This is a genomic window from Peribacillus sp. Aquil_B1 (genome assembly GCF_022603275.1).
In the GTDB taxonomy this organism is placed as follows: domain Bacteria; phylum Bacillota; class Bacilli; order Bacillales; family DSM-1321; genus Peribacillus.
Window position 1 is genome coordinate 807,399 of the sequence record NZ_JAKXEE010000002.1, and the last position, 57,671, is coordinate 865,069.

At 40.8% G+C, this 57,671-nt stretch carries 56 protein-coding genes (1 of these 56 only partly in view); 13 read left to right on the forward strand and 43 right to left on the reverse strand.

All coding sequences use genetic code 11. The annotated features are described in order from the left end of the window. The 12 genes from MPH60_RS17675 to MPH60_RS17730 all read right to left on the reverse strand — a co-directional run. Window positions 1-439: the 5' portion of a hypothetical protein gene (locus MPH60_RS17675; RefSeq protein WP_098863906.1), read on the reverse strand. Its footprint begins 185 nt before the window's first position; the window shows 439 of its 624 coding nt (coding positions 1-439); the start codon lies at window positions 437-439; the stop codon falls past the left edge of the window. A 53-nt stretch (window positions 440-492) separates the two neighbouring features. Then, complete coding sequence (locus MPH60_RS17680; RefSeq protein ID WP_241591558.1) at window positions 493-1,926, reverse strand: aldehyde dehydrogenase family protein; 1,434 nt, start codon at window positions 1,924-1,926, stop codon at window positions 493-495. 4 nt (window positions 1,927-1,930) lie between these two features. After that, window positions 1,931-3,118 carry an iron-containing alcohol dehydrogenase gene (locus MPH60_RS17685; protein ID WP_241591482.1) on the reverse strand — a complete coding sequence of 396 codons (1,188 nt, stop codon included), beginning with the start codon at window positions 3,116-3,118 and terminating at the stop codon, window positions 1,931-1,933. 34 nt (window positions 3,119-3,152) lie between these two features. Then, window positions 3,153-3,920, reverse strand: a complete 768-nt coding sequence (locus MPH60_RS17690; RefSeq protein WP_241591480.1) for an SDR family NAD(P)-dependent oxidoreductase — start codon at window positions 3,918-3,920, stop codon at window positions 3,153-3,155. 243 nt (window positions 3,921-4,163) lie between these two features. Further along, a complete protein-coding gene (locus MPH60_RS17695; RefSeq protein ID WP_241591478.1) occupies window positions 4,164-5,189 on the reverse strand; it encodes a LacI family DNA-binding transcriptional regulator in 1,026 nt (341 codons plus the stop codon). Window positions 5,190-5,704: 515 nt separating this feature from the next. Continuing rightward, window positions 5,705-6,550: an HAD family hydrolase gene (locus tag MPH60_RS17700; protein WP_241591476.1), complete on the reverse strand. Its 846-nt coding sequence runs from the start codon at window positions 6,548-6,550 to the stop codon at window positions 5,705-5,707. A 119-nt stretch (window positions 6,551-6,669) separates the two neighbouring features. After that, window positions 6,670-7,938, reverse strand: a complete 1,269-nt coding sequence (locus MPH60_RS17705) for a PTS ascorbate transporter subunit IIC (RefSeq protein ID WP_230177169.1) — start codon at window positions 7,936-7,938, stop codon at window positions 6,670-6,672. Between the two features lie 31 nt (window positions 7,939-7,969). Further along, on the reverse strand, window positions 7,970-8,236 hold the full coding sequence (locus tag MPH60_RS17710) for a PTS sugar transporter subunit IIB (RefSeq protein WP_048883161.1): 267 nt from the start codon (window positions 8,234-8,236) through the stop codon (window positions 7,970-7,972). 16 nt (window positions 8,237-8,252) lie between these two features. Beyond that, window positions 8,253-8,519, reverse strand: coding sequence for a PTS sugar transporter subunit IIB (locus tag MPH60_RS17715; protein WP_241591474.1), 267 nt, complete (start codon window positions 8,517-8,519; stop codon window positions 8,253-8,255). Then, window positions 8,516-10,582 (reverse strand): BglG family transcription antiterminator, encoded by a 2,067-nt coding sequence (locus MPH60_RS17720; RefSeq protein ID WP_241591472.1) that lies wholly within the window; start codon window positions 10,580-10,582, stop codon window positions 8,516-8,518. The genes MPH60_RS17715 and MPH60_RS17720 overlap by 4 nt, the downstream gene beginning before the upstream one ends. 830 nt (window positions 10,583-11,412) lie before the next feature. Continuing rightward, complete coding sequence (gene ycaC, locus MPH60_RS17725) at window positions 11,413-12,051, reverse strand: isochorismate family cysteine hydrolase YcaC (RefSeq protein WP_241591470.1); 639 nt, start codon at window positions 12,049-12,051, stop codon at window positions 11,413-11,415. 169 nt (window positions 12,052-12,220) lie between these two features. After that, complete coding sequence (locus MPH60_RS17730) at window positions 12,221-12,781, reverse strand: NADPH-dependent FMN reductase (RefSeq protein ID WP_241591468.1); 561 nt, start codon at window positions 12,779-12,781, stop codon at window positions 12,221-12,223. A gap of 228 nt (window positions 12,782-13,009) precedes the next feature. On the opposite strand from MPH60_RS17730, the gene MPH60_RS17735 reads away from it, so the two are divergent. The 4 genes from MPH60_RS17735 to MPH60_RS17750 all read left to right on the forward strand — a co-directional run bounded on the left by MPH60_RS17735 (window position 13,010) and on the right by MPH60_RS17750 (window position 15,907). Continuing rightward, window positions 13,010-14,101, forward strand: a complete 1,092-nt coding sequence (locus tag MPH60_RS17735) for a low temperature requirement protein A (RefSeq protein ID WP_241591467.1) — start codon at window positions 13,010-13,012, stop codon at window positions 14,099-14,101. A 138-nt stretch (window positions 14,102-14,239) separates the two neighbouring features. Next, entirely contained in the window at window positions 14,240-14,683 is a 444-nt protein-coding gene (locus MPH60_RS17740) for a MarR family winged helix-turn-helix transcriptional regulator (protein ID WP_241591464.1), read from the forward strand. A 251-nt stretch (window positions 14,684-14,934) separates the two neighbouring features. Beyond that, window positions 14,935-15,270: a hypothetical protein gene (locus MPH60_RS17745; protein WP_241591462.1), complete on the forward strand. Its 336-nt coding sequence runs from the start codon at window positions 14,935-14,937 to the stop codon at window positions 15,268-15,270. Then, window positions 15,257-15,907, forward strand: coding sequence for an O-methyltransferase (locus tag MPH60_RS17750; protein WP_241591460.1), 651 nt, complete (start codon window positions 15,257-15,259; stop codon window positions 15,905-15,907). Before MPH60_RS17745 ends, MPH60_RS17750 begins: the two co-directional genes overlap by 14 nt. On the opposite strand, the gene MPH60_RS17755 is transcribed toward MPH60_RS17750, so the two are convergent. The 5 genes from MPH60_RS17755 to MPH60_RS17775 all read right to left on the reverse strand — a co-directional run bounded on the left by MPH60_RS17755 (window position 15,878) and on the right by MPH60_RS17775 (window position 21,127). Continuing rightward, window positions 15,878-16,231: a hypothetical protein gene (locus MPH60_RS17755; RefSeq protein WP_241591458.1), complete on the reverse strand. Its 354-nt coding sequence runs from the start codon at window positions 16,229-16,231 to the stop codon at window positions 15,878-15,880. The two genes, MPH60_RS17750 and MPH60_RS17755, sit on opposite strands and share 30 nt — an antisense overlap. 159 nt (window positions 16,232-16,390) lie before the next feature. Continuing rightward, complete coding sequence (locus tag MPH60_RS17760; protein ID WP_065310844.1) at window positions 16,391-16,546, reverse strand: DUF1540 domain-containing protein; 156 nt, start codon at window positions 16,544-16,546, stop codon at window positions 16,391-16,393. A 143-nt stretch (window positions 16,547-16,689) separates the two neighbouring features. Further along, window positions 16,690-18,483 (reverse strand): carbon starvation protein CstA, encoded by a 1,794-nt coding sequence (cstA, locus tag MPH60_RS17765; RefSeq protein ID WP_063575196.1) that lies wholly within the window; start codon window positions 18,481-18,483, stop codon window positions 16,690-16,692. A 141-nt stretch (window positions 18,484-18,624) separates the two neighbouring features. After that, window positions 18,625-19,371: a LytR/AlgR family response regulator transcription factor gene (locus MPH60_RS17770; protein ID WP_241591456.1), complete on the reverse strand. Its 747-nt coding sequence runs from the start codon at window positions 19,369-19,371 to the stop codon at window positions 18,625-18,627. 7 nt (window positions 19,372-19,378) lie between these two features. Beyond that, window positions 19,379-21,127, reverse strand: a complete 1,749-nt coding sequence (locus tag MPH60_RS17775; RefSeq protein ID WP_241591556.1) for a sensor histidine kinase — start codon at window positions 21,125-21,127, stop codon at window positions 19,379-19,381. Window positions 21,128-21,415: 288 nt separating this feature from the next. Here MPH60_RS17775 and MPH60_RS17780 point away from each other — a divergent pair, with 288 nt between their 5' ends. The 3 genes from MPH60_RS17780 to MPH60_RS17790 all read left to right on the forward strand — a co-directional run bounded on the left by MPH60_RS17780 (window position 21,416) and on the right by MPH60_RS17790 (window position 23,176). Further along, window positions 21,416-22,108: a response regulator transcription factor gene (locus MPH60_RS17780; protein ID WP_241591454.1), complete on the forward strand. Its 693-nt coding sequence runs from the start codon at window positions 21,416-21,418 to the stop codon at window positions 22,106-22,108. 520 nt (window positions 22,109-22,628) lie between these two features. Further along, window positions 22,629-22,949: a YbjQ family protein gene (locus tag MPH60_RS17785; protein WP_241591452.1), complete on the forward strand. Its 321-nt coding sequence runs from the start codon at window positions 22,629-22,631 to the stop codon at window positions 22,947-22,949. Then, window positions 22,949-23,176: a hypothetical protein gene (locus MPH60_RS17790; protein WP_241591450.1), complete on the forward strand. Its 228-nt coding sequence runs from the start codon at window positions 22,949-22,951 to the stop codon at window positions 23,174-23,176. The genes MPH60_RS17785 and MPH60_RS17790 overlap by 1 nt, the downstream gene beginning before the upstream one ends. Before the next feature lie 73 nt (window positions 23,177-23,249). On the opposite strand, the gene MPH60_RS17795 is transcribed toward MPH60_RS17790, so the two are convergent. The 3 genes from MPH60_RS17795 to MPH60_RS17805 form a co-directional block, all read right to left on the reverse strand. Further along, the gene (locus MPH60_RS17795) at window positions 23,250-23,711 is read right to left on the reverse strand and encodes a carboxymuconolactone decarboxylase family protein (protein ID WP_241591447.1); all 462 of its coding nucleotides are present in this window, start codon (window positions 23,709-23,711) and stop codon (window positions 23,250-23,252) included. A 109-nt stretch (window positions 23,712-23,820) separates the two neighbouring features. Then, entirely contained in the window at window positions 23,821-24,687 is an 867-nt protein-coding gene (locus MPH60_RS17800; protein ID WP_241591445.1) for an RNA polymerase sigma-70 factor, read from the reverse strand. Between the two features lie 182 nt (window positions 24,688-24,869). Then, window positions 24,870-25,574: a hypothetical protein gene (locus MPH60_RS17805; RefSeq protein ID WP_241591443.1), complete on the reverse strand. Its 705-nt coding sequence runs from the start codon at window positions 25,572-25,574 to the stop codon at window positions 24,870-24,872. A 437-nt stretch (window positions 25,575-26,011) separates the two neighbouring features. Between MPH60_RS17805 and MPH60_RS17810 the strand changes: the two genes are divergently transcribed. Then, window positions 26,012-27,109 (forward strand): acyltransferase, encoded by a 1,098-nt coding sequence (locus tag MPH60_RS17810; RefSeq protein WP_241591441.1) that lies wholly within the window; start codon window positions 26,012-26,014, stop codon window positions 27,107-27,109. A gap of 927 nt (window positions 27,110-28,036) precedes the next feature. Here the strand turns inward: MPH60_RS17810 and MPH60_RS17815 are convergent. Together MPH60_RS17815 and MPH60_RS17820 are read right to left on the reverse strand one after the other, a co-directional pair. Next, window positions 28,037-28,213: a hypothetical protein gene (locus tag MPH60_RS17815; protein ID WP_241591439.1), complete on the reverse strand. Its 177-nt coding sequence runs from the start codon at window positions 28,211-28,213 to the stop codon at window positions 28,037-28,039. 527 nt (window positions 28,214-28,740) lie between these two features. Beyond that, window positions 28,741-29,607 (reverse strand): LysR family transcriptional regulator, encoded by an 867-nt coding sequence (locus MPH60_RS17820; protein WP_241591437.1) that lies wholly within the window; start codon window positions 29,605-29,607, stop codon window positions 28,741-28,743. A 134-nt stretch (window positions 29,608-29,741) separates the two neighbouring features. Here MPH60_RS17820 and MPH60_RS17825 point away from each other — a divergent pair, with 134 nt between their 5' ends. Continuing rightward, window positions 29,742-30,707 carry a DMT family transporter gene (locus tag MPH60_RS17825; RefSeq protein WP_241591436.1) on the forward strand — a complete coding sequence of 322 codons (966 nt, stop codon included), beginning with the start codon at window positions 29,742-29,744 and terminating at the stop codon, window positions 30,705-30,707. A 31-nt stretch (window positions 30,708-30,738) separates the two neighbouring features. Next, window positions 30,739-30,882, forward strand: a complete 144-nt coding sequence (locus MPH60_RS17830; protein ID WP_241591434.1) for a hypothetical protein — start codon at window positions 30,739-30,741, stop codon at window positions 30,880-30,882. Between the two features lie 318 nt (window positions 30,883-31,200). Here the strand turns inward: MPH60_RS17830 and MPH60_RS17835 are convergent, their stop codons facing one another. The 12 genes from MPH60_RS17835 to MPH60_RS17890 all read right to left on the reverse strand — a co-directional run bounded on the left by MPH60_RS17835 (window position 31,201) and on the right by MPH60_RS17890 (window position 43,859). Next, entirely contained in the window at window positions 31,201-31,833 is a 633-nt protein-coding gene (locus MPH60_RS17835) for a class I SAM-dependent methyltransferase (RefSeq protein WP_241591432.1), read from the reverse strand. Window positions 31,834-31,880: 47 nt separating this feature from the next. Then, the gene (locus tag MPH60_RS17840; protein ID WP_241591429.1) at window positions 31,881-32,786 is read right to left on the reverse strand and encodes an NAD(P)/FAD-dependent oxidoreductase; all 906 of its coding nucleotides are present in this window, start codon (window positions 32,784-32,786) and stop codon (window positions 31,881-31,883) included. A gap of 66 nt (window positions 32,787-32,852) precedes the next feature. Then, complete coding sequence (locus MPH60_RS17845) at window positions 32,853-33,281, reverse strand: RrF2 family transcriptional regulator (protein ID WP_241591427.1); 429 nt, start codon at window positions 33,279-33,281, stop codon at window positions 32,853-32,855. A gap of 691 nt (window positions 33,282-33,972) precedes the next feature. Beyond that, window positions 33,973-35,877 carry an endonuclease MutS2 gene (locus MPH60_RS17850; protein WP_241591425.1) on the reverse strand — a complete coding sequence of 635 codons (1,905 nt, stop codon included), beginning with the start codon at window positions 35,875-35,877 and terminating at the stop codon, window positions 33,973-33,975. 685 nt (window positions 35,878-36,562) lie between these two features. Continuing rightward, window positions 36,563-36,715 carry a hypothetical protein gene (locus MPH60_RS17855; RefSeq protein WP_153246156.1) on the reverse strand — a complete coding sequence of 51 codons (153 nt, stop codon included), beginning with the start codon at window positions 36,713-36,715 and terminating at the stop codon, window positions 36,563-36,565. Between the two features lie 199 nt (window positions 36,716-36,914). Next, complete coding sequence (locus tag MPH60_RS17860) at window positions 36,915-38,633, reverse strand: adenine deaminase C-terminal domain-containing protein (RefSeq protein ID WP_241591423.1); 1,719 nt, start codon at window positions 38,631-38,633, stop codon at window positions 36,915-36,917. A 16-nt stretch (window positions 38,634-38,649) separates the two neighbouring features. Further along, window positions 38,650-39,714 carry an ABC transporter ATP-binding protein gene (locus MPH60_RS17865; RefSeq protein ID WP_241591421.1) on the reverse strand — a complete coding sequence of 355 codons (1,065 nt, stop codon included), beginning with the start codon at window positions 39,712-39,714 and terminating at the stop codon, window positions 38,650-38,652. A gap of 14 nt (window positions 39,715-39,728) precedes the next feature. Beyond that, the gene (locus MPH60_RS17870) at window positions 39,729-40,517 is read right to left on the reverse strand and encodes an ABC transporter permease (protein WP_241591420.1); all 789 of its coding nucleotides are present in this window, start codon (window positions 40,515-40,517) and stop codon (window positions 39,729-39,731) included. A 6-nt stretch (window positions 40,518-40,523) separates the two neighbouring features. Then, window positions 40,524-41,348, reverse strand: a complete 825-nt coding sequence (locus tag MPH60_RS17875; protein ID WP_241591418.1) for an ABC transporter permease — start codon at window positions 41,346-41,348, stop codon at window positions 40,524-40,526. Between the two features lie 24 nt (window positions 41,349-41,372). Beyond that, window positions 41,373-42,302, reverse strand: coding sequence for a nucleoside hydrolase (locus MPH60_RS17880; protein ID WP_241591416.1), 930 nt, complete (start codon window positions 42,300-42,302; stop codon window positions 41,373-41,375). Window positions 42,303-42,323: 21 nt separating this feature from the next. Further along, window positions 42,324-43,361, reverse strand: coding sequence for an ABC transporter substrate-binding protein (locus MPH60_RS17885; RefSeq protein ID WP_241591414.1), 1,038 nt, complete (start codon window positions 43,359-43,361; stop codon window positions 42,324-42,326). A gap of 192 nt (window positions 43,362-43,553) precedes the next feature. Then, complete coding sequence (locus MPH60_RS17890) at window positions 43,554-43,859, reverse strand: DUF2294 domain-containing protein (RefSeq protein ID WP_081113038.1); 306 nt, start codon at window positions 43,857-43,859, stop codon at window positions 43,554-43,556. Window positions 43,860-44,264: 405 nt separating this feature from the next. Between MPH60_RS17890 and MPH60_RS17895 the strand changes: the two genes are divergently transcribed. Then, window positions 44,265-45,800 carry a maltose/glucose-specific PTS transporter subunit IIC gene (locus tag MPH60_RS17895; RefSeq protein WP_241591411.1) on the forward strand — a complete coding sequence of 512 codons (1,536 nt, stop codon included), beginning with the start codon at window positions 44,265-44,267 and terminating at the stop codon, window positions 45,798-45,800. 31 nt (window positions 45,801-45,831) lie between these two features. Next, a complete protein-coding gene (locus tag MPH60_RS17900; protein ID WP_241591554.1) occupies window positions 45,832-46,524 on the forward strand; it encodes an N-acetylmannosamine-6-phosphate 2-epimerase in 693 nt (230 codons plus the stop codon). Between the two features lie 83 nt (window positions 46,525-46,607). Here MPH60_RS17900 and MPH60_RS17905 read toward each other — a convergent pair whose 3' ends face one another. From MPH60_RS17905 to MPH60_RS17935, 7 genes are all read right to left on the reverse strand, one after another. After that, window positions 46,608-47,528 (reverse strand): aminopeptidase, encoded by a 921-nt coding sequence (locus MPH60_RS17905; RefSeq protein WP_241591409.1) that lies wholly within the window; start codon window positions 47,526-47,528, stop codon window positions 46,608-46,610. A 119-nt stretch (window positions 47,529-47,647) separates the two neighbouring features. Continuing rightward, window positions 47,648-48,313, reverse strand: coding sequence for an AroM family protein (locus MPH60_RS17910; protein ID WP_241591407.1), 666 nt, complete (start codon window positions 48,311-48,313; stop codon window positions 47,648-47,650). Continuing rightward, window positions 48,310-49,251, reverse strand: a complete 942-nt coding sequence (locus MPH60_RS17915; protein ID WP_241591405.1) for a DUF1177 domain-containing protein — start codon at window positions 49,249-49,251, stop codon at window positions 48,310-48,312. The genes MPH60_RS17910 and MPH60_RS17915 overlap by 4 nt, the downstream gene beginning before the upstream one ends. A 14-nt stretch (window positions 49,252-49,265) precedes the next feature. Beyond that, window positions 49,266-50,318, reverse strand: coding sequence for a DUF917 domain-containing protein (locus tag MPH60_RS17920; RefSeq protein ID WP_336275412.1), 1,053 nt, complete (start codon window positions 50,316-50,318; stop codon window positions 49,266-49,268). Between the two features lie 11 nt (window positions 50,319-50,329). Further along, window positions 50,330-51,886, reverse strand: a complete 1,557-nt coding sequence (locus tag MPH60_RS17925) for an OPT/YSL family transporter (RefSeq protein WP_241591402.1) — start codon at window positions 51,884-51,886, stop codon at window positions 50,330-50,332. A 3-nt stretch (window positions 51,887-51,889) separates the two neighbouring features. Then, window positions 51,890-52,531, reverse strand: a complete 642-nt coding sequence (locus MPH60_RS17930; RefSeq protein ID WP_241591400.1) for an aspartate/glutamate racemase family protein — start codon at window positions 52,529-52,531, stop codon at window positions 51,890-51,892. Window positions 52,532-53,247: 716 nt separating this feature from the next. Next, on the reverse strand, window positions 53,248-54,837 hold the full coding sequence (locus MPH60_RS17935; protein WP_241591398.1) for a PucR family transcriptional regulator: 1,590 nt from the start codon (window positions 54,835-54,837) through the stop codon (window positions 53,248-53,250). Window positions 54,838-55,135: 298 nt separating this feature from the next. Between MPH60_RS17935 and MPH60_RS17940 the strand changes: the two genes are divergently transcribed. After that, window positions 55,136-55,978 (forward strand): MurR/RpiR family transcriptional regulator, encoded by an 843-nt coding sequence (locus tag MPH60_RS17940; RefSeq protein WP_241591397.1) that lies wholly within the window; start codon window positions 55,136-55,138, stop codon window positions 55,976-55,978. 92 nt (window positions 55,979-56,070) lie between these two features. Here MPH60_RS17940 and MPH60_RS17945 read toward each other — a convergent pair whose 3' ends face one another. Next, entirely contained in the window at window positions 56,071-56,520 is a 450-nt protein-coding gene (locus MPH60_RS17945) for a YfmQ family protein (protein WP_241591395.1), read from the reverse strand. Between the two features lie 514 nt (window positions 56,521-57,034). Then, window positions 57,035-57,229, reverse strand: coding sequence for a hypothetical protein (locus MPH60_RS17950; RefSeq protein ID WP_241591393.1), 195 nt, complete (start codon window positions 57,227-57,229; stop codon window positions 57,035-57,037). Window positions 57,230-57,671 lie beyond the last annotated feature (442 nt).

The window sequence follows — 57,671 nt, forward strand, 5'->3', positions numbered from 1 at the left end:
TCCAAGCATCTTCTTCACTGATGTTTTCGAATCCTCTCCACAAGCCTGGCGGTAATGAAATTAAGTCCCATTGATCGATGATCGTTTCGCCGTCAATTTCGTCTGGCCCCTTACCCCAGTAGAAACGCCATTTTCCTGAAAGAGGAAGGAAGGATTCAATGTAATCATGCGTATGGTAAGCTGGACCGTTTCCTTTTTGGGCTTTCACCATTCCAATTTGAAAACCATGGGGCTCGGTAATTTCGGGGGTGAAATTATCATTTTCACTTGCTGTATCACCTATTAACGTATAGTTGAGACGTTGATGACCCGGAATGATACTATCAATGAACATTAACGGTATTCCTTTTGATTTCATTTGATCAAAACGGACGATCCAATTGTTTTCCATTTCCTCATTCGTTACCGCTTTTTTTACTTTAGGTTCTTGTACTGACATTTTAATTTCCCCTTCCGTGTTCGTTAATTTTTTTATTTTCATGACCGCGCTATTCAGAGAGTAAAGACGGCTAGTTTTAATTCAGTCATCTCCTCGACTGAATACTTAATCCCTTCCCTGCCAGTCCCGCTGTTTTTCATTCCGCCATATGGCATGTGGTCCACCCTGAAAGATGGTATGTCATTCACGATGACACCTCCGACTTCAAGCCGTTCAACAGCATCAAAAGCTTTTGGCATCGAAGTGGTATAAACACCTGCTTGGAGGCCGTATAAAGAATCATTCACAAGGTCGATGGCGTCATCCCATGTGCTATAGGAATTCACTGAAACGATTGGGGCAAAGGCTTCTTGGCAGCTTACTTCCTGTGTTGACCCCGCATTTTTGATAATGGTTGGATGAAGGATTGCACCTGTTCTTTGACCGCCATATGCGATTTCCGTTCCAGCGTTTCTAGCCGATTCGATCCACCCCTCTACACGTTTTGCTTCATTTATATTGATCAACGCGGAAAGATCTGTATCTTCTGATTCTGGATCTCCAAATTTAAGCAGCTTCGTCTTTTCGGTAAACTTTTGCAAAAAGGACTCATATAAATCTTCCTGTACATATATTCGTTGGACAGAGATGCAAACCTGACCTGAATAGGCAAAGGAACCTTCGACACAGCGCTGGGCAACGGCATCCAAGTCATCAGCACTGTCAATAATGACAGCTGAATTGGAACCAAGCTCCAATGTCACCTTTTTCAAACCCGCTTTTTCTTTGATCCCCAACCCGACTTCGACACTTCCTGTAAATGTAACCATTTTAATTCTCGGATCAGTGACCAATACATCGCCGACAACGCTTCCTTTACCCGTGACAACATTCAGTGCGCCTTTTGGTAAACCTGCTTCTTCAAAAATTCCGGCTGCGACAAATGCACTAAGCGGTGTCTGTGAAGCCGGTTTTAAGATGACTGAGTTACCTGCTGCAAACGCAGGTCCAAGTTTATGTGCCGCTAAATTAAATGGAAAGTTAAATGGTGTAATGGCGGCAATGACGCCAAGCGGTTCACGCATTGTATAAGCAAAGCGGCCTTTGCCATTTTTAGCGGCATCCATCGGAATCGTTTCACCATGAATCCGTTTTGCCTCTTCTGCTGCAAACTTGTATGTTTCAATCGTGCGTAAAATTTCGCCCCTTGCCGCCATTAATGGCTTAGCATTTTCCTTAGCGAGTATTAATGCACATTCCTCAAGTCTTTCCTTGAAAATTTCGGCTGCACGTTCCAAGATATTGGAGCGCTCAAGGGCTGTTAGCCTTTTCATTTCTTTTGCACCTTGTTCTGCACATTCTATCGCTTTTAGTACCGTCTCCTTCTCTGCCAAAGGCACTTGCGCTATCACCTTGCCGGAGTAAGGGGACCGAAGATCGTAATGATCATTACCTTCCAGCCACTCGCCGCCGATGTATAATCTCTTTTTATCGGAATTTGTCGTGATCAAGTCAGTTTCCCACCTTTCCTTTAAAGGCACTTTGATAGATTCCGAGAATCTTTTGTTCATTTAGCTTATAAGGAGTGTTCGATAGCAAGCGATCAATTTTTGCCGCCTGTTCCGCCAGCATCGGTAATGAGTCCTCTTCAATCCCAAGTTCAGATAACGATGTAGGTAAATCAAGATCCTCCAGAAGCTGATACATATAATCAACAACTGCCTTCAATGCTTCGCTTGGCTGTGATTTGAAATCACCCAGTTGTAAAAAGGACGCTACTTCCACCATTTCTTCCGTGCATGTTTTCCCAATCACTTCGAAAACGAATGGCATTAAAAGGGCATTTGCGACACCATGCTCAATATGGTATTTACCGCCTAGCGGATAGGCCAGTGCATGAACCGCCCCAACCCCTGCATTTGCTAGAGCCACACCCGCTAACGAGCTTACCCAACTCATTCCGGTTCGAGATTCCAAATCATTTCCGTTATGGACAGCTCTCGTAATGTTCGAAGGAAATAGTTTCATAGCTTTCTCTGAATAAACTTTCGTAAGCGGTGTAGCCTTGATGGCAATATAAGATTCAATGGCATGCGTAAAGGCGTCCACCCCTGATGCCGCAGTAACTCGTGCCGGGCAGGAAATGGTCAATTCCGGATCGATGATCGCTACATCCGGAAGGAACACCGGACTTACGATCCCTCTTTTTACTTGCTGCTCTTCATCACCGAAAATGGCATTCATCGTCACTTCCGAACCTGTTCCTGAAGTTGTCGGCAAAAGAATGCATTTAACCGTTCTCGATTTCACCACTTTTTCACCGTTTATATAACTTGTTATATCGTCTTTCCCGCATAAAGCTGCTGTTGCTTTTGCCACATCAAGCGCACTTCCCCCGCCGATTCCGATGATTACATCACATTTTTCGGAATCTAGCGTTTGTACGGCATCCTTCAATAGCTGAAACGTCGGCTCTCCCGAAATCTCCGTATATGTAGTGGTTGGTACGGATAAGGGCTTAATATGATCCAACACTTTTTGAACAACGCCAACTTTTTCCAGACCTTTGTCACTTACAATCGCAACCTTCTTGGCTCCCAGCTCTTCTATTTCCTTTACTAACGTCGTAAATGACCCAACACCAACCCGGAAAACTGTCGGCATTCGAAAATCATGGATTATATTTTGAGCAATAGACATGATCATCCTCCTTTTGAATACGTATTCAAAAAACTCACCAGACAGTCCAACCGCCATCAACCACCAATGTTTGACCTGTCATCATATCTGAACAATCTGATGCCAGATAGACCACGCCGCCAAATAAATCCTCCGTTTTAGCAAGTCTGCCAAGCGGAATCCTGCCCAATACTTCAGTTTTGAAGGTTTCATCTTCAAACATCGGCTTGGTCATCGGTGTTTCAATGAAGGTTGGAGCAATGGCATTGACATTGACCTGATGCGGTGCCCATTCTATCGCGAGCGCTTTCGTCAGCTGTGTAATTCCTCCTTTACTGGAGGAGTATGCAGCCCGTTTGTAATAACCGACGAATGCCATTTGCGAAGACATATTTATGATCTTGCCTTTTTTTTGGCCGATCATATACTTCCCTGCAGCTTGGCTCGTAAAAAATACACTTTTTAAATTAATGTCCAGTACTGTATCCCACTCTTCCGATGTCAACACTTCAGCCGGCTTTGCCACATTTATTCCTGCATTATTTATTAAAACATCAATCTTACCGAAGTGTTTGTATATCCCTTCCATTACTTCCGCCGTTTCTTCAACCTTTGTTAAGTCAAATGAAACAGGTAAAACATTTGCTCCGGTTTGCCCAATCTCATGTGCAGCTTCTTCAAGTTGCTCTTTATTGCGGGCAACTATCGCTATATCGGCCCCGGCCTGTGCAAGCAAATGGGCTAAGTCTTTACCGATTCCTTTACTTGCACCTGTAATGATGGCCACTTTACCGCTTAAATTAAATAAATGATTTATATCCAATCTATCACCTATCTTTACCTCATCGAGGCGATTTTTTTACATTCAGGCATTTTGCATTTTGATTTTGAATACGTATTCAAAATCATGCAAATACTTGTTAGCGATTACAAATTAAAATATAAACAACTTTCTGACTTTTGTAAATAGTAAAAATAATATTAAGTCTATAAATTTTTAAAATGCCCGAATTTCATTTTATGAGAATAATACACTTAAGGTCCAATCCAAAACCGGCCATTCCCCTTAATCTTGTACGGGGGCTGGCCCTGTTGTTTTACGGACCATCAGTTCAGGCTTAAGGAAAATTTGTATGGATGAAGATGATGTTTCTTTATTTTCTATGAGAAAGATTAATTTTTCCAGTGCTGTTAAAGACATTTGATCCATTTGTTGAGATATTGTGGTCAGCCCTATAAATTCATTAGCGGACAATCTTATATTATCAAACCCAACAACGGATAAATCAGCAGGGATTTTCAAATTAAGGTTTGAAGCTGCATCTAAGACTGCGAGAGCCATCTGATCGGATGCCGCTATGATTGCAGTCGGCCTGTCCTTCTTTTTCAGCAGTTTTTTTGTAAATGAATAGATTTTGTCATAGGAAAATTCGCTATTGAAAATCAAACCTTCATCAATTTCATATCCGTTCTCCATCATCTCTTCTTTATAACCTACTGTTCGCTCATATGTTGCCAAGTATTTGGAAGGGCCGGATATTTTGGCTATTTTTTTATGTCCTAATTTTATTAGATGCTGAACAGCGAGCCTGGCTCCTTTATTATTGTCCATTACGATAAAGTTAACGTCCTTGATATCGAGGAAACTATTATATAATAATACGGGAAATCCATTATCATGTAACTTTTTAATTTTTTCAGTATAGTTTTTACTAACGCTTGTAAGAATGATTCCCTCTACCCTTTTGCCAATCAGCAAATTAATGGCTTGTTCCAAGTTTTCATCTTTATGCCCCGTGTTATAAACGATGACATCATATTTTAATTCTTGTGCCCTTTCTATGATGACTTCCGCCGTTTCGGCAAAGAATGGATTTGAAATGCTCCCTAATATCAACCCTATTGATTTGGTTCTTTTTTCAACAAGGCTTCTGGCTATTTCATCCCTTGTAAAACCCAGCTCATTAATTACAGCAAGAACCTTATCACGCGTATTTTTCTTAATATACGGGTAATCATTCAACACCCTGGAAACGGTCGATTGTGAAACACCCGCTATTTTTGCCACATCTTCTGTCGTCACTCTCTTCATGCTTCATTAATCCTTTCTACGTCTAGTAATTGTTATCCTAGGAAACTAAAACAACGTATATATATCAATATAAACATTATGATTTCCCTTTAATATATCATAATATTTAAAATTTTACTTCCAGTTATGGAACTGTTTTGGGTTTTGGATTGCGTCAGGTTGTACTTTTTCGCAAAATATGAGGATTTAAAGTAAGCGTTTGTTGCTTATCTTATCCTATAGGAAAAAGAGCCGATCTTTAAAGATGGGCTCCAGACTGGAGATAAGCTCGAAATTAAGAGTTTGCAAAAATCGTTGATTTCCTCTCCAGGCACTCGCTTTCCGCGGGCGGTCCTGGATCCTTCCTCGGCGCCTTTGCTCCTGCGGGTCTCCCTTGGATATGCTTTTCCCGTAGGAGTCACGCACCTTCCGTTCCAATCAACTTTGCTTTAAAATTCAAATGGAGCGCCTTTTTGACAGTTTTTTCTGTATTTCCATATCTAAAGATTGGATCTTCTTTGCCCTTCCAGGTTATTTTAGTGAAACTTTCCTTTTAAAAAGCGATACAGTCCATCTTCTCGATATGAATACTCCGTCACTTCATCGGCTTGTTCTTTGACCAGGTCCGTGGCGTTTTTCATGGCAACGCAATGTCCGGCGAGTTTAAATAGCGGGAGGTCATTTTCGCCATCGCCTACTGCCAGGATATTTTCCGGTGCTAACTGGAAATGTTTCAGCAGCAGTTGAACGCCTGTTGCTTTTGTGATGCCTTCCACGGTCACTTCTACATTATGATGAGTGGAGGAAGCCGTGGTAAAGGCATTGTACTGCTTGATTTTCCCCAACTCCGCTTTCCATTTTCGAATATTATTCATTTCATTACTGAAAAAGTAGATTTTGGCGACACTGCTTATATCCAGCTCTTCTGACCACCTTATTTTGTCTTCGACTGCATCCTGTCTTGATAGCCATTCATTTTCATCGACCGTCTCAGGTTTAGGTATCAAACCTTGTTTAACCATATAGTCTTTATCCTTAAGTAATGCCATCCGTGTTCCTTCGTTCGGATGAACTTCGTAAAAAATCTCTTCCGCTCCTGCTTTGGCGACCAACTCTTCAACAAGTTCCGTCGACAGGGCGTGTTCTACTATCTTTTCCTTTCCGATGAATACGGACATTCCATTGGCGGTCACCATTCCATCGGCTTCCATGCCGGCCGGCAAAACGTCCCTCACTTCTTCCAGCGTTCTTCCTGTTGCAATGAAAATCAGCTTACCGCTTTTCCTAAGGTCGCTTATGTATTGTTCCAGCGTCTCATTCACAGTATTTCTTTCGTTCAATGTCGTGCCATCCAAATCGAGCACAATTGCTTTGTTGGTCATGCCAATCACCTCAAAAATCAGAATGATGATGAAAATGCCAACAGCCCATTATCTATAAGATCTTAGGCTGTTGGTTTCATTCATATATTTTTATTACTGTACCTTATCAGTATAACAGTTTAGGATAATCCTAAAAGTTTCATCACACTTAGGATCAAGAGACCGACCACACCAAAGTCCGAATCACCGAATGTGGTGCCTTCAAACCCTACATCCCCCAAGAAGACCAGGAGTATTGCCGGCAGGAAACTGATGATGAGTCCGTTGGCAAACGATCCAAGCATAGCTCCACGTCTGCCTCCTGTGGCATTTCCGAATACACCTGCTGCTGCTCCGGTGAAGAAATGCGGTACAAGCCCCGGAACGATTACTTTCAGTCCAAGAACCGGAAGGAGGAACATGGATAATAATCCAGCCAAGAAACTGAATAGGAACCCGATGATCACTGCATTTGGAGCGAATGGAAAGATGGTCGGACAGTCCAATGCAGGCTTTGTATTCGGCGCCACTTTATCGGCAATCCCTTTGAATGCAGGGACGATTTCAGCAATTAACATCCGTACCCCTGCAAGGATGATGTAGACTCCTGCAGCGAATGTTATCGCCTGGATGAAAGAGAATACGATGAAGTTAGAACCGCCGGATAATTCCGTTTCAATATAGTTCTGTCCGGCAAACAATGCGACGATCACGAAGAACATCGTCATCGTAAGCGATACAGCGACTGATGTGTCCCTCAGGAATCCTAAAGATTTAGGAACCTTGATTTGCTCTGTCGTTTTTTCCTTATTTCCAAACCATTTTCCAACAGTCGCGGATACAAAATATCCGATTGTCCCGAAATGGCCGATGGCAAAATCATCGCTTCCGGTAATCTTCCGTACGTATGGCTGAAGGAGGGCTGGGAACATCACCATGCATACTCCTAATAGAATGGAACCGACCAAGATAAGTGGAAATCCGCTGAGCCCGCCGACCGATAGCGTGACTGCAAGTAAACAAGCCATGAATAAGGTATGGTGTCCCGTTAAAAATATATATTTAAATGGCGTGAAACGAGCCAGCAAAACATTGACCACCATACCAAAAACCATGATTAGTGCAGTCGAGGTCCCAAAATCACTTTGGGCGGCTGCGACAATGGCTTCGTTATTCGGTATGACGCCTTGTACATTGAATGCATGATCGAACATTTTACTGAATATATCAAGGGCGCCAATGAGCACTGCCGCTCCCGCTCCAATGATAATGAAGCCCATGACGGTTTTTAGCGTTCCAGATACAACATCCGCACTGGATTTCCGCTGTAACAGCAGTCCAATGAGAGCAAACAGCCCCACAAGTATGGAAGGTGTACCCAAGATGTCATTCATGATAAGTTCCAGCATTGCCTCTCCCCCTCTTCTTTATGTTTTCTTCTTATAGATGTGAAGCCAATTTCGATGTGATTTCAGGAATGCTCATCATGTTTTCCAGTGTGACGATCGTCCGGGTTCCATCATCCAGCTGACCGACAATATCCGCCGCTCCAAGGAAAATATCCGCCTGAACCGTTTTTGCGGATGCAAGATCCGTATGATCCACCTCGGCTGTCTTACCCATTTCCGTCAACGCTTTCTTCACATTCATCTCCATGATGAAGCTGCTTCCCAATCCGTTTCCGCATACTACCATGATTTTCTTCATATCAATCTCTCCTTTTTTATCCTACATGAATTTCCAATTTAGATTTGATTTCAGGGATGCTCATCATGTTCTCCAATGTGACGATCGTCCGGGTTCCATCATCCAGCTGACCGACAATATCCGCCGCTCCGAGGAAAATATCCGCCTGAACCGTTTTTGCGGATGCCAAATCCGTATGATCCACCTCGGCCGTCTTACCCATTTCCGTCAATGCTTTCTTCACATTCATCTCCATGATGAAACTGCTTCCCAATCCGTTTCCGCATACTACCATGATTTTCATTCCGCTTCCTCCTTCGAATATTTATGAACGTACTCCATAAGGACCGATTTATCTGAAGTTCTTAAGATTTCTTCTATATTGGCTGGTTCATTCAATAATTGAGTGAGCTGGATCAACGCTCGCAGATGCGAATCGTTATCCACTGCCGCCAAAATGATAATCAGGCGTACCGGTTTATCCGGCGCAAAGTCCACGGCTTCATCCAATTTCAACAAACTCATGGATAAAGACCTGACCCCCTGCTCTGGACGTGCATGTGGAATCGCCACTCCAGGCGTTATCACTACATATGGTCCATTCGTTTCTATGGCCTCGATCATGGCATCCACATATCGTTCCTCTACGGTTCCTAAGTCCACGAGAGGCTTGGCCGCGACTTGAATGGCTTCTTTCCAATCGGAAACATGCGGCTGTAATTGAATCGTTTGCATATTGAGCAGTTCTTCTAACACAGGCTTCTCTGCCTCCTTTAAAGAAAATTGGGTTATTTTTGGTGTATGGGTATACACATTCGACTTCAAAGCCTTTTCAAGCTGATCCTGTTCATGGATGGTTGCATACTTGGAAATGATCTTTAATAAAGCTGCAACATCCACACTTTCCGTCGTATATCCATACAACTCCTGCATGACCTGCTGGCGCAATGTATGTTTGTCCTGCATTTCCAAAATGGGCGGTACAACGAATAATGCCGCTTTTGTTCTCATATGCACCGTTGAAAAAACAAGATCGTACGACAATGGGTATTCAGCCGCATTTCTAACGGACAGAACGTCCAGGAACAATATATCCGGAAATAATTCCCTCAATGTATAAATGAGGATATTGCTGATTCCAATGCCATTCGGGCATACGACAATTGCCCGTTTTCGATCATCCAATGTCGTTCCTTGCCTGCGCAGCCATCCGCCAAAATAAACCGTGAAGTATGCGACTTCCTCTTCTGATACTGGACAGCCAATTTCTTTCTCCAGCGCCCACAGGGATTTTTTTGTCAAATGATGCAATTCAGGATAGACCTTCTGCACCCGTCCCGTCATCGGGTTCATTTGCGGGAGACCATACCGCAGGCGATGATATGCCGGTTTAAAATGAACATATAATTGTTGGCATAGCTGTTCTTTGTCTTTCAGGTGAACAAATGCCAGCCTCTCGAACTCTGCGACGATTTCCTGCAAAAGTTGCTGAATGGCTTCATCATCCTTAAGAGGCGAAATATCCTTCGTTCGATTCATGCTCAGTAAATGTAAGGTGGCGTATAAGTTTTCCGTTTCGCTCCATACTGATTGAAAGGCATTCGTCCTGGACATTTCCTCAACCATTTTGTATTCTTCCGTCGCAACAAACGGCGCCCAGCTCTCGTCTGCCTGTAACTCTTCCCCTTTTCCTATGAGCTGATCAGTACATAGAAATAAATAGCTCAGTTCATGAAGCCGTTCATCCGTAAAGGTGATGCCTAATTTACGTTCGATCCCTTCAAGCTGTAACCGGATCGAGCTGATTTGCTTTTCTTGATTTCCCCATATGCACTCCATGATCCATTCACTATTGGGACTGTTCAATACATCATGTACGAGACGTTCTATGATATATCTCTTTACTCGGGTTTCCCCAATCACCACATAGCCATCTTGTTTGGAATACTGGATCTTGAGCGATATGTCCCTGTTTTTCTCTTTAAGTCTTTTTAAATCCTTCAACACCGTATTACGTGAAAGCCCGGTGATCGACTGGAAATGATAGACGGACAATTCTTCCGGGCTTAACAGAATCATGAGGTAAAAAACTTTTTCCCTATCCGTCTCTGAAAATATATAATTGCGTTTTGTCAGTTTTACATTCAATTCTTCATCCCTGATCGTTTCTGAAAAGGAGTAGCCCATTTCACGATTATATTGAATCGGTTCATATCCATGAAATTGGAGCCAGTCATTCGCTTTACTTAGACCATATTGGATTTGCCTTCTCGTCAGACCTGTTTGGGCTTCAAGTTCTTTCATTTTTGAAATGGGCGAATGCTGTAATAGTTTTAGTAAAATGGCGCTTCTTTCATCTAAAAACATTCTCAATCCCTCTCCCTGCTTCTACGATATCTCACTTCTTATTAAAAATGTAGCGTTTCTCAGTCCGAATGTTGTCATAGGTACTGCACAATAATATACTCTTTAAACATTTGTGCAGAATACCGCATCTTTTCTTAAGACATTAATTGCTTCGTAAGCGATTTACAATAAGGAAAATATTTAGAAGAGGCTATTATGTACAATTTGAGGCATATTGGAATGCATGATATAGAAGACTGGGGGCGGGGTGAAGCTGAGAGTTTGGAATGATGTGCCGTTTGAAAAGGGCTAAACTTTGGCGATTGAGATTAGAATACGCATTCTTCACCAAATCAAATGAAAGGGAAAACAACGTAAAACCTCTAAAAAAGTTCTAGCTTGATTTCAGAAATTCGCTCCCTTTCCGCCGACTGTCTGCCAAGCCTCCTCGACGCAAGCGCCTTTGGGGTCTCGGCTAGCCAGTTTTTCGGCAGGAGTGTCGCAAATTTCTTCAATCCAATAAGGTTTCATACTATATAAAACAATAAAAAAATCATGGATTATAACAAAGTTTCATTTTGAATAATTTGGTAAAAATCACCTCAGTAAATGGATTCGGGATGACTATTCCCATTAGTTCGACAAACTCAAAGAATAAAAGCGCGCCTGGGGAGACACCGCAGACGCATAGAACGCCGAAAAGGCTCCCGGACAGCCCGCGGAAAGCGAGTGCCTGGAGAGGACAAATACTAATCATAATAAAACTGTAGGCAAACTCGATTTTCATCAAGTTTGCCTACAGTCCGAATGGGGACAAATGTCCCCTTCTTCATTCAATCAGTGCGTTATCTTTATATCTTGCTGAAATCGCGCTGAGCTCCCCTATAGCTTCCGATGATATTTTGATAACCAGGAAGCTGGCTGGAAAGTAAAGCACCAAAACCTTCGACATCGTTGCGCCAATCACGTTGTAATTCGCATGCTACGCTAAACCAGTTCATAAGCTGCACACCGCCATGCGCCATACGCGCTAAAGCCGCATCAGCTACCTGTTTGCTGACTGTTCCAGATGCATCAGTGACAGCGAATACTTCATAACCAGCTTTCAAAGCGGAAAGTGCCGGGAAAGCAACACAGACATCTGTAACCACGCCCGCGATGATGAGTTGTTTTTTTCCAGTTTCTTCGATTGCTTTAACAAAATCTTCATTATCCCATGCGTTAATTTGTCCAGGCCGAGCTATTTTTGGTGCGTGAGGAAAGAGTTCTTCCAATTCTTGCATGAGCGGTCCGTTTGGTCCGTTTTCAAAGCTTGTCGTTAAAATGACTGGTAAATCAAAAAACTTAGCGGTGTTGGCCAGAGCCATAACATTGTTCTTGAATTCATCAACACCATAATCACGCACTAGCCCGGAAATAAGGCCGGTTTGATGATCCACCAGTAGAACGGCAGCATCATCTTTGGAAAGACGGGAATAGAGATCAGACATTTTTAAAGTCCTCCTTTTATTAAAAGCTATCGAAGAAAGTTCATATGTAGGGAAATCCCCCAACCCCTTCGTTGGTTCCAATCAGTTTATAACTTAACTGACTGTTGCTATGAGTTTATCTATAAACTCTTAGCCTGTCAATCATATATAGATTAAGAATCATTGATTATTAATCTAGAATTGGAGTGTGATCGATCCAATGAATGAATTGTTGTAAATAACGCTCAAGATAACGTTTTGTTTGATCGTCAGTAAGCACTTTCCGATCAGAATCAATCTTTTTATGTACTTGCGAAATCAGCATTTTTTGAAATGGAAGAACATGTACTTGCATGGCTTCTAATACTTGCCTGATTTGCATTTGAGCAAATGCAGTACCCATTCCACCAGGAGTAGCTCCAATCAGGCCAACTGGTTTTTTGGTAAGAACGGCAGACTCCCGAGGTCTTGATGCCCAGTCCAATGCATTTTTTAATACGCCCGGTATTCCAGAATTGTACTCTGGACTTACGATAATGATACCGTCAACGTCCTGTATGGCGGATTTAAAGGATGCCACTGTTTCTGGAACCCCACTTATTTCTAAGTCTTCGTTAAACAACGGAAGATCATTAATTTCGATCCAGCGAAATTGATACGAATCAACCATATCTGTCAATGATTGAGCAATGATTCGATTATAAGAATTTTCCCGTAAACTGCCGCAAATAAGGCCTATGGTTCTGGTCATCTACTTCCCTCCCTGTTTGAAATCATCTCCTATAGTACCATAATATACCAATAATAAAAAAGTGACGTTATTCCTAATCACTAAATATAGAAAAACATAATAGCTGGGTAAAAAGAACTTCCTAAAAATGATCAAGAATTCTAAATTGCATGCACAAAAGTCCCTCTTCCATTTTCCGAATATTTCAAACATACTATTAACTATAAGGCGATTGGGAGGAGTGCGGAAATGGAGGAAAAGAAAGTTACATGGTTAGAGCTCTTTTATGATTTGTTATTTGTCGCGGCCGTTGCGGGCGCAACTCATGTTTTACTGCATGTTGAAGATGGATATATCCATCCAGAATATTTATTAAAGTTCGTGCTGATTTTTATTCCTATCTGGTGGGCATGGGTTGGGCAAACCATATTTATTAACCGGTTTGGAAAGGATGTATTTCATCAACGGCTATTTTTGATATTGCAAATGTTTTTTGCCCTCATTATGACATCAAGCTTATCTGCTGATTTTGATCCTTATTATCTTTCTTTTTTAGTTGGTTATATTGGATTGAGAGCCGTGACTGCTATCCAATATCTTGTTGTACAGCGGATAGAAGAGGGATTTCGAAAAAAGGCAGCACTCTTTTTGGGAAGGTATTTTTGGATTGGAATCGTCATTTCATTATTCTCCGTCCTTTTTGATTCTTGGCTTCGGTATGCTGTGTTGTATTTGGGCATATTGGTCGATATCATTGTTCCGATCCTTGGAAGAAAGTGCTTGGAAAAGGTTCCTACAAATACGGCCCATTTGTTGGAACGCTTTGGTCTATTTACCATCATTCTCTTTGGGGAAGCTCTTGTCAGCACGCTTGCGGTCATTCAGCCTAAACAAGGAAATTGGGATTCGATAGCCTTTTCCATCATTTCATTTGCCCTGATAATAGCCATGTGGTGGCAATATTTCGATAACATGGAGAAGAAAGTCGACAAATCTGTACAATCTTCCGGCCAAATCATCATTTACGGTCATCTGTTTATTTTAATGTCTATAAGCATGATTGCAGCAGCCATCAGATTATTGTTTTTACATGAAGTCCATTATTCATTTATCCTCTATTTTGTTTTCGGTTCCGTATTGCTCTATTTCATGTCAACCACTTTTGTTTTCCACCAATATAGACATAAGCACATGCGGTTGCAAATATATCATTTAGGGTTATTTTTAGGGGTTTTAGCCGTCTTTTTTATTTTTAATTTGTTTGTCGGGGTTCCGAATATAGTGATAATAGCCGAATTAACATTGTTCTTTATCATCTATGCTAAACTAACGACTACATAATAAAGGTATTAAAGAAACCAGTATTAAACGCTTATACTGGTTTCTTTATATAGAAGTTGGATTTTTTTTCATTTGACACCAAATTAGTTTATTCATAAACTGATTGTTACAAAGAAAGTATGAGGTGACATGACATTCATGAAAGAAAACACAACGAATCCCTCCACATCTAATAATGAGGAACGACTAGGTTTAATGTTATGGTTCCGAATAACACGAATATATAACCAGAGTATCCGGGAATCCAATCAACATTTAAAGAAATGGAATCTATCGGCAGCCCAATTCGATATCTTGGTTCAAGTGGGTTCCCATGAACGATTGTCTCAACAAGAACTGGCAAACAAGCTTTTTGTGACGAAAGGCAATATCACTCAACTATTAAGGAAAATGGAAGAAATGGGATTGATTAAACGGGAGCAGGAATGGAAAACAAAATACCTTTCATTAACTAATGAAGGAAAAGAGTTTTTTCATGAAGTTGTTCCTAAACAAGAACATTTTCAGGCATCACAGTTTGCCAACCTGAATGAGACGGAAAAACAGCAGCTTTTAGATTTACTTAGGAAAGTTCAAACATAAAAAGATCCCCATTTGAATGGGGATCTTTTTTTTATATCTTAGTTACTTCAGTTTGTTCATGAACAATGAAAGCACCACATTCACGATGGCGAAAAGTTTTTTTGAAGTAAGTACTCTTTTATTAGACACACTTTTTATAAACTGCATTTTGATTATTCTATTGGATTATCAGTTGACATTTTGTATACATATGTATACATTTAATACAAGAAAAAGTGTATACAAACGTATACACAGAAAGAGGTTATAACATGAGGGATGAAAAATTCAAAAAAGATAGACATCACGGTGGTAGGCATAAAGACCATGGTTCACACCATCGTGGCCCCAAAACGTTTCGCCGCGGAAGGGCCATTGCTTTTTTAGAAATGATGAATCTTAAACGTTCAACCATTATGGAACAGTTAAATAAACCAGAGTTTCAATCCATCAATCAAATTCTAGTCGGTGAATTGAAAGCAATTGATATGTTAATCAACGAGTTCATTCAATTATTTGAAATACAAGAAAATGAAGCAGCCGATAAGAAAAGTGAAGAATTGGAAACTTCCAAAGAGAAAGGAATGGAAACGAATGAAACAAATTAACAGCTATATCGACTCAGTGTTTTATACCGGAGATGCCCTTTTGGAAGAAGTCATTTCGTCCATACAAGAAAACGGAATGCCGTCCATATCGGTATCCCCCTCCTCCGGAAAACTTCTTACCATGCTGATATCCATTTCAGGTGCTAAAAAGGTTTTGGAAATAGGCGCTCTTGGGGGCTATAGCGGAATCTGCCTTGCCAGGGGATTCGGCAGCGAAGGAAAGTTAACCTCCCTTGAATTAAAGGAGGAGTATGCAAAATTTGCTTATCGCAATCTATCCAAAGCTGGCTTTGGCGATCAAGTATCATATATGACCGGAGCAGCTCTGCAAAGCCTAGAAAAACTCGCTTGTGATAACAAGAAATTTGATTTTTTCTTTATCGATGCTGACAAGGAAAATTATGAAAATTACCTGCAATATTGCATTAAACTGGCAGAACCGGGTGCTCTAATCGTCATGGATAACGTACTTGCGAGGGGCAGTGTCGCAGATCCGGATGCTGAACCTAAACGTTACACTGCATTTATGAAGGCATTCAATGAAAAGGTGGCCAATCACCCTCAATTGGAATCCATGCTAATTCCAATCGGTGATGGGCTGACCATTTCAAAAGTAATCGCGAAAACTCACGAGTAAACTGTTCAAATTCACGAGTAAAACAGCCAAACTCACGAGTAAACTGCCTAAATTCACGAGTAAACTGTTCAAACTCACGAGTAAAACAGCCAAACTCACGAGTAAACTGGCCGAACTCACGAGTAAACCGCCCAAACTCACGAGTAAACTGCCCAAACTCACGAGTAAACTGCTCAAATTCACGAGTAAACTGCTCAAATTCACGAGTAAACTGGCCAAACTCACGAGTAAACCGCCCAAACTCACGAGTAAACTGCCCAAACTCACGAGTAAACTGTTCAAATTCACGAATATATCAATCAAATTCTTAATTATATCGATCAAACTCGCGATTTTATGCTCAGACTCACCTATTTATCGCCTAAATATCCTTTCCATGAAGAAAAAATAATATGAATTTCTATAATCTTGAATGAAAATGATTTTTATTATCAATAATAAATATGAAAGAAGGGTAACCAGTTGATGGTTACCCCCGATGGTTTAAATTTCTGGATCAAATGTTTTGCAATCCGTTTCTTTACTATTTGATGCTTGGTTCCCTTTATGGCTGACAACATAAATAGCATCTGCACTGCATTTGTTTCCAGAATCCCAATATTTGCAATTATTCACTTCACATAGAACATCTTTTGCCATCTTATCACACCTCCTCATTTGCTATCATTAACAAAGTTGGGGTTATTGATACTTTCCTTTTTCAGGTTTTGGTGTCTAAATTTAATTGCGGGCATCATAACGAACAAAAATCCGGGCTGTTTCCGCCCGGATTTTTTATATGCTTATGCTGATCTTTTCAATAGTTCTGCTTGAGGGATTTTCCAGAGCTCCCGCCATTTTTTCAAGGCGGCAACCAGAATGATCAAGCCCAGGATTAACATGGTGATCGATAATATTCCGTTCAAGATGCTGAATCCTGCAGAGTCCGGGTTCAGGTATACGTTTTTCACCATCCAGTACCCTGCTACATTGACTGTTACATATAAGTAGGCAAGGGGTACTAGGCATGTCCAGATATACCAGCGTTTGTCTGCGATTTTCAAGACGACGGTCGCACCGATGATGAGTCCAATCGAAGCCATGAGCTGGTTGGAAACGCCAAAGAGTGCCCAGATCGAACCGATGTCCCCAGAGTAAAGCAGGTATCCCCAGATAAAGCAGGCTAACGCGCTGGCGAATATGTTCCCCGGCAGCCAATCGACTCGTTTTAATGGCTTATAGAACTCCCCGAAGAAGTCCTGGATTAAGTAACGGGCAACACGTGTCCCTGAATCGATTGCGGTTAATATGAACACCGCCTCGAACATGATCACGAATTGGAAGAAAAATGAAGCCAGTTTGTCAAAGAAGGGTATTTCGGTAAAAATATAGGTCATGCCGACAGCAAGTGTAACGGCCCCGCCTGTCCTACCTTCCAGATTAATGCCGATTTCTTCACTGAGTTCGTCAAGGTGTACGGTTTCCATCCCTAATGTTTGAAATACTTCAGGTGTGGAGTTAATCGCAAAATAATCTCCTGGCTGCAGCGAAACTGCGGCAATCAAAGCCATGATGGCAACGACACATTCCACAAGCATCGCTCCGAAACCAACGGATTTGATATCACTCCAACGGTTTAACATTTTTGGAGTTGTGCCAGATCCGACAAATGCATGGAATCCTGAAATCGCCCCACAGGCGATGGTGATTGAAATGAATGGCCAAACTGGACCAGCTACAATCGGGCCCCCGCCATTAATGAATTCGGTAAACGCAGGAAACTGGATTTCTGGATTCACTACGAAAACGCCGATAATCAATGCGGCAAATACACCGATTTTCATGAATGTACTCAAGTAATCACGAGGTGCCAGCAGCAGCCAAACAGGCAATGCGGCAGCGAAGAAAGCATAGATCGGCAAAATGATGGCAAGTGTGCTCGCCTCAAGTGTCAATAAGTCGCCAAGTGCCGTTCCTTGAATGTTCGGCCCTAGTAAAATTGCGGCCATGATGAGCCCGAACCCGACGATTGTCGCCCCTTTCAGGTTGCCGGTTTTTTTATGGTAAAGCCCTACACCCATGGCGATCGGAATGGTGATCCCGACAGCGAACGTCCCCCATGGATTATTTTCCAGAGCATGCAGAACGACCATTGAAAGTCCTGCCATTGTGATCGTGATGATAAAAAGCATCGCGAGTCCTGTACAGAAGCCTGCTACAGGTCCAAGTTCTTCTTTCGCAACTTCCGAAAGGGATTTACCGTCTTTACGCATCGACGCGAAAAGCACGACGGCATCATGGACGGCTCCCCCGATTACAGCTCCGATTAGCAGCCATAATAAACTTGGTAAATACCCGAATTGTGCAGCAAGGATCGGACCCACCAAAGGACCAGCCGCTGCAATGGCTGCAAAATGGTGGCCGAATGCCACCCATTTATTTGTTGGAACATAATCTTTTCCATCTTCTAATTTATGGGCCGGGGTCGGCTTGGAATCATCGAGTTTTAATACTTTTAGTGCTATGAATGTCCCGTATAAACGGTAGGCAATCATTAATATACAAATGGAGCCTATGACAATTGTAACCGCATTCATATTTGAACCCCCTCTATTACTTACATCGTAAAAAAATGATATCACAATGAAAGCGAATTCAATGGGTTTTCAAGTTATAATGCAGATATCGAGGGATGGACTGCATCATGAAGGAGGTAAAATGCAGAATTATGAAAATTTTTAAAAACCGATAAGCTGCTTTAGCTCCTTCACATACGTCCTGCTTACCGGAATGTTTGATCCGTCACTCATAATGAGATTATAAGTCGAGTTAAACCAAGGCTGTATTTCAGATATATGGGTGACATTAACGATAAAACCGCGATGCACCCGTAAAAATGAGTGCTTATCAAGCTTCCTTTCAAGCACGATGAGAGGGTCACCGATTTTATATTCATTTTCCTCGGTTTTTATGATCGTCTTTCCTTCCATGAGTCCTATGAACAAAATATGATCCCGGTCTATCAAAACGATCCGATCATCTATCACTACAGCCAATTTACCAGTCTGTTCCACCGCGGTTCGGCTGGCGGGAGCTGCTGTCCTGGTTTCGTCTTTCCCGATTTGACGCTGCTTCATGAGCTTATCCAGTGTTTGACGAATCCTTTTTTCATTAAATGGCTTTAATAGATAATCAAATGCATATAACTCGAAGGCTTGGAGGGCAAACTCATCATAAGCGGTCGCAAAAATGAGCGAAGGTGCGGGGTCAAGTTCCGACAATTGCTTAGCCAAATGCAAACCATTGCCATCTGCAAGCTCAATGTCCAAAAAAACAAGTTCAGGTTTAAGTCGGGAGATATCCCTCATGGCATCTTCTATCCCCTCAGCCTCACCGACGACTTCAACTTGCCTGCTTCGCTTCAATAGATATTTCAATTCATCTCTTGCCAGTGGTTCATCCTCTACGATAAATGCTTTCATCATCGTTGCCTTATGCTCCTTTTTCGTTGAGTGGTATTGATATTTTCACTTTTGTTCCGTGTCCCATATCACTTTCTATCAAGAGGCTGGCCTGTCCTTTATAGATTCCTTCCAGCCGTTCACTGATATTATGAAGGGCCGTTCCTGTACCCTTAGTCGATTCTACAGCATGCTTACCCAATTCATCTATTCTCCCGCTTGAAATCCCTTTTCCGTTATCTTCCACAACAATGTATATCGAATCGTCTTTAATGTATGCGTGAATGATGATTTGACCTATGTTTTTTACAGGTGGAAATGCATGGTGTACCGCATTTTCAACAAGTGGCTGCAATGTGAATGGTGGGATGAGAACTTCATTCAGCCTTGGCTCAATGCGATAGTCGATATGATATTTATTTGGAAAACGCGCCTGCTCCAGTGATAAATAAGCGTTAACATGCTCTAATTCCTTTTCTAGCGGCACCAGTATTTGTCGGGCTCCTTGTAAATTAGAGCGAAAGAAAGCACTGAGCTCCTGCAATAAATTTCTTGCCTTCTCGACATCCGTCCGGCATAAAACGGATATCGTATTGATTGCATTGAATAAAAAATGCGGATGGACCTGTGCCTGCAAGGCTTTAATTTCAGCATCTTTTAATAATTTCGTTTGCATTTCCGCTTTAGCGAGTTCCAATTGAGTGGAAAATAGTTTGGCCAATCCTTCAGCTAACTCTTGTTCCACTTGGCTTAATTTATCTGGATGCTTGAAATACATCTTCAAAGTCCCGACCGTTTTCTGTTGGACCTGCAACGGGAGGACTACGGCCGCTTGCAATGGACATTGATCATGAAAACAATAAATGTCCTTTTTTGTTTTGGCCACGATGATTTTCCCTTGTTCAAGGGCTTTTTTCGTTAAGCCTGTCGCTATCCCCACCTTAGGGACATGGTGATCTGACGCAGCACCAACATGGGCAAGCACGTTATGTTCATTGGTAATGGCCACGGCATCGGCTTCAGTCAGCCCCAAGATGATTTCGGCTATTCTCTTGCAAGAAGTTTGATTAAGACCTTGCCTGAAAAAGGGCAATGTTTGATCTGCAATCAGGAACGCAAGATTGGTTTGTACAGCCCGCGTCCGTGCTTCGTCCCTTGTGATAGACTGAATGATGAGCATGAATAGTAAGGTCCCGAACCCGTTGATGATGATCATCGGAAGTCCGATTACTTGTACGAGCTCCCACGCCCTTTCAAATGGTTTGGCCGTCACCAAGATGATGCCCATTTGGATCGCTTCCAATGCCATGCAAATGGGCAGGGCAAACCAAGGGGTGATCGTCCCATGTTTTCGGCGCCTTGTCCCCAAAAGACCTGATAAAACCCCAGCCAAAATCGCAGCGACAGCACAGGCCCCCGCTGTAAAGCCTCCGAGAAAATAACGGTGAAGCCCAGCAATCAAACCTACTCCCAACCCAACAAATGGTCCTCCCAGCAGTCCGCCGATAGCCACGCCCATGATCCTTGTATTGGCAATCGCGTTATCGGGAGCAATCTCAGCATGCCAATCGCCCTCCGGCATGGCATGGTTCCCGATTTCAATTCCCGTATAGTTACTTATGATGCCGAATGCTCCAAAAAGTGCGATAAACATGATTTTCTTCGACATTTCATGTTCATGGCCTATCATTTGCCGAAAGGGTTTCATATAAGAAAGCAGGAACGCAGCAATTACGATGATCCCCACTTTTTCAAACAGCGACGGTAATAAATCAACCAAAGCATTCACCCCATTTCTGGCTTTTTCATTCATCTTACACCAGCCATGAAATCCTTGTCGAATTTTGTTTTAGGTTTAGGAGATGGGTGTATAAGCATTATTTTTAGAATTTCATCCATACTCTTCTAAATAAGTTAGCAATTGAATAAAATCCCAACCAGACGTACCGTATCATTTCTGAAATAGCAATCGTCATATTTGGAACCCATCACAAGGTAAAATAGTTTATTGTGAAACGAGGAGAGTAAAAAGGGTATTTCATTTTAGGAACAAGTATGAGGTATGAATATGGAATTGAAAAATCAAATCATTTATATCAGTAAAAAAGTATTGAATAGTATTAAGAATTTCAAGTTTAATTTTGAAACTACTATATTTATCTTTGATAAAGAGCTTAATGTTTTATACTCTAAGTGTAATTTTGAACATAAAGATATATGTAATTTAGTTATAAAAGAATCTGTTGAAAATAATGCATTTGTTTTAAGTTCATTGCAAAATACTACCGTTAAAACCAAAAACAAAATCTCCGGGGAAAATTTCAGTGTTATATCTTCCCCGATTCATGAAATTAGAAATAAGGAATTGCAAGGGTATGTAGGTATAATCACAAAGGATGATAATGGAAATTTCGAAATGATTTCTGAAATGCTCGCTAATCAAATCTCCTACGAGCTACATGTGTATCGTGAGAAATTATTAATAGAAGAGATAATAAAAACAGATACATCATCTATAATCACCAGGGAACAACAACATGAAGTTGAATTGCGAATAATAAAAAATATAACTCAAGGTCTCAAAGATAAAGAAATAGCTGATAGTCTGAATATAAGTGTTTCTACAGTTCGTAACTATGTAAATAAAATGTTTGAAGAACTAGATGTTACCTCCAGATCACAATTAATCAGCATGCACTATGAAAATAAATTATATGAAATTCTTAATGAAATAAAGATTGAAAACCGCTTTTACCTTTAGGAGGAATTAGGATTAGTGATTCAGATTTGTTTATCCCCTAGGAGATATATTATGAGTATGGTGTGTTGTTCCCAATAAGATTTATAAAATCTTTCAGCATATCTTAAAAAAACCCTTCGTAACCATACTATCGAGCTCCTTTATGAGTGAGAAAAATTTATATTGCAGAAGGAAAATGTGCTCAATTAGCAACAAAAATCTACACACATATAACAATCAAAACAGCAGTAATTAACACTAATAAATTTAATCCCATTTCTTTTCTGCGAAATGGGATTTTTTATGCTTACTCAAAATATGTTATGTGCTAAAAAAGTGAACTTCCTATTGTATAAGAAGAATAAAGCTTTATTATGTTAAAATTTAAAGGAATGGAATTATTGCTCGTAATTATTGGTTGATAAACTAAATATAATATTTAAACTTTCTTTGAACTAGAATCATTTGTTTATACCTTCAGTCTAGGAAATTTCAAGAGAAGTTTTAAAATACTAAAGTAAATAAGTCGGAGGCGATTAATGTGTTGGTTGTTACCACAGAAAAAATTGAAGGATACAAAATTGTAGAAGTAAAAGGACCTGCCTTTGGTCTAATTGTAAGAAGCAGAGGGATTGGCGGCGATATCATGGCAGGGTTAAAATCCCTAGTAGGCGGAGAAATCAAGCAATATACAGCAATGCTTGAAGATTCAAGAAAAGAAGCTATGGACCGTATGATAAAGAATGCCAATCAAATGGGTGCAAACGCAATTATCATGATGAGATATGATTCTGGGGAAATCGGTAAAAACATGAGCGAAATTGTTGCATATGGAACCGCCGTTATTGTGGAGAAAATATAATGAAACTCATCATAGGGTACTATATATTACAAATTATTATAGTTATCTTATGCATTTTACTTGGATACTTTATCTATGATAAACGGTTTAAACGCAATCACGGAGTAAAAGTTCCTGATGGATTTCAATCGACAGATGAAATAAATATAGACCCCGTGACAGGAGAAAAAACAAGGGTGTATTATAATCCTGATACGGGTGAACGCTTTTATAAAAAAGAAAAATAATTATAAAAAGCCACGCCTTATACAAAAGCGTGGCTTTTTATCGTTTACATACTTATGGTTTCGCAGGAGTTAATCATTTTTGCATGACAGGCTTATAGTGCCCTGGTATGTTTTGGGCTGAAATGGCCAATCGGTTCCAGCCGTTGATCGTGATGATGATGGTAACGAGATCGATATATTGTTTTTCATCAAAATGAAGGCGGACCTTCTCATATAGATCATCAGGTACACCGTTGGCAGAAATGGCCGTGACCGCTTCCGTCAATTCCAGCGCTGCCCTTTCCGAATCAGAATAGAATGGTGTTTCACGCCAAGCACTCAAACAGTAAATTCTTTGTTCCGTTTCACCCATTGCCCGGGCATCCTTTGTATGCATATCCAAGCAGTACGCACAGCCATTGATTTGAGACGCGCGAATTTTAATCAATTCGATTAATGTGCTATCGATTTCCGTTGTTTTCTTGTACTCCTCCAAACCCATCATTAATTTGACCACTTCACGATTTGTCTTCATGTAGTTAATCCGTTGTTCCATGTCTATCTCCTCCATTAAGTCTTTTTAGGTTCCACTTATAAGACAATATAGAGGTTTGATTTGTGACATTCAAAAAAGAGAGCCCGTTATGAGCCCTCCGTCTGACCTATTAAGGAATAGGAATATGATGTAATTTATCGGGATTGGTGACCATAAAGATTTTCCGGATATTTTTTTGTTTTGAATCCCATTCAAAGCAGATGACTTTGACAGGCTTTCCTTCTTTCATTTGCAAAATTCCTTCCTGACCATTGACCATCACCGGAAGAAGTTCTCCTACGAAACTTCCTTTAGCAGCAACTCCTTTAAGAAAGGAGGATACGCGCTGTTTGTTTACAATCGGATTTAATGCAGAAAGCACTTTTCCTCCTCCGTCAGTAACAAGCACGACATCTTCTGTAAGGAGATCCAAAAACTCCTCAAAGTTTCCTGTCGCAGATGCTTTTATGAATTTTTTTGCCAATAGATCGACATGTTTCGTATCCACCGGATGGACTGGCAGATCATTCTGTAATTTCCGCTTTGCCCGGCTGTAGATCTTTCTGCAGTTCACTTCATTCTTTTCCAGCATTTCGGCAATATCTTCATAGCTGTAAGCGAATGCCTCTCTAAGCACGAATACCGCTCTTTCAACAGGTGAAAGCTGTTCCAGCAAAACGAGGAAGGCATATGCAACCGTTTCATCCGTTACGACCTTATCTAAAGGCAGGCCTGTTTCGCTTACCCGAGGTTCAGGCAGCCAAGGACCTGTGTAAACCTCTCTTCTCTTATGGGCTGATTTTAAAAAATTCAGACAGCGATTTGTCGTCATTTTCGCAAGATATGCTTTCATGTCCTTAATTTCGTCGGTATCAAGCTTAAGCTGCAGGAATAAATCATGAACGATATCTTCTGCATCGGTAACCGATCCGAGCATCCGGTATGCGATGGAAAAAAGAAAAGGTTGATATGTCTTATATAATGTATCCAGCTCCACTTGCTTCACCTAATTTCTTTCAAATTCATTTTTTTTGAGAACGTATGACCCTTTCCATAACTATTCTCTACACCAATCATATATCCTTCTTCACCATCCACAACTTAAAAAGAGCAGCAAAAGAGGCTGCTCCCAGACTGTAGACGAAATCGATCATTATTCCAATTTCGGATACTCATTTATCAAGGTGCTTCATACCATACGATATCATCAAACATTTTTACAACCCGCGGTATGAAGCCTTCTTCATATTCTTCCGGGTATTGAACGATCGCATGGTAAACGCGGTCGCCATGTTGAAAAACCGACACTGTACCTAATATTGAATAATTACTGCCCTTCTTACTAATGTCAAATTCCACCTCAGACCAATCAAATCGGTTAGGCGTATTATCAGATCGCTGTTTAATCTCAAAGTCGTTGCTTATCACAACTTCCCTCGCAAACTCTGCCTGTTCTTCTATGTTTGAATTCGTACCCTCACTTTTGGAAAATATCTGAACTTTGGCATCCTCATTTCTCTTGCCTGCAAAATACGCAAAAACAATCATGGCATCTCCTTCACCAGAACTAGCCTCTTCAACTACCATGTCATCCACGATGTAGGTTGAGAATCCCAATGCCTGACTATGATGAAGCGTGAATGGGAATGATTCTTCCATACCTTCTAATATGATCATATCCGTTTTCGTATTTGGCAGATCTTTTGTCGGATCATCGACCGATTCACCTCGAGGATCTTCATCTTGCCCGTCGGTTTGCTTAGGATTATCATTTGGCTTTTCTGAAATTGGCGGAGATTCCTCATTTCCCTCCTGGACCCCTATACAAGCACTAAGTCCTGTTACCAAAAAAACAGCTGCCAAAATCAACAATATCTTTTTCATCGGAACCCTCTTTTCCTATGTTTTAACAAATTATTATACGGTCCCATATGGAAAAAAGTTACACTGTGCTTCATTGAGTATCAGGCTTTATCGACTTAAAAAAGATCGATACTCCACTCCATCGACATTAATACGTGCTTGCCGGAAATAATCTTTCCCTAATAATCGTACATTAAGAAGGCCCCCAGAAATGTTAACCTTATCATTAGAGTAAACCCTATTGATGCATAATGAAATAATCCTTTTAAATGGATTCAATGTCTCTTAGAGCTTGTATCAAAATGCTTAGTGTTATAAATTCGCATTTTCCTAACGCTCCCCCTACTAGGGAGGTCACTCTCCACTATGGGATTATATTTTTTCTAGTTCCTTTTTCTTAATTGGAATAGTATACTATAACAGTTATATAGAGATAAAGTCATAAGGAGAAGTAGTTTATGGGGGCAGAATTAAATAAAAAAACTCGATATTTTTACGAGTTGAATTTTATACGTGCTATTGCTTGTTTATGTGTTGTGATGGTTCATGTCACAGCAAAGAATTATCACTTAAATGATCAGAACTTCAATTGGCTGACACTATTTTTAAATCAAGTTGCAAGATATGGTACACCATTCTTTGCAATCTTGAGTGGTTTTCTGTTATACAATCAAGCAATTAAAAAGGGATTTAATTTTAAAAAGTTTGTTATATCTAGATTTACCAAAATTGTAATACCGTTTCTTTTATGGAGTTTTCTTTATTTACTTGTTAGACAGTATAAGTTCCCTTGGTCTGAGGGAGGAGTCAGTACAAAAGATTTTTTATTACTTTTCTCACTTGGTGATAGTTATTATCATCTTTATTTTATTGTTGTGGTGATTCAATTTTATTTACTATTCCCTATTTTACAATTGGCTAAAACGAAAAATAGTATGTTAGCTTTAACAATCATAGCTCTTTTTATAAATTATTATTTTATGCGGCAACCATTTGATACAGGAAATGAAACTTTTAATCTACTTATACAGGATAGATCATCAATATTTAAGTGGATTTTTTATTTTCTCTTCGGAGGACTTTTAGTATACTTTTGGGAACCTCTTGTAAAATGGGTTGAAAAAAATGTGAATTTCAGTATTTTACTCGGTGCTATTAGTATCTGTTTCGTTATATATGAGTACAATACATTCGGTTTTTTTTCATCTACGCGCATCGCTAATTTGTTTCACATGCCATTATTTCTCGTTGTACTAATTGGTGTTTATTATGTTATGGAGCGTTGGAAGAAAGTAAGAAACTATATAATGGAACTTGGTAATTTATCGATGGGAGTTTATTTAGTTCATCCAATGGTATTATATATAATACAAAATCACATACCTGAACTATTAACTCAAACAAGATGGATTCCTTTAGCTTTTCTTATTACTGTACTTTCTTCGATTCTTTTAGTTAAACTTATTAATAAAATTCCGTTTGGTCAATTTGTTGTTACAGTTGCATCTCCAAAAAAAGTAAAATATCAAGAGGTGCAAAGGTGGAAAGCTAGTTAACTAAAATATAAATACAAGGGGAAATTTCATTTGAGCATTTCCCCTTGTATTTTAGCATGTTGTTCCAATTTCTTATAGTATAAGACTTACCATCTTAATAATTGGATATATATATCATTAGTTCATATAAACGATGTATATATGTCACGGAATTATTCAGCTCTGTTGTCACAATCTATAGGCATTTCGTTCGTTCGCAAAGTGCCTTCACGCTTTAAGTTGGGAGAATGCAGTAAAGCATAGCGTTGAATCTAAACCATTAACCGATATATAAAACATTTATTCTCCAAATTGGTGTTATAGTTATAATCTTTTCCACTTTGTAAAAATAAAAATATGTTAGATCTAACCACAGAAGCTGTCTGACAGGAAAGGGTAGCTTTTGTGGTTTTATTTTAATTTTTCCTTTATTCATTATTTTTAACGCTCAATAAAGTCTACTAAAACAACCTCCAAAGCATTTCCCTTATCCATTCGAGCTAGTTACACGATTTCATCAAACTGTTGCCAGATTTGATCACTCACTTTATAAGCCCGACGGATCCGTGTAGCTTTTGGATTCAATTCTATCCCTCTTTCTGCAAGGTGACGGATTCGTAGCGACCTCTGGGTGATTCAACCGGCTTTTTAGATGCGGCCATTCTTGTAATAGTTCACGAAGAGCTTTCACTTCTTTTCCGAAAAACGTGTCAAGGGTGTGTCACCTGCGTGTCTTATCCACCATTTTCTTTTATTCGATGACATTTTCTTTCTCTTTCCTTTTGTTATTTTCTTCAACTATCCTGCCCCGATAGTTGAAGAAGGGGCTTTTCCCTATAATTTGAATGTATGATAATGTAAAGAATCGCACGTTCAAAAGGCCGCCAATTGGCGGCCTTCATAACTTCCCTTGCCTTATATATACTAATTGAAAAATAAATGTTTTGATTAAGATCCAGTGCTATGTTCTACTGCAGTATCCCAACTAGGAAAATAATACAATGCATTTTTCATTAACTCCGGATCTGACTTCTTTACCTCTTTCTTTCGAGGTGGCTTCCCTTCCTTTTCTACTAATTGAGAAATTTGATTCACGACTTCTTCAACACTCATATTCACTTCCATCTCTGTTCCCTCCTTCTTTCTATTATTTATATATTTTCCTATTTGGTGGAAAATAATACAATTTTTCTTAGCTGAACTACCAGTTTAGTTTACTAAGGGTATTTTTTATCTAATTTGAATGTATGATAATGGAAATGATCGTACAGACAAAAAGCCAACGAAATCGTTGGCTTTTTCACAAATGCTTTATCAAGTTACCGTTAGATTCACCTATGGTTAATGTTAAATGCTTTCTAGAGGTAACCAGATTAATAAACGAAAAATATCACTGGCCCAATATTCCCATGTTTTTTATTTATTATAGGAATACCGGTTATTTTCTTTAGTGCGCTCTTTATTTAAAAAATTTTAGTAACTCAAAGATGTAAAAAATTCATACAAATCAACGACACAAAAAATAAACACCTTTAAGCCCCTAATAGTTTCGCAGCCTGCTAATCAACGGTTTCAACGATCCTCTATCATTCTATGTAAAGCGATTTTCTGCTCCACTTCCTTTATATCTTCTCAGGAGTTGTTTCTGGATTTTACTTAAATAGGTTTTCATGATGGGCTTCAATCGTGTGCAAGAAGCTTTGCATCGAGTTTGTCATATAAGCATCTTTACGGTGAATGAAGACTGTCGAGATATTGCGGTATTCTTCCGGAATTGCATGCACGTGGACTTTTTCATTGACTGTTAAGTGATTTACCGCCGATTGTGGTACGAGGGTAATGCCAAGGCCGAGAGTTACGCTTGTTAAGATCGTTTCCAATACATTGAACTCCATGATCCTTTTGGGCATCACTTCTTCTTCCCTCAGCCATTGTTCCAGTTTAGAGCGATAGCCACAGCCCTGACTGAATACTAAAAATGGTTCTGTTAAGATTTCTTCAAGGTTGAATGTTTCATTTCTTGTAACTAATACAAGTTTTTCTGTACATACATCGTATGGCTGAATGAGCGGATGTTTAATCGGTCCTGTAACAAAAGCGCCATCCAGCCTGTGTTCAATGACATCTTTAATCAGGTCTTCTGTTAACCCCGCCTTTATGGATAAATCGACATTTGGATACTGTTTATGATAAGAGGCTAGAATCTTGGGAAGGTCGCTGACCGTTTCAACTGTACCGATGTTCAATATCCCTGTAGGTGTTTCACTATCCAGGAATACTTGCTTGAGTTCTTCCACATCAAGCAAAATTTTGTTTACATACTCAAGCATTTTTCTAGCCTCTGCAGTTAGGGACATGCCGCGCTTATGCCTATTGAATAAAGGCGTCCGTAACTCCTGCTCTAAATGCTTAATCCTCGCCGTTACATTGGATTGGACGTAATTCAACTCAACAGCCGCCTTACTTACGCTGCCATATTTAGCGACGCACTGGAATATTTGCAAATCCCGCATTTCCATAAAAGTGACCCCCTTTCTCAACTATCATTAATAATGATGATTATATTCATTTTAAGTCATTTTACATGATAATGACTTTATCATAAGGTGTGTATAGGAATTAAATCAATCATTATTTTTGAGGGGAAGCTTTTATGAAAAAAAATCAAGTTTTAATCGGTGCACTTTTATGTTTGACAGCCAGCGTTTCTTGGGGAGCGATGTTTCCAGTTGCAGAAAGGGCACTATTGTATATTGATCCTTTTTATTTCTCTTTTTTGCGATATTTAGCTGTTAGCGTAATTTTAGGGATATTGCTTTTAATTAAAGAGGGTAAGACTTCTTTTAGACTGGAAGGAAAAGGAAAGAAATTATTGTTTTTTGGAACGATGGCGTTCACTGTATACAACTTTCTCATTTTCGCAGGTCAAGACTTACTGGGACATAACGGGGTAATTGTTGCTTCCATCATGGAATCATTAATGCCCATGATTTCCATTTTAATTCTGTGGGTTTTCAAAAATGCCAGGCCCATGAAATATACCATTGCCAGCATGTTCATTGCCTTGATAGGGGCCATTCTTGTCATTACCAATGGCAATATATCATTCGTATTTTTATTGAAAGATAGCCTCATCCCTATCCTTTTCATTCTCATCGGGGTTATAGGATGGGTTATATATACGATGGGCGGCAACCAATTCAATGGATGGTCAACACTTCGCTATTCGACTTTAACGTGCATCTTAGGAACTGCAGTATCAGCCATCATAACATTCCTCGCAACTGCAATGGGCCTGTCTGTCCCTACAGCAGAGGTTATGCAATCCATTTATGGCGAAATGATTTTCATGATTATTTTCCCCGGAGCCATTGCCCTTTTAAGCTGGAATTTAGGCATTAAACTTTTAACGCCAATCAATGGGATCCTATTTATCAATCTAGTTCCAATAACCACGTTGATCATCGTTTTTATCCAAGGAAAATCACTATCATCATTCGAATTACTGGGAACCTTCTTAGTGATATATGCATTGTTTCAAAACAATTATTATCAAAGAAAAAACTTGCCTTCCCAAGTTGAGAAATTGAATCCAAGGAAATTGAAAAATATCATTTAATAAAAGGTACACAACATCTAGGAGGGCAACGATGGATTTATTAACGCTTATGCTGATCTTTGGATTGGCTGGACTGTGGGAATTGGCCACGATTAATAAGAATGTGAAAAAGATGAATGAGCAAAATGCAGAATTGATTAATCTGTATCATGAAAGAAGTAAAAGAATTCAATAAAATTGCCTTTTAGTAAAACTGCATATTTATGAAAAAGTAATCCTAATGCAAAAAAGCCCTTCATTTAGAGAGTTTTTTTTGCATTAGGGATGATCGTACTATTCACCAAGCTTCTTCCGGGATATCCGCTGCTGCATTCTTTAGCGCCTTTTTTGATCCCCGCTCTAGGTCATGGTTCAATCTCCTCTCTTTATAGCTGACAAATAAGGTATTTAGAGCAAATAGAAAAGAGCATGCGTTGAAAAATAAACATGCCCTTTTTATGGATAAGGCGTAAGCAATTCACCGCCTTGTCCATTAACCATTCGCTATTTTTTTTTATGATAGTCCCTTTTGACATTTCAACATTATAAATTTAAATGGAGGTTTATTTTCCATATTCTTATGCGGCTCAACAATTTCCGAAAACTCTATCAGTCCATAATTTCCAAATTCCTGTTTTATTGAGTCAGAATCATAAAAAAACATTTTTATCCCTTCCATTATCTCGAAATAGTCTTTCCCCAGTTGTTTTCCCTTTCCAAACATTGGGGCTTCCTTTGAAATAGTAGTAAAGATCATATATCCGTTTGGCTTTAACTGATTATAGCAAGCTTTAATAAACTTTTCTCGCTCACGATTATTCAATAAGTGAATAAGGGCATAACAAAATATACCATCATAAAGTTTGTTTTCAAAAGGCATATCGGTTACTGAACCATGAAAAATATTAAGATTAAGTCCATTTTGCCTAGCCAATTCAATCGCTGTTTTTGAAATCTCAATACCTGTTACATGTATTCCGTTGTCAGTAAAAACCTTTGCATTTCTGCCATATCCAATACCAGGAATCAATATATCCTTAACTTTCTTTTCAAGGAAAAAATCCTTTGTCAAGATTGCCGAGTCCGAAGGTTCCAATCCCCACATCATTTGATTTTCTATAAAACTTGATTCCCAGATTTCCGTCATGCTTCAATCTCCTTTACAAATGGCTTTCTTTCTAAAAAAAATGGATTTTATGCCTCCAAAAGAAATGCAGCTTCAACTAAATCCATAATGACTCCAGCCGCCGCTTTATTACCCTCCGCCGCCGCAATCACCAGCTGAGAGGGCGTGCTGAGTGAGGTATCTCCGCATGCATATACCCCTTCAACCGTTGTTCGTCCAAATGAATCCACTTTAATCCCGCGGTTCGGAGCGATCTCGCAGCCGAGCTGTTCCGCAAAAGAAGCGGACTGCACCAAGTCTGCCACCACAATACCTGCCTCCCTTTTAATTTCCCGTCCATTTTGCAGAAGGATTGATGTCAGCTGCCCTCCTTTCGATTTAAGACTTTCAATCTTTTCTTCCACGACTATCACGTGCTGCCTAGCCAAGATATCCTTCTCCTCATCAAGCCCCTGATAGCCATTTGTAAACACGATTACATCCCCGCTCCAGTTTGACAGCAGTTTTCCCATATGAAAAGCCCGTTCATTTTCTGCAATCACCGCCAATGCTTGGCCCCGCATTTCCCAGCCGTCACAAAACGGACAGCTGAAAACACTCGTTCCATATACATTCTGTAAGCCTGGAATCTCCGGCAAAACATCCCGAAGCCCTGTTGCGAGAAGCACTTTTTTCGCCATGTATTCCGTTCCGCCTTTCGTTTGAATTCGGAACACATCACTGGCTTTTTCAATAATCTCCACCTGCTCCTCCTTAATGGAGACGGACGGATATTTCTGGACATCCATTCTTGCCCGTTTCTTGAACTCTGACGGTTTTACCCCATCCTGCGTGATAAAGCCGTGCGACTCCTGCGTCACCCGATTACGCGGTTTATCCTCATCAAACAAAATTGTTTTCCGTCCAGCACGCCCCATGACCAATGCGGCATTCAGTCCTGCAGGTCCTCCGCCAATGATTACACAATCCAACACATGAAACACTCCCTCTTTATAAAACCTATTAAAGACCCTTAATATCCTTAATTACTGCAAAAAAATTTATTTTTCTTTTTTTGTCACCTGACCCTGTCTTTTTTCGATTTGCTCCGCAATGCTTTGAATCGTTCGTCCAGCCAATTCTTTCTTCATGTTGCCTTCCGCCTCGATCATCACACGTTCAATTAAACACTCGCTTTCGGCATGGTCAAATGCACAGTTGAACAGAACCGACTGACCCTCCACCGCTTCAATAACATCCAGAAACGAAATGTCCTGCGCGCGTCGTGAAATACTGTAGCCGCCTTTTGCTCCTGGCACTGATTCAACTAATCCTGCCTTCACAAGCTTCGTCAAAATCTTCGACAAGTACGTCGGGGACAAATCCTGCATGTACGCCAGCTGATCCACGCTTACCGTCTGACCTTTTGGTTCCATCGTTAAATGCACCATTGTATGTAGTGCATAAGTGGTTGCCTTTGAATACTTCATTGATGCACCTCATAATTAAAACTATTACAGACTTTTAATATCCGTAATTGATTGTAACTCAAGCTAAAAAAAAATCGCAAACTTTTTCCCCTCACCTAATGATTGATCAACAGGTTACGATCCACACGAGAAAGTAATGTCGACATCGCTCACTCTAAACAAGGAGGGCTGTATCACCTCTGAAATTGTACTGGTCATTTATGGAACCCACCGACTAAAATAATCGTTTATTTTGGAAACAAGGATTAATAAACAAGTGATTTAGATAAAAGGCCTTATAATGGTTGGATAGATTTTTATTAAATTCAAAGGATGTTTGATTAATAATGATAAAATCAAAAAAATATATTGTCTTATTTATCTGGGTAGTATTATTTTTATATTTCTTTGATAAGTATATGCCCAAAGGTATTTATTATTTTATTGTAGGAATTCCAGTCCTTTTTCTAAGTGCTATTTTTATTTTAAGAGGTTTAATCATTCAAAAGGTTTAAGAAGCTAAATATTTAGGTGATACTAACAACCTTTCATTTCTGCGTCTAAAGCCTAATCCTTATTCTCCACACGAGAAAGTAAGCAAAAAAGTATGAGCCCTGTTCATACAGAACTCATACTTTTTTGGTTGCACACGTTTTTTTGTTTCATTAATCAAGCATTGCTCTTCCCTTTACAAAATCCATTCTTATCCTGGTTATTCACCAAGCTTCTTCCGGATATCCGCCGCTACGTTCTTTAGCGCCTTTTTTGATCCCCGTTCAAGGTCGTGGTTCAATTTCCTTTCCTTGTAGCTGACAAATAAGGTATTGAGATCATAGCCTTCAGGATATAAATCGATGGCCTTTATTTCAAGCTCAAGCTTATTGGCATGAACTTCCTTGAAGGTATCTTCGAAAAGTACGACGACATTATTGAAGGAGTCCTTTTTCTTGTAAACGATCGCGTATCCATTCAGTTCGCTTACCTTCACTTTGTCACCGACTTCATATTCATAAGATGATTCTTTAGGAACGGCTGCTGGCTTCGCTTTTTTGATTTTACTTTCCTGGACACGCTCCAAGTCGTAGTCTTTATTTTCGATATAGAGCTTTGCCTTTTGCAGAACCTTGTCACGGACATTCATTTTTTTGGCTATCCAGAGGGCATTGCTTTCCCCGGATTGACCGATCAACAGCTTGTATTTTGGCTCAAGTGTTTCGCTGTTGAATTGCATGGCCGCATTCATGAAATCACTGTGTATTTCCGAATAGCGCTTGATTTCACCGTAATGGGTCGTCGCAACGGTTATGCAGCCCCTTTGATAAAATTCCTCAAGGATGCTAATCGCCAGTGCGGCTCCTTCATTCGGTTCCGTTCCGCTCCCGATTTCATCGAACAGCAGCAAGGAGTTATTGGTTATTGCCCCCATGATTTCCGAGATGTTTTTCATATGCGATGAAAACGTGCTCAGTGCATTTTCCATGCTTTGATTATCACCGATATCGACGAATACTTGATCGAAGACGGCAAGCTCCGTCCCCTCTTTCCCGGCAACATGCAGTCCTGACATGACAGCCAATGTAAGGATGCCGATCGTTTTCAGGACGACTGTTTTCCCCCCTGCATTAGGGCCTGTAATAATCAAGCTGCGATAGTCCTTACCGATTTCAAAATCCAAAGGTACGCTGTCTTGCGGCAATAGTGGATGTTTACAGCCCGTTAATTTAATATAACCGTGATCATTGATTTTCGGTTCGATGGCATCCATGCTTTTACTGAACTTGGCTTTTGCGAAGATCATGTCATATTGACTGATTAACTCGATGTTTATCTTGATCGGTTTCAGCTGTTCGAAAACCGTTCCGGATAATGTGGCCAAAAGTTGATACTCTTCCATCGATTCCTCCGCTTTTAAACTGGCCAATTCTACATTCAATTTCGTCACCGAGGCAGGTTCGATGAACACGGTAGCCCCTTTTGCAGAAACTTCCACGATCGTTCCGGCCACTTGATTTTTATAGGAGGCTTTGATCGGGATGGTGTAGCGATCATCCTTTTTACTGATGAAAAATTCCTGAATGAACTCTTTATTGGTCCCGCTCTTCAAGAACTTATTCAGCCGTTCCTCTATTTTGCTTTCTGTCTTGATGATTTGGTTCCTGATCCGTTTCAGGTCCTTGCTTGCCTCGGAAACAACTGCATTTCCTTTTATCGTAAATTGGATTTCTTCTTCAATGCTCCTGAATTCAGTCATGGAGCGGGCATAGGAATGCAATGTTGGGGCAAAAAACTCTTTATCTGTCATGAATTTCTTGATATTCCTGCAGCCTCTTAAGAAGTCTGCTATCGCCACTAACTCTGACGGCTCCAAGATCATTCCTTTTTCCAGTTTGTCGATATGGAGTCCAATATGTGAAATGCCTTTCAAGGGAATATGGCTTTCTGCATTCAGTAAGTTCCTTGCCTCCGTTGTCTCGTTCAAACGATTTTTAACGACTTTCAAAATGCTGCTCGGCTTAAGCTGATCCAATAACGCTTTTCCTAAACCGCTTACGCAATGGTTTTTCACCATTTCCTTGAGTTGGATATATTGTAATTTTTCATAAGTCATTGTATTCATCTTATGATCCTCCTTGAATAAGTGAGTGATTAAAATTCCTGAATCCAAAAAATGCCCGCAATGGTCCCCCTACCTTTACAAATGAACAAGCCATTTGAGTAGAAAGCTCCTGCGGGCACGGCCTTATCTATAGATAAGTACCTAAAATCGATAACAAATTGGGCAGCTCGAATAGACCTGCGTACACAAAAAAGCATGATAGGACAAATCCCACCATGCTTTTCGCCGTAACACCTGCATGTTACACGATTTATGGAAAAGGAAGCAGTCTTAAGGTAGGTATTCACAATGCAGAATTGCACTGTGAAAAAAGGCATATTTAATCCAATGACATATCAGTGATTAAATACCTTATTCAACTAAATTAGTTGATACCTACTCCCGACATAAAACACCACACCTTTTCTTAGATTGGAATTAACATACCATATCAGTAAGAAAGAGTCAATTCTTTTTTCCATTTTCCAATGTTTTATTAAAAAGGTGATGCAATGGATCATCCTATTCAAGAAAAAAAGGCAGCCAAGCCCCTGATTTTACTCTTCAGTACCTCCCCTTTTCAGTGTCTGAATATTTACTTTAAAATGGGGGTATGTTATCCTTATATTGACATAAACTGAAAACAGCCCCATGCGCTAACATGAGGCTGACAACTAGCAAGAGTGGTTGGTCACAACTAACTTAATTAATCGTCAGAAGAAGAACCATTGCCATCTTGGGAGGATGAGTGGTTCTTTTTCCGTTTCTTGGCGAACATAGATAGGATAAGACTGGTTGCTACAGCAACAAATATCTCTTTACCCATATCTGTTATCAAGTTCAATAAGAAATGAATCAAGCGGTCACCTCCTTTCCAATCTATCATTAGATGGAAAAGCAAAGCGTGACCTACCACTCTATCCTCAGTTGTCCCTCTATTTTATCATATTTTTACCTTAATGGTAATTATATGAAAATAAACCAAGTCCAACTAACATTTGACGCCAGGTAAGTCATTAACAAAAGGGGATTATCCAGTGGATAATCCCCTTTGCGGTTTAAGCTTCCTCACTCATCATGAGAGGGACTGTTTTCCCTTCGTTCACGTTGATCAATCCATGGTCGGTTATTTTCAGAGCCGGGCTGACAGGAAGCGATAAGGTGCTTAATGACATGATGACATTATAATGTTCGTAGCCTAATGATTTAAGTGCATCTGTCAGGTGCTGAACCTGCGTTGATACGATGTCCATCGGCTCTTCGGAAAGGATCCCCCCTACCGGAAGAGGAATCATGGATAGGACCTTGCCGTCTTCAACGCAGCAGACTCCCCCTTGCTTCCTTATGACTTCGTTAGCGGCCATCATCATATCCTGCTTATTATGGCCAATCACCAAAAGATTGTGGTTATCATGCGAATAGGTTGTGGCGACCGCTCCACTCTTCAAAACATCGCCGGTGATCAGCCCATGCGCGCGATTACCGTTTTTCCCATATCTTTCGAATGTGGCGATTAAGCCATAAGGGCTTTCTTCCCAGCATAATCGACCATTCTTCCCATCTAAACGATCATGGGTTTCAGATGTGAAAGTGGAACCATTCTGCACGTTTATGATCCGGCACATGCTGCTTTCAAGCTCATCCGGGATCGTGATGGTAAAATCGTTTTCGGTAAGTTCCGCAAGCTTCACACTTTGATAGAAATGCTCAGGAAACTGTTCTTCCTTCACTTCTTGGACATATGGCTGTGAAGATTCATAAACCAGTTCACCTTTTTTATATACTTGTTCAATTTCAAATGCTTCCAAATCCGATAGCAGCAGGAAATCTGCCGTTTTTCCAGGTGCAATGGCGCCGCGGTCATACATCCTCATCCGCTGTGCAGGTGTATAGGTGCATGCATAAATGGCTTTTTCCGGAGTCATCCCCATTTGAACGGCCTTCTTTAAAAGGACGTTCAGATGTCCTCTGTTTTGGAAAGAGTCGGTCATGACATCATCGGTGACAAAGCAGAAATGCTCATCCACCTGATTTTCCTTCAAGTAATCTATCACTTCTTCAGTCATTGATTTCTCTTGGATCTCAATGAACATCCCGGCAGCGATCCTCGCCTCCATCCCTTCAACGGTCTGGTGTGTATGATCTGAGTTCACTCCGGCATTAATAATCTTCTGCAAGTCCAAGTCAAGCAGCTTTGGAACGTGCCCCTCTATGATCAGATCTGGATAACGGGAACGGATATGGGACAAGATCTTATTCGTTTTGCAATCCGGGTCGGTTATGACCTCATAGTAATTCATGATCTCGCCGAGGCATATAATGTCCTCCGTTTGCATCAATTCGTCAATATCATTTATTTCGATAGCACCGCCTGTTGTTTCCATCGACGTGGCAGGAACGGAACTCGGGATGGCATAAAACATATCCGCTACGCAATCTTGACTTGCTTTGATCATTTCCTTCACTCCGGAAATGCCGAAAACATTGGCCATTTCATGTGGTTCCGGCACGATCGTCGTCACGCCATTTTTGATTAATCCGTAGGAAAAAGTAGCAGGCGTCACCATCGTACTTTCAATGTGGAGATGGATATCGATCAAGCCTGGAACCATATACTTCCCATGTCCATCGACGATTGTATCAGGCTCGAAGGCATCCAATTCACGTTCTCCAATATAATAGAACTTTCCATCCTTGATGGCTGCATTCCCTTTAATAAATCTTTTAAAATAGCTGTTAAACACGTTGATATCTCTTACAAGCATATCCATTCGCATAACTTACCCTCCTAAGCTAGTCAACAAGCACCATCTGGTTTCTCGGAATTTCAAGGATGATTTCCTGACCCGTCCGATAAGATTCCGCCATCTCTTTGTTCACAGTGAAATCCCCTATTGGAGTTTCAACGACATATTGATAGCTTCTTCCAAGATACGTACTTACCTTGACCCGGCCAGATAAGCTATTTTCCTGAACAGCTCCCGTGTTATCTTTTTCCCTGATCAATAGATCGTCCGGCCTGATGGCGCCTACTTTTCCCGTTGTATTGGTCATCTGTGCATCCTTTTGCAGCACAAATGAGTATCCGGATTTGCTCAGTTCGATTTTACCGTCATGATCTGTCCGCTTATCGAAGTCAATGAAGTTCTTGAAGCCGATGAAGTCCGCGACAAATTTGGTTTCAGGATATTTGTAAATGGTCGCGGGATCACTAAGCTGCTCGATGATCCCTTTATTCATGATCGCCACCTGGTCGGATATCGAAAAGCATTCTTCCTGGTCATGGGAAACGTATACCGTTGTAATCCCCAACTCTTGTTGGATACGGCGAATCTCGACCCTCATATTCACCCTTAAGTTGGCGTCAAGATTACTCAATGGCTCGTCAAATAAGAGGATGTCCGGTTCAATCACCAGCGCCCTGGCAATCGCGACCCGCTGCTTTTGGCCTCCGGAAAGCTCTTGGGGATATCGTTTTTCAAAACCTTTTAAATTAACGATCTCGAGTACATTCATTACTTTTCTTTCGATTTCACTTTTGGAATTCTTTCTCAGACGGAGACCGAATGCAATATTATCGAATATCGACAAATGCGGAAATAATGCATAGTTTTGGAACACAAAGCCAAAATTCCGCTTGTTGACGGGCACTTTCGTATAGTCCTTTTCCTTGAATAAAAACTTCCCTTCGTTCGCCTGTAAAAACCCGGCAATTAACCTTAGGGTCGTCGTTTTCCCACAGCCACTCGGGCCAAGAAGGGATACCAGTTTCCCTTTTTCAATCTCAAGGTTGAAATCTTTTAATATATTCTGTTTGTTATATGCTACAGATACATCTTGTAAAGTGAATAAAGCCATCCATCATTACCTCCTTATCGTTTTGTGAAATAAGACAATCCCATGAGCCGTTCTACTATAAACATGAAGAAAGCCGTTATGAACATGAGTAATACGGAAATGGCCGAAATGGTAGGGTCAAAGTAGTTCTCTACATACGTCAGCATCTGAATCGGAAATGTACTTACCCCAGGGCCTGTCATATAAACTGAAATGTCTACATTATTGAAGGATTCCAAGAAGGCGATCATGATAGCCGCAAGAATTCCTGATTTTATATTCGGAAGGACGACTGTAAAGAACGTCCCCAATTTACTGGCGCCAAGGCTCTCCGCCGCTTCTTCAATGGAAAAGTCAAAGTTTGATAAGCTTGAAGAAATCACGCGGATGATGAACGGCAGCATGATAACAGTATGTCCCACAAACAGTGCCGCATAAATCGGAAGCTGATAAGCCCCCACAATATAACGTAAAAACGCAAAGCCCAGCACAATTCCCGGTATTAATATGGGGGAAACGAAAAAGGCATTAATCACGCTTTTCCCTTTGAAATCAAACCGGCTTAATGCATAGGCAGCCGGCACTCCCAATAACAGTGCGAGAAGATTGCCTGCCAGTGAAACAAGAATGGACGTCTTAAAAGCGACCAAAAACATTTCCACATTAAAAATATTTTCATACCATCTTAAAGAAAACTCTTCTGGCGGGAACTTCAAAATATTTCCGCCTTCGAATGACGTTACGGATATGATAAGCAAAGGCCCTAGTAAAAAAAGGAACACCAGGAGAGTAAACAGGGCCAATCCTCGATTTTTTTCCTGCATACACCTCTACCCCTTTGGATTTAATTTTTTTGCCAAACCATTCATGATCGATATGATAAGGACGGTCACCGCTATCATGATGGTGGCGACAATCGATGCCACTTGCCATTCGTTCAATGTAATCGCGTTTTGATAAAGAAATGTTGAAATGACCCGCTGTTTCCCGCCTAATAATGCAGGCGTTGTATAGGCCGTGAAGCTCCCTACAAAAACAAGGATGCTGCCAATGACCAAACCAGGAACCGAAAGCGGAATGACCACTTTTGAGAATACGGCCAATCTTGATGCACCAAGGCTCTCCGCCGCTTTTAATAAGTCCGTCTCGATGTTCTCCATCACACCCACCAGCGTCACGATGATCAATGGCAGGAATAAATGGACCAATCCGATGATAATGGCCGTAGGCGTATACAATATATCAAGCGGCTTTTCGATCAAGCCCATGCCCATAAGCAATTTATTCACCACACCGTTTTTACCGATGATCACCATCCAGCTGAATGAACGGACCACAGGGCTAGTTAATAGCGGGAAGATTGTCAGCAAAAGCATGATGGCTTTTTTTCGTTGTTTAAGTTTTGAAATATAATAAGCTGCTGGAAATCCTAAAAGAATGCAAATGATCGTCGTGAATAAACTCACCCTAAGTGTCGTCAGCAGAATTTCAATAAAGTATCGATCTTGGAAAAAATCGAAATATCCTTGTATGGATAAGCCGCCGCTTTCATTAAAAAAGGTCGTGCCAATCGTCATTAGGATCGGAATGATCATGAAAATCGTTAAAAATAGAACGCCTGGTAACAGCAGCAGGTATAGATAGCGTTTCTTCACCTCGGAACCCCCTGTTCGTATTATTTATGAATTGATTATGCGAATGAACAGGTCGAAAAACGCTTCCGCATCGACGTCCAGACAAACATGCGCATTTGACTGCTTCATCAGCCTATTTTGAAAGTCGCAAACCATCTGTCCGTCACAAAGCTCGCTTTTTGTTTCAACATCCACATAATATTCTTCTCTGGTGACAAGATCTTCTTGCAAAGCAATGGCTACAGCTAATGGATCATGCATCGCACATGCCCATATACCGTTACGTTCAAAATACCTTTTCCGATAATCTGATGTACTTTGCCTTATATAGTCAGCAAGTTCATCGTTTTGAATCAATTCGATATGCTCTTCACCCAATAGAACCTTTCTCGTGACATCAAGACCAACTTGCGTGATGGATGCGAATCCCGCCTGTAATACGATTTTGGCTGCTTCAGGATCGACATACGTGTTATATTCAGAGGTTGGCGTGACATTGCCAACCCCTTTGATAACTCCGCCCATGAAAATGACTTCTTTAACGAGCTTGGTGATTTGCGGGCACTTTTTCACCGCCAATGCCAAATTCGTAAGAGGTCCCGTCATGACAAGCGTCACTTCACCAGGGAAATTCAAAATGGAATTGATGATGAAATCAGAAGCAAATCCATCATCAGGCCGCTTTTTGACTGGCACATCCCTCAAGGCCCCGCCAATCCCGTCTTCGCCATGGATTCGGTGTTCAAAAAAGGGGCTCCTGATAATTGGGCGATCCGCCCCCTTTATGACTGAAATGTCCTGTTCACCCAATAAATCCAATATTTTGCATGTATTCAATGTGGCCGTATCAAGCGATACATTCCCGTTCACCGTCGTTACCGCCAAGATATCGAATTGACGGCTTTTAACAGCAAGAATGATCCCGATCGCATCATCTATTCCAGTATCCACATCAAGAATCATTTTTCTCTTCATCAAGCACACCTCGTTTCTTTCTTAGTGTGTAAGCTCACGGTTCCAACGATCGATCCATTGTTTAGAGTCTTCATTTACAAACTTCATGTCCAATACACGCAGGCTGTTAATGACTTCATCTCCATAGGTTAAGCCTTTCGCTTCCTTTTCAGAGAGCTTGACTTCCGTATTGACAGGAGAATCCACTTTCGCTTTCGCTGATTTTCCCTGAACTTCCTTGCTTAAGATGTAATTCATGAACTCGCCGGCCAATTCTTTTTGATCGCTGGCTTTAACAATATTCACCGTATTCATCACGGCGTAGCCGCCTTCTTCAGGGGAAATGAACTTAGCATTAGGAACGGCTTCCTGTAAATCGCCAAAATACATTTCCATGATCGGGCCTGCAGCGATTTCCCCTTGCGAGAACATGTTGACGAACTCTGATGTTTGTCCATATTCCTTAACCGCATTCGGCATGATCTTTTTCATTTGATCGAAGGCTTTATCTTCATTGAACTCTTCACTTCCGCTAACTTTTGAAGCGGCATCCAAAAACATCGGTCCAGTTGTCGAAGTGATCGATGGGATCGTGATCTTCCCTGCCAAATCCTTGCTCCAAAGATCTTTCCAAGAGGTGATCGGTTTACTCAATTCATCGGGATTATAGGCAATGCCAAATTGTGCAATGGTATAGGCTGGTCCAAACTCCTCACCATTCGGCGCTTTTGCTTTGTCGTATATATGATCAATATTCGGAATTTTGCTATGGTCCACTTTCTCAAATAAGCCTTCATCGATGCCCTGCTGTGCATAGTAGTCCGATAAATAGATAACATCCACATCGCTATTCGCTTGGCGTACTTTGTTCAATCGATCTGCATTATTTCCGGAATCAACGACAATCTCGACATTGTGCTCTTTTTCAAATGGCTCATATACTTCCGGACGGAAGAAATCATCGGCGAATCCCCAAGTGGAAACGACTAATTTGGCTGGTTTTCCCTTTCCATCCTCTTTTGAAGAGCATGCAGCTAACACTAATGTGAAAAGCGATAACATCATCAATATTTTTTTCATCATTCAAACCTCCAAGTTTATATTGTTTAAAATTTCCTTTTTACTGATATAAATGTAAAAAAAGACAATCTTAAATAGAATTGAAATTCTACCCAAGATTGTCTTTTCTTTGTAAACAAAGATAAAACTTATCATTTGGTTCTCTAGTGGCGTTCCCTTCAGATAAATCCGAAGGGAAATCCATTTATATGATTATATAATTTTTTCCTTCAATACGATATTGGTGAATGCCAGCTGAGTCGCTGAGTCATAATCCCTCAGGACAGCTTCAATATCCCAATTCGTTTGCGTTTCCAGCTTTTGTTTCAGCTTCTTTTTATAAAGCAGGGACATATGGAAGTCAACTTCCTGCTTCAGGCTGGGAACTTCCCCTTCCAAAGCTTCAGAGCGCGGGGCACGTCGATGTTTGGCCTGAAAAGTAATCACATTCTGCTCAACAGTAACCTTCAGCAGCGTCGTACCAAAGCCGAACAATTCCTTCGATACCTCATTATACATATGAGAAAGCAATTTCTTCGTTTCGTTAGAGTTTATCGCTAAGATGACTATCACCTGCCAAACTATCGTTTGAGGTAATTATATATACTTTCTCTTCATTGCACAAGCTAATATTCGGATTTCGCACAAAAAAAATGTTTTTTATTATTAAATTGTACATTTACTCACCAATACACGAATTATAAAAATAAGCAATAAAGATATCAATATATTCATATAACTTTTTATCCAATTCAGCACCTTCTATTAATGAAAACTTTTTCAGAGAAATAAGCACTAGATTGAAAACAGTTGATATAACCTTGCATCGCATTGAAAACGCTCTCATGGGGATTTAATATAGCTAGTATAGAGCGATAAAAAATAAAGAGTATCAAAGGTTCGTTAAATGAGGGAGGAATCATTATGAAGAAAGCTTTTGAGAAAGCGCAGCAGTTCGGTAAATCTTTTATGCTCCCGATTGCCGTTTTGCCAGCGGCCGGTTTATTGCTGGGAATTGGCGGTGCTCTTTCCAATCCAAATACAGTTGAAGCCTATCCTTTTTTAGACTTTGCTTGGCTGCAGGCCATTTTCACGATCATGAGTTCTGCAGGAAGCATCGTATTCGGCAACTTGCCGGTCATTTTTGCCGTAGGTGTTGCAGTAGGATTGGCACGGTCGGATAAAGGGACCGCTGCACTGGCAGCCATGATCGGCTATTTCGTCATGAACAGTTCAATAAATGCACTGCTTCAAATAAACGGGGAACTTGCCAAAGAGAATTTGGCAGGTGCCGGACAAGGAATGGCGGTCGGGATCCAAACACTGGAGACCGGTGTGTTTGGCGGTATCGTAGTAGGTATCGTTGCCGCACTTTTGCACAATAAATATAATAAAATTCAGCTTCCGCAAGTGTTAGGGTTTTTCGGTGGTTCCCGTTTCATTCCGATCATCGTTTCCTTCGCGTCCATCTTGGTTGGAGCCGTACTTTTTATCGTATGGCCTTATTTCCAGCTTTTCATAAATCAATTAGGTGCGCTGGTAACGAGCACAGGCACGATCGGGACTTTCTTTTACGGATTCATATTGCGGATGCTCGGGCCGTTAGGGTTGCACCATATTTTCTACCTTCCCTTCTGGCAAACAGCTTTAGGCGGAACGATGGAGATTAAAGGGCAGCTTGTCAGCGGGACCCAGAATATCTTCTTTGCGCAATTGGCCGATCCAACCACCGTCAAGTACTATGAGGGTGTTTCCCGGTTCATGTCCGGACGGTTCATCACGATGATGTTTGGTTTACCCGGCGCGGCGCTGGCCATTTATCACTGCGCTAAACCTAAAAATAAGAAAGTCGTGGCCGGCTTGCTTCTTTCAGCTGCCTTGACCTCTTTCTTAACAGGCATCACCGAGCCGCTTGAATTCAGTTTCTTATTCGTCGCCCCGATCCTTTATGTTATTCATGCTTTGTTTGACGGACTTGCCTTCATGATGGCAGATATATTCAATATAACGATCGGTCAAACCTTTTCTGGAGGATTTATTGATTTTACTTTATTCGGGATACTCCAGGGAATCAGTAAAACAAACTGGATTTATGTACTGCTCGTCGGCATTCCTTGGTTCTTCCTATACTACTTCACCTTTAAATTCTTGATCAGGAAGAAGAATTTGAAAGTGGTCGGCCGTGAAGATGATGAACAGGCCGCCGTTACACAAGTAACCGCATCAGAAAGAACTCAGACCATCGTCAATGGTTTAGGCGGACAGGAAAATATCGATGTAGTCGATTGCTGTGCAACCCGTCTGCGTGTCACGGTAAAGGATGAATCATTGGTGAAAGAGGACGTCATTAAAACAACCGGTTCAAAAGGCGTCGTAAAAAAAGGAAATGGCATTCAAATAGTATATGGTCCCCAAGTGACGATCATCAAAAATGAAGTGGAAGAATACTTGGATCATTGAGAATATAGACAACGATAAGGACGTGTTAAACATGCAACAGGTGCTGGATAAAATTCACAAGAGCTTAATTGTATCATGTCAAGCGCTGGAGAATGAGCCGCTGCACAGCTCATATATTATGGGACGCATGGCCATTGCTGCCAAAGAGGGCGGGGCGAAGTGCATTCGCGCAAACTCTGTAGCTGACATAATGGAAATCAAGAAAAATGTGGACCTTCCAGTCATAGGGATCATTAAACAGGTGTATGGACAAAACGATGTCTATATCACCCCCACCATGGCCGAAATTGATGCATTGATGGAAACCAAGGCGGAAATCATTGCGACGGATGCTACATCCCGGGTAAGGCCTGACGGTAAAACGTTAAAGCAATTTTATGGGGAAATACGAGCAAAATATCCAGATGTTCTGCTAATGGCGGATGTATCCACCATTGAGGAAGCCAAATACGCTGACGAATTAGGATTCGATATTGTGGCGCCCACTTTATACGGCTATACGAACGAAACGTTCGGCGAGAAAATATATCAGGATGACTATGCTGTGCTCAAAGAAATAGTGAAAGCAGTGAAAAAAGCGAAAGTGATCGCAGAAGGAAATGTCATAACACCAGAAATCGCCCGCTCTGTATTGGATATGAATGTCCATGCAGTAGTGGTGGGCGGGGCCATTACCAGGCCTCAGCAAATCACTAAAAGATTCGTCGATGCCATCCAAGAATAGGAAATGGCACATAGTAATGAAAAGGCCCAGACTGGCAACAACAGTTTGGGTCTTTTTCATTCTGGAGTCAAAGCCCCGATACTTCAAATTCCAGGAAATATCCATGCCATTTCCGGCTTTATTGTCACACAGTCAATATGGACATTTGTTTTGATACTGCCTCCAAAGGTATGGTTTGAACCGAAAGCGACATGAATCGTATTGTAGGCTTTTTCATCTTCGAGAATATTTCCTGTCACTCTGGCAGCATGGTTTGTCCCGATTCCCAGCTCACAAAGCAATCGTCCATCTCCATTCCCAAGCAGTGAGAGTAATTTCTTCCCATCCTCACCAGTCGCTTCGACAAGTCTGCCTTTTTTGATTGTTAAAACGATCGGCCTCTCCAAAAGCCCAATGCCTGCAATTGAACCGTTGATTTCAATTTGCCCCTCAGCTTCGCCTTCCACAGGGGCTATATAGGCTTCACCTGAAGGTAAGTTGCCAGAAGCGGATTTTCCTTTGAAAACGCCAGTGCTTGGAACGCCTTCCCTCCCATGCAGCGGTATCGCTAACTGGTTTTTTCCAGTTTTAATGATTAGTTTTTCAGCTTGTGCTAATCTTTCCGTCATTGCTAATGTTTCTTTTTCCACCCGTTTATAATCTGCATTTATTGCGCCATGTACAAACATATCTTCCGTAATTCCCGGCATTGTAATCACGCCTATGCCGTGAAGGTTCGCATTTTTCCGTGCTGCTGTATGCGTTAAGGAATGTTTGGTTAAACAAAAGACAATATCATGTTTCAGCATCTCAGCGGAAGCTTCCTCCGGCGGCTCTTCCCCCGATTTCGTTCGATCTTCCATTTCATAGTAAGAAGCTCTCCACCCGTTCGCCGATAAAGCATTCCTGAACTTTTTTGCTAATAAGGAAGTACTTTCATCCGTTAATACTAAAATCGAATCAGATTTAGCGGCATGTAAATTATTGGCCATGATATTTGCAACGATTGCGTGTAGCTCGCCCATGCTCATTCGCTCCCCACTTCATTAAATTTTTTATTCATATACACAAACAACAATTCAAAGAGTAAATCCCTCTCCTTAAGTTTAAGAAAAAAGAGATCCGGAAAACCGGATCACCTTTACTATACATATTCTGCAACAAGGCGTGCAATTAAGGTCCGGGGAAGAAGAACAGGTATGCCGCTCCCCTCCATGGCTTCTTTTTTATGTGTTTCGTCATATCCCATACAATCGAGGACAATGAGTTCTGCACCTTGATTTTTCAGACTTTGAGCCGCCCTTTTTTTATCACTGTCTTCATAAGGTGAGGCAACTTCCACGCAAAGCTCTATTCCAGTGCTTTTCCACTTTTGAGTTAACGTGTTTCTTTGTTCTTCTAACGGAATGACCAATCCAAGTTTCCCTTTCGACAAGATGGCCTGTACGGTATGGCTTAATATTTTATCAGGATAAATTAATGGTTTTTTATTTAGTATTGTTGGAAAATCCCCTGTACAGAGCATGATGACGGCAGAAACCTGTTCTTCCAATTTGTTTAATTCCGCTTGTAATAACGGTATTAATTTTGATTTTCCTATTTTGATTGATTCCCCGTTTCTTAACCTGGAAATATACGTAACTTCACCTTTATCAGGTGTGATGGAATAAAGGCCATCATCGCTGATCCGGTCGAGCCCCCCAGCTTCTACGATATCAACCGTGTTCCCTAGAATATGTTTAATCGAGGGTGTAACATCAACCCTTGGTGACTGGCCAATCGTCAGGACACCAACAGATTTCTTAGTCATTTTGCTGTATTTCCCAATGTTTGCAGCTTCTTCATCGATCCGTATAAATTTACAAGATGCTGAAATTCGGCTTGATCATAAAACTGAATTTCGCCCCGCGTAAATTCTTTTGCAACCTCGATGCTAAAACGTACGGCTTGCGCCACATCCACCTCATGGCTTGCACCTGTTCCGCATCCAGGGACCGCGGTTTTTGCCGTTATCGCAAGTCCTACAACTGGAACATCCGTTGTGACCGCTGGCTGTAAAATGCTATTGATATGATAGACATCGTTTCCATATGGGGTAATATCTTGAGTTGTTACAGCAAATGTAACCGGTAAATCTCCTGTTGTCATTTCCATGATCCGGATTAGATCATCACTGAACTTCAATACATACCCTTCTTTTACTGTTGGTGAAAGTGCAATGCCCCGATGATTGAATACTTTGTTCCCTTTTGTTGTATCAATTGATAGGACAGCTTCCATCTCCGGCAGCACTTCATACTGGTTCATCGTGAAAATATCAACAGGTGAGCCCATGAAAACGACAGGTTCGTGCGGTATGGTTGGAGCATCCGGACAAATATGGGTCGTGATATAGACATCCCCTGGCAGTCGATCCCCTTTTTCAGCCATTAGGCTAAGTTTTAAAGCAGCTGTAATGGCTGCGGCTGCGCCGTCCCCATCCGATACGAATCCGATACGGGAAGGTCTGGCCCCGAGCCCTCCCAATCTACCAACAATCCCTAGAGAAGGGGAACTTCCTCCTGCTGATTTTCCTTCTGTACCTTTTACCAGGATTTTAATGAAATCCGTTGAACCACTGTCACCTGCTACTGTTTGATAAGATGCTTCAACATGTGAAAATTCCGTAAACAGTTCAACTGCCATCTTCCCGTTTGCATTAGGGTCATCCAGCAGCTCCATGACTTCCATCGTATATTTCAAAGACATTATCAATCTCTCCTTTATATGATATTTTTTTGAATGATAGGTTCCACCGCTTTTAATAGCTTTTCATTAAACATCGTGGAACTTAATTTCAAGCTTTCCTTCGGTACGGAAAGAACGGCGATGCTCTGCCCCTCTCGAATTTCGGCGCTTACGAGGGGAAGTCCGGTTTTTGCATCAAACGTCATGATTAAATCGGGGAATGTCCCTTTACGCTCCCCATTCATTTCAGCCGTCATATATTCATTCCAGAAAGTCAGCTCCAAATCATCAATCTTCACGACCCCGACATCAAATCCTCCTGTTTGATTCAGGTCAAAAGTACGTACTTTTCCAGAATGGATGACCCGGCCTTTTAAAAACGATGCCACCGCTTCAATTCTCTCTGGCCCTTCAGGTACTGAAAGAAATGCTTCACCAAGTTCTATCGCTTGTGTAATGCCGCCAACCGCAGCATGATTTTTCACATAGCCCAATGTGACTGGGTTTCTGCAAACTGCAACCATCCCGCCAGCCTCAACCGACATATATCTAACCGCATTGGATGATTTGTCCAAGACGCCCGAAACAAATCCCTCCACTTTCTTATCCGCTTTTCCTCCTGAATAGGATTGCAGGGATTGATATCCCTCGACTTCCGATAAATTCAATGAACCCATCGAACCTGTTGGATGTGCTCTTCCATTACAAGGGGCATCAAGAACCGGCAAACCGGTACCGGCAGCTTGCAGCCAGCCATTTATAGTCGTGGATGCCCCATTTTCATTCGTCATGATTGCTTTGATCGGTTGTGGAAATTCCTTTTGCATTCGTTGAACCGTTTCCACAAGTTGTTGTGAATCAACATATTGTTCTTTTGCTGAAGGTGCACCCACTAAGGAAACACAAACAACATAATCCTCATCCCGCAGTTCATCAACCGTTATAAGTGCAGGCGAACCAACTTCAAAAGCAGATTCCGTTTTTTGAAGTCCATCCATAATCCAGCCTCCGCCTCCGCCTCCTAAAATACAGCCGCCATATACTGCTTTAATTGCATCTTGTTTGGTCAAAATTCTTTTTGCCATCATTTTTCACCTCATCATCGAACTTTCCAAATAGATGTAAAGAAACTATACAGTGCATCTCCAGCAATAAATCCTGCCGCTGTTGTGAACATCGCATTTTCAGCTTCCGGACCACGGACTTTCAAGATAATGACCCTGATCAAGATACCGATTATGACTGCCCAGCCTGCCATCGGATTGATAATCAACAATCCTGTCGCAAGCATGATTCCCATTTGCCTTTTAGGACCTCCGATTAACTGGATAATCGCACCGGGAATGGCCCATAAGAATAACAGCATACCGACGTTTCCTGTGACACCCTTCTCAATGGTCGCTGCATAAACCCGATCAACTGGAGGAACCAAGTCCTGGGAGAAAAATGAATCGGCAAAAATGACTACCATCACAATCGCCACTCCAAATCCGATCATTGCACTTTTAAATTGCTGCCTGCGCCCGAAAAGCTCCTCTGCAGACGTAACACTTTTGCGAATCAGTACACCCGTTTTCAAGTCATACCCCAAATCAGCAAAAGCTGGTCCCGTTGCCGCAGTAAAGCCTGTCAATAATGCTAAAGCAACTGGCGGGAACCCCATCAGCATACCGATGATAAGACAGATTAACGTAACGGCAAACGCTGGGAACCATCCTGAATGCATGGCTGCAATCCCGACAATGATTTCATGTATCAAGGCTGCTGTTGCAGCGTACAATACAAACAACGCTATCTGCCAAACAGGCATTTCACTAATGATCCCGCCCATGATCGCAAGAAGGGTCGCCCCCGCAATATAAAGTAGGAAGCCAATTCCAAATCCCTTTTTCACATCCACTTGTGTTCGCGTATATTCGTGTTCTGTATCCCGCGCCGCTTTCTTCTTGGAAGAAACAAAAACATAGATGAACTGGAACAATGCCACAATACCGCCGCCAATCATCATTCCGTGTGGGATGTAATACGCATTTAAATCCACACCAAACAATGCACCGGAGTAACCTGTCAATAACAACCCGAGCCCAAACATGGAGAGAGCCCAGATATTCCCTATGAAAGCAACACCAAAAGCGGACATTGGAATAGCAAAATAGGAACCTACAAGACCTCCTAAAATACCTAATCCAAGGTACTTCCCTTTCTGTCCGCCTTCATCCCCTGCTTTAAGGGCTTCAGCTGTAGCAATTCCCGGAGGCCAGGCCTCATTCGAACCAAATAAATTCGAGTCAAATACTTTATAAAGAATGAAACCATCCACAAATAATGCAATCCCGGCACCAATCAACATCGGGATGATCAGTTCAGGCATTCCTAAAACATAAGGTAACCCAATCGGGATTAATAAACTGTTTGCCGCACCGAACGTTGCAGCGGAAATCGTTGTTTGAACTAAGTTCTGGTTATCCAGCAACTTGTATTTATAGAACATTTGCATCGGGATCCGTGAAATCAACATCGCAATTAATGCACCGATGATGGATGTATTGGGCGTAATCCCGAGCGTTGTAATTAGCTGCATACCTACGATTGCACCGAAAACGGCAATGATAATGGAAAAGATGATAAACGATAGGTCAAAGGTTTTTTGATTCATTGGTTACCCTCCTTGTCCAAGTAATTGATAAGCAATTGCTTGTGCCTCCACTAAGTCCACTACAGGTACAGTCAAATGTTGCCGAAAGTGATCTTTTAAACGAATTGTGGAAAAGCCTGTACAAGCAAATAAGATCACGTCTGCACCTGAATCGATCAAGCCTTGCGCAACATTCATTAATTCTCCTTTTGCACCATCTTCCAATAAATCTGTTGTTTTTCTTAAGTTTTCTGAAAAAGCATATGAATGATAGTGTCCACCTAATTCTTTTAGAATTTGGCCTGGAGGCTCTTCCGTAATTCCGATGACCCCCACTTTGCTTCCGACCATACAAGCAGAGTGGGCGCCACTCGTTCCAGCCCCCAAGACAGGAATGTTTACAGCCCTTCTGCATTCTTCAATTGCCGGGTCAGCTGCACAACTAATGGTAATGGCGTCCACTTTTAACTTTTCTTCCATCCATCTTGCCAGCTGGATAATTTTCGGGTTTGCCTCTTGCTCGGATTTTTCATCATATATTCCGTTCGGTTGATTCGGTATGCAATGTGTGATTGATTGAACCCCCGCATATTCATACATTTTCTTCCCGTGTTCCAGAAGAACATTTTCATCTTCAGTTGTTAAAACCCTGATAATTCCTAACATAATACACCTCCCTATTTATATTATAAAAATTCAAACTATTAATCTGTATGCATAAAGTGAGAAAACTTTTTATTTAGTCTTTTCCCACTATTCTCACAATTAACTTTGAGTGATTCTCATTGTGGTACGATTCATCATGCTAGCTATTATTCCTGCGCATTCTTGACCTTATGCAGAGTGACCAATCACCCTGACATGATTTACTTGGTTATCCTTTGAAGAAATTTGCGACACTTCTTTCAAATGTCTGGCTCGCGATGGGGCTTGGCAGACAGTCAGCGGAAAGGGAGCGGATTTCTGATAAGTTAGAACGTGATTTCCTCTCCAGGCACTCGCTTTCCGCGGGCGGTCCGGGAGCCTCCTCGGCGTTGAGCCTGTGGGGTCTCCCCTGGACACGCTTTTCCCGCAGGAGTCTCGTACCTTCCGTTCCAATCAACTGAATTGTTTTCAAAGATAAAACTGTAGTCTGGTTTATCCTAACCTTGATAAGAAATGGTTACACATTGGTTCTTTTATTGTTTACTGAACCCTCATAGGATTGAAAAAATTTGTGCCACTCCTGCCGAATGTCTGGCTCGCGATGGGGCTTGGCAGACAGTCAGCGGAAAGGGAAACGGAATTCGCAGCTGGATCCTTTTAACAAAAAAACTGCAGGCAAACTCGCTTTTCTTCGAGTTCGTCTACAGTTTAGGACGGGTGAAAACCACCTTTTTTAGCTATGATAACTCTTTCATTTTCAAACAAAAGCGTAAAATGAAAAGATTTTCCGGATCATCAAGCTCCATGTTGATGAGCTCTTTGATTTTCTGGAGGCGATAGGTCATTGTTCTTCGGTGTATAAATAACTTTTCAGCTGTTCGTGTTACGTTTCCATTCGTATCTAAAAATTCGATTAAGGTTTCCAATAACTGCCCATCGTTGTTTGCGAGCGGCTTCAAGACCTCTTCTGCATACTTAACAGCATAAGTATCGGTACTCATATTGATAAGGATTTCGTAAATTCCCAGCTTGTCATAAGCGTAAATCTTTTCGTTAGGCCGAAATTTCAGGCCCATTTCCATGATTTTCGTTGCAGATTTAATCTTCTCATCAAGATCTTTTAAATCTTGGAAGGGGGCACTAATGGAAATATGCATATCTTCAATAGAGGAATCTAGCATTGCGGTCTGAAAAACCTCTGTTAATCGGGCTAATACGGTTTGATTATTGTTGAGTGAGTTTTGGACAAGTGAAAAAAAATGACTGTTCTTTTCAAATACAATATTTTTTTCAAACAGGAGGCTTTCTACTGTCTCCTTTATTTTTTTTCGAATTAAAACATTACCATCCATTAATGTAGATGGCGGGAAAAATGGCGGTTCGAGGTCTTTTCTTGTTAAAAACAACAGTGTATAAGACGCATTATCATTCTCTATATCGGAATGAGAGAGAGATTCTAACGTTTCTTTATCCTTTATCCGGTCTTTTTGCAATTCCAATTGCTCACTAATTACGGTTTCTGAAAGTTTTCGAATCAAACCATTCACATTCCTGGACTCCATTTCGCTAAATTGGGACTGGTTTTTATAAGGAAGATGAATGAACGCGAATACATTATTTTTCGAAATGAGAGGCACGATCAATCGATTTTTTTGATCTGAAAATTTCACTCGGTTAAGCGAACCATGTTTCAATCCCATACACCATTCATCTATTACCTCTTTATACCTTGAATGTGCAGGTTTGGATAAAAACAGGTTGGATTTCCTCCATCCGTCTGATGAAAATTTCTCCGTGCAGTAGAGCAGCCTCCCCTCACAATTCTCTATATAGACTTGAGATTCCAAGATTTTCGATAAGCTTTCAATGGCCTCCGAAACAGCAGCAAACTCCTCTTCCATAAAAGAATGGAAGGGGTTCAATAATTCTTGTGTCACCTTCTTCTTTTCTTCATAGAGCTTTTCATATAATGGAGTCAACACATTAATGTAAGATACATTTACGGGGAGTGATATAATCGGAAAAGAATGAGCATCCGCCAACTCGATCATTTCTTTTGGAAGCTGCTTAACGAACCTGCCTAATTTTACTACCAGACCTGACGCATTTTTTTCTATTAGTGCCTTTAAGATTTCACATTGTTTTTGATAATCATCTTTAACGGAGTAAAAAGTCGTCATCATCAGGATTCCTTCCGTGACCCAGCTTCCCACTTCCGGTACTTCCATTACCTCTATTGACAGGATTTCGCGTGATGTTCCCTTTTTGCCAGCAATGACGGTTCCAGTTGCGAGTTCACCGATATGTAAAGCATCCGAGATCTTCATTGTTTTGCCCCCTTTCAATAAAACTAGATTGTTGTAACCGCCGGTCTAAAGAAGAAGGAGAAAGTCCCTATTCATTATTGAGTGCCTTTCGGTTTTTTCTTAAGTATAGACGATTCAAGGGTAAGGCAGGCTCTAAAATTAAAGCTTTGCCTCAATCTTACAGGTGATAGGAAATGGATGATAGCTTATTTTTCTATTATTACTGTTGCAAAGGCCCTTTAAACAAACCGGTTATTGACGTACCTATTGGATACATTAAACTATAAATACAGATAAGAAATCCGAAATGGGTGATCAAATGGAATATCTAGCAGAAAACCTCATATATGGCATAGAGTGCAGCATGGACAAGTTCACCAAAACAGAGGAAGATTTGGCCAATTATATTCTGCAGCGCCCTGAAGAAGTAAGTCAGTTAACGATCAGTCAAATAGCTAAAAAGCTTCATATTTCACCTGCAACCATTACACGTTTCTGCCAGAAATTAACCTTTTCTGGGTTTAATGAGTTCAGGCATGAGTTAAAAAGGTTCGTGGACCTCCGAAATACTCCGAAAAATATGAAGAACATCAAGCAGGTGGATTATTTTGCTAAACTGTATCAAGATCACTTAGGTATCATTGATAATACCTTTCATATAACCACATATGACGATATCCAAAAAGCTGTCTCTTACCTTACAGAAGCAAATAAGATTCATGTTTATGGAATAGGGAGTTCAGGTATAGCTGCCCAGGAGTTCAAGTCCAAGTTTTTCCGTATCGGCTTGACTGTCGAAGCTATTACAGACCCCCACCAGTCCATGATGGATGCAGCTTTAAGTAACGAGAAAAGCGTTGTCATCGGCATTTCCATTTCCGGAACAACGAAAGAAGTGATTTCTGCAGTTAAAATCGCAAAGAAGCAAGGCTCACGCATCTTGATCTTTACTGGAGATAAAAATTCCGAGCTCTCACAGCTTGGCGATCTATCGCTATTGGTCACGAGCAAGAACAGCATGCATATGGGGCAAAACATCTCTCCATTGCTTCCGCTGCTATTACTTTTCGATTTAATATATACAGAGTTGGTCGCTAAAGATTATAAAAACAGGATAAGCATCAGGGAAAAGACTTTAAAGGTATTGACCGAGAACGACTGACTAAAACGTACATCACGAATCATAAAAAAAACCGCATCTCCAATTGCTGGATGTTACTGACAATTGGGGTGCAGTCCACTTAATATGTTCTTTTAAACCAAATTCCTTATTGCTGGCATGGAACGTTCTTGGAGTCTCTCGGAAAGAAGACTATACGAAACTACTTTATTCTTGTGCTGTTTGACTACATCCACGCGGTCGTTGTAAATGTACACAAATAATCGAATATCGTTTTTTCCTCTTTTAGTATCAATCATTATTGGAATCCCACTGTTCTCTGGATGTAAAAACAATTGCTCGTTCCCTGGGAATATATGATTTTTTTTCAAAAACTTTGCTTCATTAAAAAAATGAATCACTTGAATTTTTTCTTCCCCTTCCAAACGTTTTCCATCAAAGGTTACGATTGCATGCGCGCCACTAATTTCCGAATGTATTTTAAATTTACTCAAAATCCAATTCACTGCATCGGTTGGAAGGCAGGTAACTAATAATTTAAGCAAACTTAAGATAATGGTCAAAATCAATACAGGCACTGTCATATTTCATCATCTCCGCTACGTTATAATTTCATGATTGGCTGTTTTCGCATACTGTGTTGCTATTTACCAAGTAAAGCGGTGTGGTTGATTTCCCCTCCAGATGCTCGCTTTCCGCGGGGCGGTCGGTGAGCCTCCTCGGCGTAAACGCCTGTGGGGTCTCATCTGTACCGCTGCTCCAGCAGGAGTCTCGCACTTGCGCTCCAATCAACCTTAAATCGTTTCGTTTTAAAAACAACAATCTTTACGAAAAGAGCCTAATGATTAAATGAAAGAGGCGGTCCATTTTTCTTTGTAGTGACCGTCAAACGCTTCATTGCTTACAAAAGCGATTTTTTTCACGTATCAATCAGACTCTTTCCGTTCACATTTCCGTCACATTTGTGAACAAATTCACATTTTCCCACAAAGTAGAGTATGTCTTGTCATTCACTCATACAAACATGAGCTTTATACAATTAAGCCTATATTTCCATGCACTTTGATATGCTATTATAGCAATCATTCACGTGATATCTTAGGTTAATTTTATTACGAAGTAGATGATGCCCACAGTCAATATTAGGGCAAGACCCATATAAATATAACTAAGGTTCAACAAATTCCCTCTTGTTGCTGCAGAATAATCACTATCACTCTTTCCCGCTAACGAAAGGGTGCCAATCAGGGCAACTAAACTAATGGCTACTACTATTATTATACTTATCGTCATGATTCAACGCCTCCCCATATCATTATCCATTTCCTTGAGCCATTTCAAATTATCCGATTCTCATCGTATATCGCAGTGAAACTACACAAAAAATCGTTCCTGATTGGCAGGGCAAAATTAAACTTCCAAGTCTATCGCTCATCGTAAATATATTAGAAAACCCTACTTCTCTATAATAAAAGAACAACCAATTTTAGGACCATCCAATTAAGTGAAATTTCCACCATCCACTTTCTGAATTCTCGTTAATATACATAGAAAAGGGCAAAGCGCCTCTGAAGGAATGGCTAAGATACCACGCCTTTTGGTAACTCCAGACCTAACTTGCCTCCTCGAAAAAGAAAAAAGTTCGTCGAATAACGAAAAATAACCTAGTCTTAAACATGGTTCAGAATGAGACCGGCCTGCAGTTGGTTCTTTTAAAAAACGTTCCAGTTGATTG

What these genes read in the sequence shown, in the direction of transcription:
- MPH60_RS17685 (WP_241591482.1), bottom strand. Translation starts at nt 3,118, where the DNA reads ATGTCTATTGCTCAAAATATAATCCATGATTTTCGAATGCCGACAGTT.
- MPH60_RS17695 (WP_241591478.1), bottom strand. Translation starts at nt 5,189, where the DNA reads ATGAAGAGAGTGACGACAGAAGATGTGGCAAAAATAGCGGGTGTTTCA.
- MPH60_RS17700 (WP_241591476.1), bottom strand. Translation starts at nt 6,550, where the DNA reads ATGACCAACAAAGCAATTGTGCTCGATTTGGATGGCACGACATTGAAC.
- MPH60_RS17705 (WP_230177169.1), bottom strand. Translation starts at nt 7,938, where the DNA reads ATGCTGGAACTTATCATGAATGACATCTTGGGTACACCTTCCATACTT.
- MPH60_RS17710 (WP_048883161.1), bottom strand. Translation starts at nt 8,236, where the DNA reads ATGAAGAAAATCATGGTAGTATGCGGAAACGGATTGGGAAGCAGCTTC.
- MPH60_RS17715 (WP_241591474.1), bottom strand. Translation starts at nt 8,519, where the DNA reads ATGAAAATCATGGTAGTATGCGGAAACGGATTGGGAAGCAGTTTCATC.
- MPH60_RS17720 (WP_241591472.1), bottom strand. Translation starts at nt 10,582, where the DNA reads ATGTTTTTAGATGAAAGAAGCGCCATTTTACTAAAACTATTACAGCAT.
- ycaC (WP_241591470.1), bottom strand. Translation starts at nt 12,051, where the DNA reads ATGTCTGATCTCTATTCCCGTCTTTCCAAAGATGATGCTGCCGTTCTA.
- MPH60_RS17730 (WP_241591468.1), bottom strand. Translation starts at nt 12,781, where the DNA reads ATGACCAGAACCATAGGCCTTATTTGCGGCAGTTTACGGGAAAATTCT.
- MPH60_RS17735 (WP_241591467.1), top strand. Translation starts at nt 13,010, where the DNA reads ATGGAGGAAAAGAAAGTTACATGGTTAGAGCTCTTTTATGATTTGTTA.
- MPH60_RS17740 (WP_241591464.1), top strand. Translation starts at nt 14,240, where the DNA reads ATGAAAGAAAACACAACGAATCCCTCCACATCTAATAATGAGGAACGA.
- MPH60_RS17745 (WP_241591462.1), top strand. Translation starts at nt 14,935, where the DNA reads ATGAGGGATGAAAAATTCAAAAAAGATAGACATCACGGTGGTAGGCAT.
- MPH60_RS17750 (WP_241591460.1), top strand. Translation starts at nt 15,257, where the DNA reads ATGAAACAAATTAACAGCTATATCGACTCAGTGTTTTATACCGGAGAT.
- MPH60_RS17760 (WP_065310844.1), bottom strand. Translation starts at nt 16,546, where the DNA reads ATGGCAAAAGATGTTCTATGTGAAGTGAATAATTGCAAATATTGGGAT.
- cstA (WP_063575196.1), bottom strand. Translation starts at nt 18,483, where the DNA reads ATGAATGCGGTTACAATTGTCATAGGCTCCATTTGTATATTAATGATT.
- MPH60_RS17770 (WP_241591456.1), bottom strand. Translation starts at nt 19,371, where the DNA reads ATGATGAAAGCATTTATCGTAGAGGATGAACCACTGGCAAGAGATGAA.
- MPH60_RS17780 (WP_241591454.1), top strand. Translation starts at nt 21,416, where the DNA reads ATGGAATTGAAAAATCAAATCATTTATATCAGTAAAAAAGTATTGAAT.
- MPH60_RS17790 (WP_241591450.1), top strand. Translation starts at nt 22,949, where the DNA reads ATGAAACTCATCATAGGGTACTATATATTACAAATTATTATAGTTATC.
- MPH60_RS17795 (WP_241591447.1), bottom strand. Translation starts at nt 23,711, where the DNA reads ATGGAACAACGGATTAACTACATGAAGACAAATCGTGAAGTGGTCAAA.
- MPH60_RS17805 (WP_241591443.1), bottom strand. Translation starts at nt 25,574, where the DNA reads ATGAAAAAGATATTGTTGATTTTGGCAGCTGTTTTTTTGGTAACAGGA.
- MPH60_RS17810 (WP_241591441.1), top strand. Translation starts at nt 26,012, where the DNA reads ATGGGGGCAGAATTAAATAAAAAAACTCGATATTTTTACGAGTTGAAT.
- MPH60_RS17815 (WP_241591439.1), bottom strand. Translation starts at nt 28,213, where the DNA reads ATGGAAGTGAATATGAGTGTTGAAGAAGTCGTGAATCAAATTTCTCAA.
- MPH60_RS17820 (WP_241591437.1), bottom strand. Translation starts at nt 29,607, where the DNA reads ATGGAAATGCGGGATTTGCAAATATTCCAGTGCGTCGCTAAATATGGC.
- MPH60_RS17825 (WP_241591436.1), top strand. Translation starts at nt 29,742, where the DNA reads ATGAAAAAAAATCAAGTTTTAATCGGTGCACTTTTATGTTTGACAGCC.
- MPH60_RS17830 (WP_241591434.1), top strand. Translation starts at nt 30,739, where the DNA reads ATGGATTTATTAACGCTTATGCTGATCTTTGGATTGGCTGGACTGTGG.
- MPH60_RS17835 (WP_241591432.1), bottom strand. Translation starts at nt 31,833, where the DNA reads ATGACGGAAATCTGGGAATCAAGTTTTATAGAAAATCAAATGATGTGG.
- MPH60_RS17845 (WP_241591427.1), bottom strand. Translation starts at nt 33,281, where the DNA reads ATGAAGTATTCAAAGGCAACCACTTATGCACTACATACAATGGTGCAT.
- MPH60_RS17850 (WP_241591425.1), bottom strand. Translation starts at nt 35,877, where the DNA reads ATGAATACAATGACTTATGAAAAATTACAATATATCCAACTCAAGGAA.
- MPH60_RS17860 (WP_241591423.1), bottom strand. Translation starts at nt 38,633, where the DNA reads ATGCGAATGGATATGCTTGTAAGAGATATCAACGTGTTTAACAGCTAT.
- MPH60_RS17865 (WP_241591421.1), bottom strand. Translation starts at nt 39,714, where the DNA reads ATGGCTTTATTCACTTTACAAGATGTATCTGTAGCATATAACAAACAG.
- MPH60_RS17870 (WP_241591420.1), bottom strand. Translation starts at nt 40,517, where the DNA reads ATGCAGGAAAAAAATCGAGGATTGGCCCTGTTTACTCTCCTGGTGTTC.
- MPH60_RS17880 (WP_241591416.1), bottom strand. Translation starts at nt 42,302, where the DNA reads ATGAAGAGAAAAATGATTCTTGATGTGGATACTGGAATAGATGATGCG.
- MPH60_RS17885 (WP_241591414.1), bottom strand. Translation starts at nt 43,361, where the DNA reads ATGAAAAAAATATTGATGATGTTATCGCTTTTCACATTAGTGTTAGCT.
- MPH60_RS17890 (WP_081113038.1), bottom strand. Translation starts at nt 43,859, where the DNA reads ATGTATAATGAGGTATCGAAGGAATTGTTCGGCTTTGGTACGACGCTG.
- MPH60_RS17895 (WP_241591411.1), top strand. Translation starts at nt 44,265, where the DNA reads ATGAAGAAAGCTTTTGAGAAAGCGCAGCAGTTCGGTAAATCTTTTATG.
- MPH60_RS17900 (WP_241591554.1), top strand. Translation starts at nt 45,832, where the DNA reads ATGCAACAGGTGCTGGATAAAATTCACAAGAGCTTAATTGTATCATGT.
- MPH60_RS17905 (WP_241591409.1), bottom strand. Translation starts at nt 47,528, where the DNA reads ATGGGCGAGCTACACGCAATCGTTGCAAATATCATGGCCAATAATTTA.
- MPH60_RS17910 (WP_241591407.1), bottom strand. Translation starts at nt 48,313, where the DNA reads ATGACTAAGAAATCTGTTGGTGTCCTGACGATTGGCCAGTCACCAAGG.
- MPH60_RS17915 (WP_241591405.1), bottom strand. Translation starts at nt 49,251, where the DNA reads ATGTCTTTGAAATATACGATGGAAGTCATGGAGCTGCTGGATGACCCT.
- MPH60_RS17920 (WP_336275412.1), bottom strand. Translation starts at nt 50,318, where the DNA reads ATGATGGCAAAAAGAATTTTGACCAAACAAGATGCAATTAAAGCAGTA.
- MPH60_RS17925 (WP_241591402.1), bottom strand. Translation starts at nt 51,886, where the DNA reads ATGAATCAAAAAACCTTTGACCTATCGTTTATCATCTTTTCCATTATC.
- MPH60_RS17930 (WP_241591400.1), bottom strand. Translation starts at nt 52,531, where the DNA reads ATGTTAGGAATTATCAGGGTTTTAACAACTGAAGATGAAAATGTTCTT.
- MPH60_RS17935 (WP_241591398.1), bottom strand. Translation starts at nt 54,837, where the DNA reads ATGAAGATCTCGGATGCTTTACATATCGGTGAACTCGCAACTGGAACC.
- MPH60_RS17940 (WP_241591397.1), top strand. Translation starts at nt 55,136, where the DNA reads ATGGAATATCTAGCAGAAAACCTCATATATGGCATAGAGTGCAGCATG.
- MPH60_RS17945 (WP_241591395.1), bottom strand. Translation starts at nt 56,520, where the DNA reads ATGACAGTGCCTGTATTGATTTTGACCATTATCTTAAGTTTGCTTAAA.
- MPH60_RS17950 (WP_241591393.1), bottom strand. Translation starts at nt 57,229, where the DNA reads ATGACGATAAGTATAATAATAGTAGTAGCCATTAGTTTAGTTGCCCTG.